Raw genomic sequence first — 57,671 nt, forward strand, 5'->3', positions numbered from 1 at the left:
CTTCCTTAATGCAAATCAATTTCTTTTACATTTCAAAGAGCAATATGAGGAGTTAATCCAACACCATATGAAAACTGGTGTGAGTTACCCTACGGCATTAACCCTTGCTTTTCAAGCCTTATCTAACGGACATGAAATTTTAGATTTATCTTTACCCAACAATATCCTTGGATTTCATTATGTAAAAGCCATTCATCAACAACAGGCGAAAATAAAACCTTATACAATTAAACGGTCATCAGCCGGTTACCATGAACAAGATTTTGTCTCTCCTACCATTGCTAGTGCGACAAGTATTCGAAAAGCAATATTTTCAAATAAAGGTCAGGTCGCAAATTATGTTCCTAAGGAAACGGTAGATATCATGGACCAATACAAAGACCAACAAGATCTTTTACACAATTGGGAAAACTATTTTCACTTACTAAAGTATTCTATTATGACGATGAGTGAAGAGGATCTACTTAAGATTTATGAAGTAGAAGAAGGCTTAGAAAACAGAATCAAAAAAAATATTCGTGCTGCTGTTAGCTTTCAAGACTTTATGGAACGTATCAAAACGAAACGGTATACATGGACTAGACTACAAAGGTTATGCACACATTTATTAACGAAAACGACCAAACAACAGATGAGTTATATCAATCATAGCGAAACATCACCATATATAAGATTATTAGGCATGTCTTCAAAAGGCCAGGGATATTTGAACTCTATAAAAAAACAGATCGAACTTCCGATTATATCTAAGCTATCAACCTTTCAACATCCTTTGCTGGAGTTAGATATAAAGGCTGCAGCTACATATAATATGATTTTTCCTGAACCTCTTCGCTCAGAGCTCTTAAGAACTGAATTTGCGACTCCACCAATTAGATTAGAAAATAAGTAATTAATTTAAAGGCTCTTTTCAAAGAGATTCTTTCTTTTAAAACAAAATCTATTTCAGGTTGATTGGTGCTCCTCGCGAGACTCATACGGGAGTAGCTTAGGACAGGTTAGACTCATTCAGGCGTTTACGCCGAGGAGGCTCACCGCCCCGCCTCGTGGAAAGCGAACATCTTCTCGCTGATCAGCCACACCGCATTACTTGGTAAATAGCAACAAAGTTTTCGAAAGCAGCCAATTAAAAAGAGAAAGGATGATCAATAATCATCCTTTCTCTTCAAGTTTCGTTAAATATTCCACTGCTTCTTCAAACGTATCGATCGGAATTATTTTCATTTCTGTTTTGATCTTTTCTCCAACTTCTATAGCCTCTTTATAATTTGATGTAGGACTGTCATTTTCATTTGGTGCAAAGAAAATTTCCATCCCTGCTTTATCTGCAGCAACAATTTTTTGTGATATCCCTCCGATTGGACCAACTTCTCCTTCTGTGTTAATTGTTCCTGTACCTGCAATATCATAGCCTCTCGTTAAATCCATTTCTGTGAGCTGGTTATAAATTTCAAGTGAGATCATCAATCCTGCTGAAGGCCCTCCTATTTCCTTTGTATTTAGTTTAATATCCGGCTCTACTTCTATTTGTCGATCAGTAATTAGTGAAATTCCAATCCCTACCTTTTTAGGATCCTCTGTAAATGCTGCCAGCTTGATTTTTGCTTGTTTTTGTTTTTCATCTCTTTCAAAGGTAATTGTTAGTTCATCTCCGGCTTTCTTTTGACCAACATACTCAATAAATTCTTCTGCCGTTTGAAAATCCTTATTATCCACTTTATAAATTCGATCTCCTACTTTGAGGACATCTGCAGCAGGCATGTCTTTTACAATTCCATCAACATATATACCGTGAAATGTATAATCAACTTGTTTATTTGCTTTTTTATAAGCAATAGTGATTGCTGATTCCTGTGATGCTTCCATCATATGTAATTGCCTATTAAAGTACTCTTCATCTGTCTCATCTTCTCTTTTAATTTCCTCTAGAGGATGGATGTAATAATAATCATGTAGCTTTGCCCACATATAAGTTAACGGATTTGCTCTTCCAAACCGAACTGTTGTTAAAGAAAAGCTTCCCTCTTCATCTTCAAATCCGTTTTGGACCTCAACGATCGGCTCTAGCTCTGAAGCCATTCCTGGTTGGGTCACATAATAAGGAAGCTTAATAAATGTCATGATTAGTACAATTATTGCTAACAAGATAAGAGAACGTAATAAAGTTTTACTTTTCATGACTGTTTGTCTCCTTCCACTTTGCTATAACCCTATGTATTTTTTCTACATGCTGTATGGCTTCCTTCTCACCTATCTCAATTATTTCTTTTATATTTGTAAAAGCTCGAGAATTATATTGTTCGACATGAGGACGTATCATTACATCTGATGCGATTTCCCGATGATGAACAAGCTCATCCTGCATAATATCGAGACTTTGCAAAATAACATCAAATATTGAAGTTATATCCTCATTTCGCTTTACATGTGATACATCAACTGCGATCACAATATCTGCCCCCATTTCCTTTACGACCGAAACAGGTACTCTGTCAACAACACCTCCATCTACTAATAGTCTACCATCAATTTTTTCTGGAACAAAGATCCCTGGTATAGCAATACTAGCTCTAACTGCATCTGCAACAGGCCCATCTTTAAATATAACCTTTTTTCCATCATATAAATCCGTAGCGACAACCGCTACTGGAATATCTAATTCAGCAAATGTTTTTCTATGTGTAAATAATCGAATTAATTCCTTTACACGATTACCTGCAATAAAACCCATTTTCGGAACTGTAAAATCCAAGTAATACTTTCTCTTAAAAGCTAAAGCAAATTGATACAATCTGTCTATACTTATGCCTGAAGCATAGAAGCTTCCAACTAGCGCTCCCATACTGCTTCCAGCAATTAAATCAATAGAAATCCCTTCATCATGTAATACCTTTAATACCCCCAAGTGCGCAAACCCTCTTGCACCACCTGATCCAAGCGCTAGTCCTATCTTTGGCTCCTTAGTCAAGGAGATGCCCTCCTTTTAGTTCATTATTAGCAAATCATTTCTTTATGATAGGCGCTGTTAAACACTGTTGATAAAAGGGAGCAAGATGCCTCTACCCTAATATAAAAAACAACAATTAGATTTAACAAAGCCTTATGATAAAAGATTTTTTCTATAAAGATATGAGTAAAGTAGCCGGTTCATCCAATTCTCTGCACTTTTATTTTTCAAAACAATGATATAGCTCATTCTTATGGTCTAAAATGTACACCTATTCTCGTATATTGAACTAAAGAGGTTTGTACAACAAGATGGAAAAGTGCTTCATCCACATTGTTCGTATACCTATTATGACCCGTATGTTTAGGAGGCATCACAATTTGAGTCTTTCAAAACTAAAAACAATGTTCTTTGCTGTTTTTATAGGTGGACTAACGATTGCCATCATTCTTAATCCTAAAGAATCGCTAGAAGCATCCATCAGAGGATTAACAATTTGGTGGGAGGTTGTCTTTCCATCTTTACTCCCTTTTTTTATTGTATCAGAATTACTCATTGGTTTTGGAGTTGTAAAGTTTATTGGTGTTTTACTTGAGCCTCTAATGCGACCGATCTTCCGTGTACCAGGTGTTGGAGGCTTTGTTTGGGCGATGGGAATGGCATCAGGCAATCCAGCAGGTGCAAAGCTTACTGCTAGAATACGGCAGGAAAAACAAATAACAGCATTACAAGCAGAACGATTAGTCTCTTTTACAAGCTCATCAAATCCCCTATTTATTTTCGGGGCGGTAGCAGTTGGCTTTTTTAATGATGCTTCTCTAGGCATTTTATTAGCGGCTGCACACTATTTAGGTAATTTATGTGTCGGTCTTACGATGAGATATTATGGGGGACTTGACACATCACTAAATACTGAAAAAAAACACGTGATTTTTCCACCGATAAAATTAGCCTTTAGAGAATTACATTTAACTAGAATAAAGGAATCTCGACCTCTTGGAAAAATGCTTGGAGATGCTGTGATCTCTTCTATCCAAACACTGCTTATGATTGGCGGGTTTATCATCCTTTTCTCTGTATTCAATAAAATATTATCACTAATTCATGTAACTGAATGGATTGCGATCGTTTTTTCTGGAGGATTAACTTTATTACATATTTCTACTGATCTAAGTGTACCGCTTATTACAGGAATCTTTGAAATCACTCTAGGTAATCAGTTTGTTAGTGAATCTACAGCAAATTTATTAGATAAAGTAATGGTTGCCAGCTTTATATTAGCCTTTGGTGGTTTGTCCATTCAAGCACAGGTTGCAAGTATATTAGCTGATACAGATATTCGCTTTCAACCATTTTTCATTGCGCGGATTTTACAAGGTATTTACTCTGCTGTTATTGCATTCTTTTTATTTAAACCACTTTATTTAAATTTGCAATCTTATCAATCTAATGAATTACCTGTCTTTTTTATGAGACATAGTCCTGAGTGGGCTATTGACTATTGGGAAACAATTTTACATGTAGGACCACTCATCACGATTCTTTCATTATGTATTTATGTTTACTTATATGGTAAGCGCAATGTGTTTACTAAAACACCATAATGTTTCAATAACGTAAAAAGGTGAGGATTCCTCCCTCACCTTTTATTCATTAATAAATCTACTTTTTAATGCCTTTTCAACCACTTCTGGAACTAGCTCAGCTATATCCCCTTTATATTTTGCGACTTCTTTTACAATGCTAGAGCTTAAAAATGAATATTGATTATTCGTCATCATAAAGAATGTTTCAATATTATCATCTAAAACTCTGTTCATTGAGGTTATTTGCATTTCATATTCGAAATCTGAAACAGCACGAAGTCCTCTTAAAATCGTTTGAGCTTTCTTTTCCCGTGCATAATCAATGAGCAATCCTTTAAAAGTCTCAACAACGACATTTGGAATATCCTTTGTTACTTCTCTAATTAATTCACATCGCTCTTCAACCGAAAATAACGGTTGTTTGGATGAATTGTTTAACACACACACATAAACTTGATCAAATACCTTTGCCCCCCTTTTAATAATATCTAAGTGACCATATGTAATTGGATCGAAGCTTCCAGGACATACTGCTTTGCTTCCCATCTTTATTCCTCCCCTAAACTACTTTTATATCCATATACGGTAATAGAGGTCATTCCGTATGTTTCATACTTTATTTGAATAAATTGATCGATCTCTAAAGGCAATTGAACATCTGATCCATGCTCTGTAACAATAAATCCACCCTCTTCTAGCAAATTATTTTCACTTATAGAGGCTATAAGCGCTTTCAACTTTTGTTGCTTATACGGTGGGTCTAAAAAGATTAATTCAAATCGAAGTTCGCGTTTAATTATTGCTTTTATTGCTCGTTCAGCATCATTTCGATATACTTCAGATGCCTCAACTGCATGACATGCTTCAAGATTTTTATGTATCGTTTGAATTGCCTTAGCTTCACGATCAACAAAAATACACTTTTCAATCCCACGACTCAGTGCTTCGATACCTAAGCCACCACTACCTGCAAACAAATCCAAGGCAATTCCACCATCAAAATACGGACCTACCATATTAAAGATCGCTTCTTTTACCTTATCTGTTGTAGGTCTTGTGGTCACCCCTGGTACTGCTTTTAATTGTCTCCCTTTATAATTACCTGAAACTACTCTCATATCTTTCACCACTACTTTTTTATTTACATCTCTAGTAAGAATTTTCTATTTGACCTCTATGTATGTGAAAATCCTTTTCATATAGAAGGTTCACTTTATCCTACCATAGCACTTCTATATGTTACAATATCTGACCATTGTGAAAGAAGTTAAGAAAAATTTTTTTCTTTTATGTATATGGAAAAACCATTTGGTGATAATGAGTAGTAACAACATCGATTCGTTGATGTTGTTGCCAACCGCGGAGAAGACTTACGTTTCCCCATAAGTTCTTCCTCCGGTTTCTCCTCTCCCTTTGCCTTCAACCTTTTACATGTTAAAAGGTTTTGAAGGACCCTACAGAGTATATCTGTAGGGTTTTTTTTCAAGCACCAGAAATTATCCCAATTATGAATGCTTAAAAACAGGTTGCTTTATAGCTGACTTCTCATTTTTTTATCTTCATGTTATAGTGAAAATTCAGTTTAAAATGTACGTTATATATTATTTCAGGGGGAAGTTATATGATTCAACGATTTATTGAGTTAGGTGAAGGCTATTCTGATATTTATGAACTTATTGAAACAGCAAGAGCTAACAAACATCGTGTGTCTAAGCTAATTGCCTTACATACAAAAGTAAATAAAAAAGAGGTTTCTTCCTTAGTTGTGATTATGCAGCCAACTGATCAAGGGAAATTCCAGGCTCTTTATATATGTCGTGAAGGGATTCCAAATCCACATTTTAAGGCAAATAAACGCTATGAGTTATTTGAAGATCTTTCAGTATATTTAAACAAAGATATTATTCAAATTGATGTTAAACCTTCTAATATGTTTAATGAGCTTGAACTATATTATCAGCATTTAATTGGGATATTACGGTTAAATCATTATATTCCACCAATGCAATAGAAATCTGAAATAACCACAAAAAACAAAGGCATGTTCTGTATTTCATCAGTTCGCATTTCCACAATTTAAGGTTTTATTCGTTTCCAAAAACGTAAAAAGGGCTGTCCTTTAAGAAAGACATTTACATGTTATTCTTTCTTAAAACAGCCTTTTTATCGAATCAGAATTGGTGTCTAGCTCCAGCGCCTAAGCCCTCGGGGTCATAAGCCACTCAGGAATTGAAGACAAGTACTTCTTCTATTTTCTGAGCGTTTTTTATGCCTGTCGGGTCTGATCAAGGCGCTTGCGCTTTTCTTATATGGTTATTTTACAAAGTTATAAACCAATCTTATAATCATATTCCTTCGCTTTATCTACTTTAGATTCAAATTCAAGTTTTAAATGAGGCTTATAGGATGGTTCTGCATGTTTCACAAACGAGTAGGATGTAAGCTTTTGAACAGTTTGCTCAACCATATCCATATTGCAATATAAAACAACATATTTTAATCGTTTAGAAACATAGTGAACATTTCCAAATTTTCTAAGCATCTTTATGTGCTTTAACGAGTGAAGCCAAACGACTATACCTTGACGTTTTTCAAACATATTGATTCTCCCTTATTTATATAAAAGAACTTATTCCAGTAACTATTCATCGCTCCACTTTAAAAGTCTAGCAAAAATTTTCAATTCTAACAATATTACTTGAGGGAATTTTCAAAAAAAAAAAAAATAAAACGAGTGTATTAAACTCGTTTTATGACACCTTACAGCCACAACCTCCACCAGAACCACAACCTCCGCCACAGCTTGACCCTGTGTCAAAGAAGGGGTTACCTGTTGGAACTTTAATATTCACAGAAACGGCTTGGCCAACTTGAACACTTATTTCATCAAGTAATGCTTGCAATTCATTTTCTGCTTTTTTAAAATTGAACACACTCTGATTTAAATCGAGTTCTCTTTTTATATCACGCATATCCTTGGATATCTTTCGATAATCTGGATGGTATTTACCAAAGCGTTGGACATCTTCATATAAGTCCTTTGTTTTCGCAAATTGAGAAATGAGCTGTTGAGCGTCTTTATCATTTTTTAATCTATAGAAACTACGACGATATTCTTCTGCCGGCTCTGACTTGAGAACTAAGCTTGCAAGTTGTTCCGCTTCATCTAGTAGTAACATGCTTTCAATTGTAGCAAACATAGAGTATTTGCACCTCCAGCATTCATTTTACCATGAATAGAAGAAAATGAAAAACATCTACCTCGTCACATATATTATTGGATTGATACCGTCCATGTTTTTTTCAGATCATAAGTTGTAGAGTCATTGTGAACAACCTCTACCATCATTTCATGGACACCTCTGTCCAATCCCTTTACAATAAAGGCTGCAGTGTTCATGTCATCAATCTTTTTCCCATCTACAAAAACTTCAATATGACCTTCTCCACTTACTTTATTACCGCCTTTTTCTTTAAAAGAAAAATTAGGAATATAACATTCTACATATACATCTTGATTTCGTACATGATGTTTTATTTTCAAATAAGCCCGTTGATTATGACTTACAACCTCAACTACATCATTAGAAATATTCGTCACATGGAGAGGGACTAGTTTTACGCTTCCCTCAGGACGTGGCTTGTCCTCTACACAACCTGTCAAACCAATTAATATGAAAACGAGAGCTATTAAACGTTTCATTTTTTCGCCTCCTTTTTTTGTATTGTTTACAAATAAGGATAAAATCATGTTTTGTTTTGGCTCTTTTCTAAAAGATTGTTGGTTTTAAAATAGTTTCTTGAACAAAAACCTTTTTAGGTTGATTGGAGCGGAAGTCACCATTCTCCTTTACTTGTTATATAGCAACAAAGTTTACGAAACCAGTCTTTGTTTTTAACTTTAAATGTCCAAAAAGCTCAGTGCTCCTTGATCAGCGACATAGAAATTAGAGTACTACGTAACTAGGCGCTAGAGCTAATGTCAATGCGCTTATCATCAGCACTAGAATTTTTTTAGTTTCACAACAATAAGAAAAAACGACTTAAAAAAAGTCGTTTAATCCTGTTGTCTCATTGTTTGGAACATTGCAATCATCATTTGTGCCATTTGAACTGAATTAGAAAATTGCTGTACTTTATGGGGAATTGTTTTTTGATAATAGTTCATCATTTCTATTTCTAATGACTCTAGGTCGTTAGGATTTCTAGACAGTTTGCGAAACCATTGCGGCTGTTCTCGGATAAATGTCTGTCTTTCCTTATTAGCGCGAATATGTTCCTGAATTTCTTTTCTCATCCAACTCCTCCTACATGTGCCTCCGTTTTATTTCCTGACACAATTAAAAAAGTTGTGCCAATTAATCCTTTCTAAATGAGAAGGGTTGTTGATTACTACCAGACGATTTTTGCCCTGAGCTCTTTGAGAGTCCAAATTGATCAAATAATCCTTGAATCGTTGAAATCGTGCTACTCATATTTGAAATATGATGGTTAACTGTGTTCATATCCATATTTTTTACTGCTGAAAACATTTGAGACATAAAATCAGCTTTTTTTTCCTCCGTTTGCTCCTCGGAATTTTCATCTCTATATTGTTTCCATACAACATCTTTCTCACCAAGTAAATACCAATCCTCAAATACTTCCTGCCATTCCTTGTTTCCTTTTCTTACCTCTTGTACAAGCTTTGGATGTTCTTTCACAAATTCTTTAAATTGTTGAACAGATGGATGTGGTTTTTTCGATGCCATTATCTTCACCTCGTTGATACATTTGCCTATAATATCTTATCGAAAAACAGCAATAATGTTCGCCCATTTTAAGATAGGCTGATTTCGGGTTTTTCTCATGAAATACTTAAAGGATGTTAAAAACAAACAAATAGATAAGAGTCTTAAGAAACAATTGCTTCAACAAAGAAAATTTTGGTAAACTAACACTAGCAAAAGGAGAGGGTTAGCCATATGACAAAGGAAGAGCTATTACAACTAACAAATGAGGTTTTACAAAACGCAGATATAGAGGATCAATATGTACTAGAACTTTTACTAAGTGGACTAAAAAGGAAGCAATACCATGAGAAGGGCTCTTATATCGGTGCATTACTACATGCAGAAGGCGAGTTTAAAGACAATCAATTTACAATTAAAATCCCAAATACACCTATTATTCAAAACTCATTAAACATTGTCCATGGTGGTATTACAGCCACGTTACTTGATTCAGCAATGGGTGGACTTGTTCATCATATACTTCCTCCTGACAAAACTGCTGTTACAACAGAAATTAAAATAAATTACGTAGCTCCAGGTGTTGGAAAAGAATTAATATGTAGGACTAACACAATTCATAAGGGAAATAAAACAGTTGTAACTGAAGGAAAGGTTTTCCGAGATGACGGAACACTTATCGCACATAGTACAGCAAGCTTTTTTATTATCAATAGAAGTTAATTGGAGATATATAAATAAGAAAATTTTTTTCTAAAGAAACGTGTAATGTTTGTAAAAAAAGATCAAATTTGGTAAATTTTATCTGAACGACAAAAGAAAAAAGGTATTTGTCTGCTCTCTTTGTTTAGAATATGCAGAACGACGTGGCTATCTTAAGGTAAGTCAAAGTGAGACTTCATTCCGAGGGGTGCTTTTTCCCATTAAATGGATGAACTTTTCACTCTTAAAAAGCCACGTTCTGTGGCTTCGACTGACTTTGACAACCTGTCCAACGTCGGGCATTTTTAAGAGTAGTTTCCCCTCATACCCAACTTTCTCCTTTAAAAACTTCATCGTGCTTTGAATTACTGCTCGTTAAGGTATTGGGGTAATTGGTTTCCTAAACACAAAAAGGATGGCTACATCGTTGTAACCATCCTTTTCTCACTTCACTTGTTCCCATTTTTTAATAAAGTTTTGCGTATAATACAGTCCGTCAACCCCAACACCTAAATGCGTAAATTCCTCATTTAACAATGCTTCACGGTGACCTTTACTATTCAACCAGCCTTCTGAAGCTGCAATCCCGTCCACGTATTGTGCAGCAATATTTTCTCCTGCCATTTCATATTTCACATTAAATTCAGCGAGGCGATCCACCAAGGTTCCTTCAGTTGGAGATTCATGGGAAAAATAATTATTTAACTTCATATCCTCACTGTGTAAAAAAGCAACTTGTGATGTTACATCGTCCCATTTAACCAATGGAATCCCATGTCTCGTACGAATCACATTTGTAATCGATAATATTTGTTGCTCAGAGCCACTCTCAATTTTCTCCCATTTTTCTTCACTGTTTTCTTTAGCTTCAATTAATTCACCACGATATGTTACTTCATATGAGCGCTGTTTAATGAACGTTTCTGAATCCAATACCCGTATGCTTGATAAAATCCCATCAAACTTATCAATATATAATTGCACAAAGACATCTCCAAGTTTAACTGTAGGTCTCGTATTCATATCTTCTTCTGAAAACTCAAAACGATAAGAGTTTCCTGCATATTCTAATGACAAGCTTGGTGATACTGGCGCGATTTTAAATACCTCTTGTACAGGTTGTCCAATTTTAAAAGGTTTAGCATTTACCTCACTACCGATTCCATACACAGTAACAACCTTTTGATCTAAGATTCCAATCTGCATATACTTGTTATTTGCTTGTTCATAAATCCACCAATCATAATCATATGCTGAAGGATCGATTCGATCTGGCTCTCCATATAAAGCTGTTATTTCCTCAGATGATTTATTCATTAAGGACAAAATCCCTTCAGCTGGAAGGTTAGCTGTTTCATCCTTTGTCACAGCTTCTTTTTCCTTTGGTAATTCTTCGTTAGAAATTTGGACATTTTCTTCCTCATGCTGTTCGCTAGGGGTATATTGTCCGAAATAGATAAATAACGTATAACTTATAAATATGATAAAAAATATGACAACCGTTCGAATGATAATCCGCAGTTTAAACCCCTCCTCACTACTCCTTCTTTCTATCATTATATGAAAACTTCTTATTGATATACTTGTTAATTAACATGTAAAGTAGTGTTACTATTATTCCCGATAAAAAGCCTGTTAAACAAAGTATAGTATATGATTCCGTAAATTCCTAACATAAAGAACAAAATAGGTCGAAATTAACATAACTTTTCTAAAATACTACTTATATCTTCAAAAAGAACTTCATTCCTCACCCGGTAGAAATTAATTTATAACGTAAAAAATAGACACCAAATAGAAGGTGCCCATTTCAATTTCACTTACTTTCATATGATTCAGATATATCTGATAAGGCATCTCCAGCTTCTTCACCTGTTGTATAATTTTTAGAAAGGTCACCTAATGAAACCATTCCAACAAGCTTTCCGTTATCTACGACGGGCAAACGTCTAACTTGATGCTTGGCCATCATATGTGCTGCCTCTTCTAAAGTTGCATTTGATTCTATCGAATAAATATGATCACTCATAACATTTGTCACTTGATTAGATCCTGGATGTTTCTCTGCAATGCCTCTAACAACTAAATCTCGATCTGTAATCATGCCAATTAATTTTTGATCTTCAACAATCGGAATTGCTCCTACATTTAAATCCTTCATTTTCACAGCTACTTCATATACATTATCTAACGGTGTACAATACTCAATATTTGACGTCATAATATCTTTCACGGTTTGGGTTTGCATCCATTTTCCTCCTTACAATTACCTTCCTATAAACATCTGAGTCCAATAATGTCCGTATGACCCACCTTGTACATAGCCAACACCTATTTCAGTTACGTCACGTTTTAAAATATTCGCCCGATGACCAGGACTATTCATCCAAGCTTTAACTACTTCATCAGCAGTACGTTGCCCAGCAGCAATATTTTCAGCTGCTGTTCTGTAAGATATTCCGAAATTTTTCATCATGGTAAAAGGTGATCCATATGTAGGTGAATCATGAGTAAAGTAATTTCGATCTCTCATATCCGCTGATTTATAGCGAGCGACTCTTGATAATTCCCAATTGTTTTTTAACGCAGGCAACCCTGCCTTCTGTCTTTCACCATTTGTTAGCGAGATAACTTGTTCTTCTATTGATTTTGTTCCACTTATTTGTGGGATGTAAACCTTCTGACCTGGATAAATTAAATTGGGATTTTTAAACTGTGGGTTCGCGCCTATTATCTCAGATAATCCAACTTGGTAACGTTGTGCAATAATCCATAACGTATCACCACTTTTTACTGTATGAGTAGTAGTTTGGCCAAATGCATGCTGAGGAAACGTGATAAGCCCAATTAATAAAAATAAAAGTACAAAACGTTGTAAGTACTTTGTCATATAACCTCCTCCTTTCACAGATAGTTTTACCAAAAAAAGAAATTTAACTCTAAAAATAACTTTGCTAACTTAATATAATAAGGTGAACTTCATATTCTTCTTTATATACCATGAATATGAGGTTGAGGATCTTACTGCCTGTTAAGAATGGATATACATTGAACTACACATTTTTATTTTGTCCGTCTTAAAGTACAACTAAGCGTTGCAAGTTAAGGGCATTCATACTATTATTAAAAATGGAGATATTATCTTTTTAAGAGAATTAAGCTATAATATAAATGGTGAAAAGGCTTTAGGAGGGACATACATATGAGATTAGAAGGCACAGGTTTAGAAGGAGTAACAATTGATTTATCTCGTTTAACTGAAATAATGGAAGAGAATGGGCTTGTATTGGCAGGTCAATGGGATTATGAACGAGTTACTTACGACCGCAAAATCGAAGCTAAAGGCGAAGTTTACTACCTTCGTGTTCAAGGCTACTCTGTAGAAGGTGATATTGGTGGTCGGCATGCAGTTGTTAAATTAATCACACCACTATTAGGTAAGCATTATTACCCACACGGTGTTGAATATGGTGAAGGAGAAGACTTTCCAGCAGGTGTTTTAAACACTAGTAAAAGTCTATTAAAACAAGTATCTGAGGAAATACAAAAGGTACAATAACCTAGCAAAGGATTTGATTCCTTTGCTTTTTTGTTTCCACAATTTCGTTCATTACACTATTTTTATCATTCAGTTTGTAATGATAAAAAGCGAAACCTATATAAATAAGGCTTCGCTTTTACCATTACTGTTAACTTCACTCAATCTTTAGGTTTAGAAAAAATCATACAGTAAAGATGATCCTAGTGGGGGAATGATGTCTTTTAATAACTTTAGTTGTTGTTCTTCCCCTTGTATCGTACCTAACTTAAAAAGCTGAATCGGATCTAGATGACCAAGTAACACTGCTGTCAAAATTCCAATATCCATTCTTAAACCTTTTTTTGGTGAATTATTGCATGTACCTTCCTTTTTTTGAAAAACCTTAATTGTCTCACCTTCGAGAAAAAAAGATCCATTGTTCCAGTTACAGACAGAATCTGACACATGAAGAATAAGTGGCTTTTCACCTTGAATAAAAAACGGATACTTCTCTAAAAACCTTTGTACGTTAACAATTCTCCCCATAAAATATGGGTGAATATTGGTTTGTACTCTTGGATTTGGTAGAAGCAAAGTCAAAGGGTCTCCGTCATATGATTTCCATTTTACCGTGGATATCATTGAATCATGCTGACATATAAAATTCCAGAAATCCTTTTTAATAGATTCATTTAAAACAATCACTTCATGAACAATTAATTCACGATTCTTTAGTGAATAAATCAAGTAACCATCTTCTTCATTTTCTTCACTAACATGAAAAACAACATGTTCTCCCTTTTTTAAAACGACCTCCGTCCACCAGCTTTCATCCCTAATTAACATGCTATTATAGTTATCTGTAAACGAACGATATATGCTCATTAAAGAAGGTAGAGCTTCTTCTTTTGATTTTCTAACAATATTCCCACTATGACTATGTAAAAATATTAAATCTTCTTTTTGTATCGTATATGTTTTATCAGAGCAAATTAGTTCCCAACCAAATTTTCTGTAGAAAGGAACATAAAAAGGATGTAAATACGAGATATCAAATTCCTTGGTATTCATCCAATGGAGTCCCTCTTCTATTAACTGAGCAACCTTTCGAGTTCTTCTTGCTTCTGGCCATGTCGCAACCGAAGCAACTCCTCCCATTTTAAAGGCTTGATTTTTTATATTGACATCTAGAGGGTATATATGAAGCTTTGCTTTTAGGGCATCTTTTTCAAACTCCCCTAATATGTACTGCTTATCCAGCTTTTTTATTGCACTCTCTAGTTCATTCTCAGCTATAGTATATTGAAACGCAAATTCTGATAATTTTAAAACGTTTTCGTAGTCTTCATTAGTAATAACTCGTATCAATGAACTTCACTCCTAATTGGTGGAGAGGGGGAAAATGCCCACAATCCACCTGTGTCTCATCATATACTTTAAATTGAATAACAGTTGTTTATTCCAAATCCTTCTTTTGAATTTCCCATTTCAAAAAACGACCATCTTTTTTCGTACAGACCATTCCTAATTTATCAAAAAGTCTTATTGATAGATCCTGTTGTACATCACACTCCATTACAACCTTTTTAACCGATTTTTGATACGTTAACCAATCAATGAAAGCATCTACAGCTTCATAGGCAATGGTTTCATCTACAGACTTATCCTCCACATGATAACACAATTCTACCTCACCTTCCTTAGAAGGCTTACCTATCAATAAAATATCACCAATTATTTTCTTCTCTTCGTACAAAATAATTAACCATAGTCCACAATCATTTGCCTTTTCCTTCGTCTCTAAGCATTCAATATAGTAAGGAAGAAAGCCCTTTACAAAAGAAGAAGGCCAACCAAATGGGAATTCAATTGGAGAACGTTTATCTAGCTCCTTTCGATGAAACACTAATGATTTGGCAATATCAAGTGAACAAGGTATGATCATTAGCCGATTCGTTAAAATTTCAATCAAAACATTCTCTCCCCTCTTTTTGATTTTGGTCATCATCAAAAGAGATACGAATGAACCTATACACAAACTTTTTATTACTTGATTTATATCCAATACAAAAAAAAAGGTGGTTTAGAACAGTTTATTCTAAACCACCTTGAAAATATGTTTAAAACCCTAAGATTGCTTTAATGACTGATGTTGTTTCCCCACCACTATAAAAAACATACAGTAATAAATAAACAACAACACCTGTAATACCAGTAAAAAACCAAATAACACTTGTAATTGGACCTAATTTACGATGTCTCTTTAAGTTTTTCTTATAACCAGTGACCAAGGAAATGATACCAAATACTGCACCCACAGTTGCTAAGGTTATATGAAAAATCAGAAAAATTGTATAATAAATTTCAATATCAGCAGGTCCACCGAAAGCTGTGTTTCCGATGAAAATCGTTCTAGAAGCATAGATTATGAAAAAGATTACAGCAAAAATTGCCGCAACTGTCATAGCCTTCATATGTGCTTCAATTTTTCGTTGTTTAATTAAGTACCAGCCAATTGCTACAGTTATTGCACTTAACACAATAAACGTTGTACTAATGGTTGGTAATATAGGTAATGATGTATTCATTTTTAGTCCATTCCTTCAATAAAATAGTTTATGTAGTGATGATAATTATTAAAATGAGGGTGATTAAAACTGGCTGACCATTGTTTTGACTCACCCTCAAAATTTTATTTAACTGGTTCAGGAGAGAAGTTTTTTTTCAAATCAAACTCATCTTTTTGACGTTCCTTACGAGCCCATTGGAAAAAAATATAAGCAAGGATTGACCCGTAAACGATTTCTTGAATAATCTTCATAAGTACTCCACCAAGTTGTTGATCTTCAACAGTTGGTAATGTATTAAACATTTCAGGACCAGTTAAATTAAGTCCTTCAAGCATATCAGCTGGTACACATAATTGAAGTGCATTTACCCATGCTTGTGGTTCAGAGTATGTTGCATACATAGGATCAGTTGCAAAAATAATCAAAGCACATGCTGGAGTTAATAAAATACCATTTGCAAAGATATACCCTACTTTTTTAATCCCTGTAAGCGATTTCCACTCAGGGAGTGAGCTTAATAATGGTAACCACATAAACATCGCTGTAATAAAGATAATAGTCGTCATTCCCGCATGATAAACAGGATCAGTTTTTACAAAGTCAAATACCAATGGGACATGGTAAATCGAAAATATACTATTAAAAAGAATCAGGGCGATGATAGGTTTAGTAAATAATTTGAATAAAGGTTTAATAAAAGGACGATAAATAATTGCCTTCCATAACCAATCTGGAATACCTAAGATAAGTAAAGGTGGAACAACCAAATATAAAATAGCCATTTGAGTCATGTGTGCACTAAACATTATATGGCCCAACAAGTCAACTGGACTTCCTTTACTTACATATAAAGCAATAATACCTGTTACAAACAAAATCTGTTGTTTAGTTGTTACTGGAGTATGATCTTTAAATTTTGAACGCCATGGTCCAATTATCATAAAATATAATACCATGATTAAAATCATCACAACCAAATAATAAGGACTCCATAATGCACGAAATCCAAATATCTCAAAGCTCATACAAATCAGCTCCTTTAGCTAGTCCTTCACGACTATTATACACATCCAATTATCACGTATCAATGAACGTTCTATGACAAATAAGAAAGCGCAAGCGCCTTGATCAGACCCGACAGGGATAAGCCGCTCAGGAATAGAAGACGTTCTTTGTCTTCAAATCCTGAGTGGCTTATGACCGCGAGGGTCTAGGCGCTGGAGCTAGAAACTAAAACAGAGTAAGAAAAGTTATAAATTCTGGCTCTAGAACAAAAGCTCAGAGCCAAAAATACAAAAAAAGAGCAATTAGCATAATAGCCAATTGCTCCATTTCATTAAAATTACCACCAAATTATTGTAACAAATGTTAATATAGTTAATGCAGCAACACCAACACCTGAGTATAAAAATAACGCAGCCGTTTCATGTCCTTTATGACTCATATGCATGAAGTAATAAAGCTGGAAAATAACCTGTATCACTGCTAAAAGGATAATAAATGGAACTTTAAACCATTCACCAACACCTTCATAACCAACAGCGATAAATGCAACAATTGTAAAGAAAATCATCATTGCAAACGTTACTACTTGATGCTTCATTTCCTCTTTGTTTTTCTTACGACGATAGGCTAAGTCTACTCTTGGGTTTGCTGAATTTTGATTATTTGCCATCAATTTATCCCACCATTCCCATTAAGTATACAACTGTAAAGATAAACACCCAAACTACGTCAATGAAATGCCAGTAAAGACTAGCTACATAATATTTAGGAGCATTGTACAAGCTTAATCCACGTTTTGCATTACGTACAATTAAAGTTGTAATCCATAATAGACCGAATGCAACGTGTAATCCATGTGTTCCAACCAATGTATAGAATGCTGAGCCAAGAGCACTACTTGTAATTGTAAACTCATAATGATGTATATAGTGATTAAACTCATAAATCTCCAATATGAGGAACGCTAATCCAAGAAGAACTGTGATCACTAACCACAACTGCATTTTGCCAAAGTTAAAGTTCTTCATATGATACATTGCGTACACACTTGTTAAACTTGATGTTAAAAGTAACATAGTAGCTACGAATGTAAGTGGTATTTCAAATAATTCTTGAGTAGTTGCTCCTCCAGCTGTCGACTCTCTTAATGCTAAGAAAGTGGCAAAGAGACTAGCGAATAAAACAGTCTCTCCACCTAAAAACAACCAAAAGCCAGTAAATTTATTTTTGCCTTCGAGGGTAGCTTTTTCAGGCGATGCAGGAAAATTTTCTGCAGTTAATTTCTCTTCATGTGCCATTATGCTTTCCCTCCTTTATCTTCATCAAGTAGATCTTCTTTATGAATATGATACCCATGATCATCGAGAACAGAACGGAAGAACATTGCAGCAAATGTAATAATGAACCCTACAATAATAGCAGGTAACGCCCAGCCATAGTCTTCGCGATACAGTAATCCGAATGATACGATGAATAATCCAAATGACATAATAAACGGTAATATTGAACCGTTTGGCATATGAATGTCACCAAGAGGTTCTGCTGGTGTCATTTCTTTATTGCCTTCCATTTTTTCAACCCAAAGTGCATCTAAACCACGGATAAGTGGTGTTTGTTTAAAGTTGTACTCTGGTGGTGGTGATGAAATCGCCCACTCAAGTGTACGACCTTCTCCCCATGGATCTCTACCAACCTTTTTCCCTTTTACAGATGTATAAACAATGTTAATCAGTAATACAATTGTACCTGCAGCCATTAAGAATGCACCGATTGTACTAACAAAGTTACCTGTTTCTAAACCTTGACCAGGTAAAAATGTGAAAATACGACGAGGCATACCCATTAAACCTAGGAAATGTTGGATAAAGAATGTTAAATGGAAGCCAGTGAAGAATAGAGCAAAAATGATCATATTCAGCTTCTCGTTCAACATTTTTCCAAACATTGTTGGCCACCAATAAGTAGCACCGGCAAATAATGAGAATACAACTCCACCTACGATTACATAGTGGAAGTGAGCAACTACGAAATAGCTATCATGATACTGATAGTCAGCAGCTGCTGCCGCTAACATTACACCTGTTACTCCACCCATTACGAACGTAGGAATAAAAGCAACCGACCAAACCATTGGAGAAGTGAATTTTACAGAACCTCCCCAAATTGTAAATAGCCAGTTAAATATTTTAATCCCGGTTGGTACAGCTATTGCCATAGTTGCAACTGCAAAAATGGCATTTGCAATAGGTCCTAAACCAGTTGTGAACATATGATGAGCCCATACCATGAATCCTAAGAAACCAATTAATACAGTTGCGAATACCATTGAAGAGTATCCAAACAAACGTTTCTTAGAGAATGTAGGTAGAATATCTGAGAAAATACCGAATGCAGGTAAAATCAAGATATATACCTCAGGGTGTCCAAAAATCCAGAATAGATGCTCAAATATCACTGAGTTACCACCCAATGCTGGGTCAAAGAATGCTGTACCGAATAAACGGTCAAACATAAGTAACGCTAATCCTACGGTTAATGCAGGGAAAGCAAATAAAATAAGTGCTGATGCTACAAATGTAGTCCATGTAAATAATGGCATACGCATGTAAGTCATTCCAGGTGCACGCATGTTGATAATTGTTGCAAGGAAGTTAATCCCCGCTATAAGCGTACCTAAACCTGATACCTGTAATCCAAGTAAATAAAAATCTACACCATGTCCAGGTGAATTTAATGCCAATGACGCATAAGAAGTCCAACCTGCGTCAGGTGCTCCACCTAAAAACCAACTTAAATTTAGGAAGATTCCTCCAAAGAAGAATAACCAAAATCCCAATGAGTTTAAGAATGGAAATGCTACGTCACGAGCACCAATTTGTAATGGTACAACCGCATTCATTAATGCGAATATTAAAGGCATTGCAGCTAGGAATATCATCGTAGTTCCGTGCATTGTTAATACTTCATTGTAAAGACCAGCACTAACAAAGTCATTATTCGGAACTGCCAGCTGAATGCGGATCAGCATTGCTTCTAATCCACCAACAAGGAAGAAGAAGCCACCGGATATCAGGTAAAGGATGGCGATTTTTTTATGGTCCACTGTTGTTAAGTAGTCCCATATAACCGCACCGACCCCTTTTTTCTGAGTTAACGTGCTCACAGTGTTACCTCCCTTTTCATTTTGCTCAATAGTTAATTGCTAGAGACTTTTAGCCCCATTAAGTATTCTGTAAGAGCATCTAGCTCTTCATCAGCTAATTCTGGATAAGTACCAGTCATCTTGTTACCAGGCTTAAAGCTTTCAGGATCTTCTAACCATGCACGAACATTTTCCTCATTATGTTCAAGAATACCTGCAACACGCGCACGTTCTCCAAATGTAGCTAAGTTAGGAGCAGTCCTTGCAGCTGCCGGTCGCTCATCAGTAGGTGATACTGCGTGGCATGAGATACATCCCTTTTCTTCAAATAATTGTTCGCCTTGCTTTGCTAAATCTGTTGAAGCAACAGCTTTTGAGCCTTCCATATCAGAGATCCATTGGTCAAAATCGTCTCTTGAAATCGGTTTAACTTTAAAGTCCATTAAACCATGTGAAGGACCACAAAGCTCAGCACATTTACCATAGAAATATTCTCCTGCTTCAGCTTGATCCATTCTCTCTGAATCAAATTCCAACCACATTTGGTTCACATTTTCAGTGTTAGTATCCATCTTACCACCTATAGAAGGAATCCAGAATGAATGCTTAACATCAGAAGATATCAAGTTAAAGTAAACTTTTTCATCAGTTGGAACAACTAAGTCTTGGCTAGTTACAACACCATAGTCTGGATATTCAAATTCCCACCAGTAAAGATTTGCACGCACATTTACGACGATTGCGTCTTCTGGCTTACGATTCTCATCCTCAATTGCATCCACTTCTGCAAGTTTAAATGTTGCAGTTACAACTGGAATTGTTAAGACAAGAAGTAATAGAATAGGAATAACAGTCCAAATGATTTCTAGCTTATGATTCCCCTCAACTTGAACAGGAATGTTGTTTTCTTCACCTTTACGTCTACGGAATTTAACGACAACATAAATGAAGATTACAGTTACGACTGCAATGACCACAACCATGATAAGTGTACTTAACACCATAAGGTCGTACTGCATATCCGCTACCTTACCAGCAGGTTTAAGCGTGGAAAGAAACGGTTCACCACAGCCGGCTAAGACAAGCGTCATAACTGCGAATAATGAAAATAGACGCCATTTTGTCAGCCAATTTCTCATAGCTAAATCAAACCCCTCTTTCAGTAATTTAAAAGTCCTATCAGTATCTCATTCAGGAACTCTTTTTATAAATAAATTCTTTTTAAGAAAGAATTTCAGCGTTATACAATGGTGAAAAGCACCATTGAAACAAATAAGATTGTTAAATAGTTGATAGAGTAAACGAACATCTTTGTAGCCCATTTCATCTCTAAATCTTTATTATTAAACCCTTTAATTCCAACGACAATCCATCCAACATTTAAGGCCGTGGCTAAAATCAGAAAGCCTGTACCTAATTCATAAAGATAGAATGGTAATGGAAGTAAGCATGCAATCCAAACCATTATTTGACGTTTTGTTACGTCAAATCCATGTACAACTGGAAGCATAGGAATGTTTGCTGCTCGATATTCCTCTGTTCTACGCATAGCTAGAGCTAAAAAATGCGGTGGTTGCCATATAAACATAATTAAAAATAGTACCCATGCCATCACACTTAAATTCGCATCAACAGCTGCCCATCCAATTAAAGGTGGTACAGCACCAGAGACACTACCTATTACAGTATTAATTGTATACAGTCGTTTTGACCACATCGTATAAAGAAAGATATATGTAACAACTCCAACTAAAGAAATAATTGTTGCTGTTAATGTTGTCATTAACATAAATACAAACCCAACAGTTAGGAGGAAAATCCCAATCCACAATGCCTGAAGTGGATTCATTTTTCCAGTTACAGTTGGTCTTTCCTTGGTACGTTCCATCAAGTGATCGATGTCACGATCATAATAGTTATTGATTGCACATGAACCTGCAATAACTAAGGAAGACCCAATTAATGTATATAATACAATATCGATATTAGCTAGAAATCCTTTTTCACTAAAATAAAGAGCTAGCCATATACCAGTAAATGTTGTTATTGCATTTGAATTAACAATTCCTACTTTTATTAAAGAAAGAAAATCTTTCCAAAGCGTTGTTTCGTGTATATCGTTTGAATGATGCTTTATTGCGGCTTCATCCAAAACTTTTGTATTTGCCAATTTTAGTACCTCCTAACTTTCATATCATTCTGCTAAAACTCTATTATCATGTATTCCTTATTTATTAGGCAAGGAGATGAAGGCGGTTCCAACCTACTAATTTTCTATATACTATGATACTAAAAAAACGACAAATTAAAAACGGTCTACTTGATATTAAATCATAATTCCACATGAAATTGTGAACAATTCATGAAGTAATTTTGTCGAAATTGTGAAAGGGTACCATCAAGATAGATAAAGTAAGCCTTTCCTTAAATCCAAGCCTTCCTATTTTATCATAAATTTAGAAGTAATTCTTAAGAAATAAAAATCAATGTGGAATAAAATTTCTTGTATTTCAATTAATGACAATACTTGTAATATATCCCCTTTTTATTTCTAGCAAACTCCAACTGAATATTCAACCCTTTTTCTACAAATCGTTTTTTTATTATAGTTACAAACTTTATTATCAGTCATGAAGAACCATTTTCTCGTGAATGTGGATTCCGCTTTTACTTAAAATTAAACTATTTAAACTAGTTTATATGACAACCCTCAATTTAGGGCTCCAATATAGCTACAAATTACTCTCTTTTTCCCGCAAGTCTTATTAGTCAGAAGCTGTTCAAAGAATTCGCAAATTTTTCTTAATATCTTATAACTTTGTGAACTTTTTAGTTAGTTTATTGTCTTTTTCTTTTACATTGTGTACTATCGATGAGTATTTACCATTACATTTTTATCATTTTAGTATATAAGTAGGTGAACATTTTGCAACGTGCTCTTAAATGGTTTGCTGTATTAACGACAATTATTATGTTATTTGTCCTTATCGGCGGTGCCCTTGTTACAAAGACTGAGTCAGGTGCAGGATGTGGAAATTCTTGGCCTTTATGTCATGGCGAGCTTGTGCCAAGTGAAATTACATTTGAGCTTGTAATAGAATTAAGCCATCGGTTAGTTAGTGGACTTGCAGGAATTACAGTTTTAATCCTTTCTATATGGTCATGGAGAAAGATTGGCCATGTTAGAGAGACAAAATTCTTAAGCTTACTCTCGACGTTCTTCTTAGTCTTACAAGCATTGATTGGCGCAGCTGCAGTTAAGTGGGGTCAGTCAGATGCTGTACTCGCTCTTCATTTCGGTATATCACTTATTTCCTTTGCTTCTGTCTTACTTTTAACATTATTGATATTTGAAGTAGACAAAAAGTTTGATGCAAAAACGTTAATTATCGATAAAGAAATGAAGTTTCACATGATTGGTATTATTCTCTACTCTTATGTAGTTGTTTATACAGGTGCATATGTGAGACATAAAGGAGCTAGTCTTGCTTGTCCTGATTGGCCACTTTGTAGTAGGCGTGCTGGAGGTATGCCCGTAACCTTGCATGAATGGATTCAAATGGGGCATCGTCTTGCCGCTGGTGTTATCTTCATTTGGATTGCATATGCAACTTGGCGAGCAATAAAACATCATAAGCATCAAAAAGTCATTTATTGGGGCTGGATCATTGCGTTTATTCTAGTATGCTTACAAGTGACGACAGGTGCACTTGTTGTTATTACAGGATTAAATCTTTATATAGCTTTGTCCCATGCATTAATCATCTCTTGCTTATTTGGGCTTTTAAGCTATTTTATATTGTTAGTAAGTAGGAACAAAATGAATTTAGAAAATCAAGCTGATCTTGATGATTCTAATGAGAAAACTATCTTTAAATAAATGAAAAGGGACTGACAATTAGCTGTCAGTCCCTTTTCATTTAACTTTTCGCTACTTCAATCAATAAATCCCCGGTTTGAATACCTTCACCATTTGAAACATGAATCCCTGTTACAGTTCCCGCAAATGGCGCTTGAACAGTCGTTTCCATTTTCATTGCTTCTGTAATAATGAGATGGTCACCTTTGTTTACCTTCTCACCATTTTCAACAAGAACCTTTATTACAGTTCCTGGCATAGTTGCTCCGATGTGTTCATCATTTCCACTATCTGCCTTTACCTTCGTAGCTACAGTAGATTTGACGCTTTCATCCTTAATGACAACTTCACGTGGTTGACCATTTAGTTCAAAGTAAACAATTCTCGTGCCATCTGCTTGAGGCTCACCAACTGAGACAAGTTTCACAATCAGTGTTTTTCCTTGTTCAATTTCAACCTCGATTTCTTCACCTAATCTCATGCCATATAAGAAAGTAGGTGTATCCAACACTGAAATATCACCATATGCATCACAAGTTTTAATATATTCAGTAAATACCTTTGGATAAAGTGCATTTGCTATTGCCTCAAAGCTTGTTACAGGTCTTCCTAAACTGTGGAAAAGCTCTTCTTTCATTGCCTGGAAATTAACAGGCTCAAGTCGTTCACCTGGTCGTTCTGTTAATGGAGTACGACCTTTTAATATAATCCGTTGCAACTCTTTTGGAAATCCACCATGTGGTTGACCTAAATAGCCTTCAAATAATTCAATAACTGAATCAGGAAAATCTAATGTTTCTCCTCTTTCAAAAATATCGTCTTCATTCAGTTTGTTTTGCACCATAAATAACGCCATATCTCCTACTACCTTTGAAGATGGTGTAACTTTGACAATATCCCCAAAAAGATCATTAACACGTCGATACATTTCTTTAACGTCATTCCATTTATCACCCAGTCCAACTGCTTTAGCTTGCTGCTGAAGGTTACTATATTGACCACCTGGCATTTCATGCATATATATTTCTGAATGAGGTGCATTCATACCACTCTCAAAATCAGCATAATACTTTCTTACACCTTCCCAATATTGTGAAAGCCTCTCTATTGAATTTATATCGACCTTTGGCTGACGTTTGATTCCTTCTAGCGCATGGTAGAGAGAATTCACACTTGGCTGTGATGTTAAACCTGCCATCGAACTAACCGCCACATCAACAATATCTACCCCTGCTTCGATTGCTTTTGCATAAGTGAAAATACCATTTCCACTTGTGTCATGTGTATGAAGATGGATAGGTAAATCAACTGTTTCTTTAAGTGTTGAGATTAAGTTATATGCAGCTTGCGGTTTTAATAGTCCCGCCATATCTTTAATCGCTAAAATGTGGGCACCTGATTGTTCAAGTTCCTTTGCCAAATCCTTATAATAAGTAAGGTCATATTTTTGCCTACTAGAATCAAGAATATCTCCTGTATAACAAATTGCAGCTTCAGCGATTTTTCCATTATCTCGAACAGCATCAATGGCCAACGTCATACCTTTAACCCAGTTAAGACTATCAAAAATTCTAAAGACATCAATTCCTGCGAAAGCAGACTTTTCTACAAATTCTTTAATTACATTATCAGGATAATTTTTGTATCCTACAGCATTTGACGCACGAAGCAGCATTTGTAATAGTACATTAGGTGCCTTCTCTCGAATCGTTAACAGACGCTCCCATGGATCTTCTTTTAAAAAGCGATAAGCAACATCAAACGTTGCCCCTCCCCACATTTCTAAGGAGAATAAATCAGGCATTAAACGTGCAGTCGGTTCAGCAATATGCTTTAAGTCAGTTGTACGTACACGTGTAGCAAGCAAGGATTGATGCCCGTCTCGGAAAGTTGTGTCTGTTAATAAAACTTGCGGCTGATCCTTAATCCAGTTGACCAATCCATCAGCACCATGAGTATCTAATATTTGCTTTGTTCCACTAGGAATTTCCTCAGTGTATTTGACCTTCGGAATAACAGGCTTATCAAAGACAGGCTTCTTCTTTTCCCCAATTCCCGGAAATCCATTCACTGTTACATTCCCTATATATGTAAGCATTTTAGTTCCGCGATCCTTACGTTTCGGAAAGACAAATAATTCAGGAGTCGTATCAATAAAAGATGTATTATATTTACCGGATAAAAAGTCTGGATGTTTTACGACATTTTCTAAAAACGGGATGTTTGTTTTAATGCCACGTATTCTGAATTCCCTTAAGTTTCTGACCATTTTAGACGCAGCTTGCTCAAATGTTAATGCCTGAGTTGAAAGCTTAACTAATAATGAATCATAATGTGGTGTAATCACTGCACCTTGGAAGCCGTTCCCAGCGTCAAGTCGTACACCAAAACCACCACCTGAACGATAAGCCATAATCTTACCTGTATCAGGCATAAAATTATTAAGTGGATCTTCAGTTGTTACACGGGATTGAATAGCATAACCGTTAATCTTAATATGTTCTTGTGATGTGATACCGATTTCCTTACCAGTAAGCAAATGGCCTTGAGCGACCATAATTTGTGTTTGAACGATATCAATTCCGGTTATCATTTCAGTAATCGTATGTTCAACTTGAACACGTGGGTTCACTTCTATGAAAAAGTATTCATCACCTGAAACTAAAAATTCAACTGTTCCCGCGTTTAAATATTGAACATTTTTCATTAATTTCACTGCAGCTTCACATATCTCAATTCTCAATTCCTCAGAAAGAGACACACTTGGTGCAACTTCAACAACCTTTTGATGACGTCTTTGAACAGAGCAATCCCTTTCATAAAGGTGTACAATATTTCCTTCATGGTCCCCAAATATCTGCACTTCAATATGCTTTGGGTTTTCAATGAATTTCTCGACATAAACTTCATCATTACCAAATGCGGCTTTGGCTTCAGACTTAGCCCGTTCATATGATTCTTTTAATCCAGATTCACTACGAACGATTCGCATCCCTCTTCCACCACCGCCTAATGAGGCTTTAATCATGAATGGGTAGCCGTAATTTTCACCAAATTGGATCGCTTCTTCCAAGCTAGTAACAGGTCCATCACTTCCCGGAATAACTGGAATACTTGCTAACTCAGCTTGTGTACGTGCCTTCACTTTATCACCAAACATATCTAAGTGTTTTGATTCAGGTCCAACAAAAATAATCCCTTCCTCTTCACAGCGTCTAGCAAAATGAATATTTTCAGATAAAAATCCATAACCCGGATGGATAGCATCTACTCGATTATTTTTTGCAATTTCGATAATACCTTCAATATCTAAATAAGCATCGATTGGCTTCTTACCCTCGCCTACAAGGTATGCTTCATCAGCCTTATAACGATGATACGAACCAGAATCTTCTTTAGAATAAATCGCAACTGTACGAATATGTAACTCTGTACATGCACGAAATACACGGATGGCAATTTCGCCTCTGTTTGCAACTAATAATTTATTAATCTTTCTTAACGACATAATAATCCCCCTTTTGACAGTGCAATATGTTGTTCTTTACCGAAAAGTATAACATATTGCACTTATTACGTAACACATTTAATTGTTTCTTTAACGCATTGAAGAGTTGTTTTTTTGTTGTAACGGCTTGATAACTGCAGCAGGCTTGACTTCTTGAATTATTGGCTTTTGATATGTTTCTCGATATGTCGTAAACATTGAAACATTAACTAGTAGGCCCATGGAAATTAGCAATAAAAGGATCGAGGAACCTCCATAACTTATAAACGGAAGCGGAACACCAGTAATCGGTATAAGCCCTGTTAAGCCTCCAAGGTTAATCATTGCTTGAATAGCTATCATACTTGAGATTCCGACCGCGAGTAAAGTTCCAAAAGGATCCTGACATTTTCGAGCAACGGAAAATCCTTTTAAGACAATAAATGAGAGAAGAATCAGGACGAACATGACACCAAAGATTCCTAATTCCTCGGCAATTACTGCCATGATAAAATCTGTGTGTGATTCAGGCAGGTATCCGTATTTTTGTACACTTTGACCGAGGCCTAATCCTGTTAAACCACCAGATCCTATGGCGTAAAATGAATTTACTAGCTGATAACCTGCTCCACCTTCATTAGCAAAAGGATCAGCAAAGCCAGTGAAACGACTTAACCGCTCTTCACTAAAAATTTGATCAGCTTTAAACATGATAACAGGCGACAAAAGAATACCGAATAAGAAAACGAGAGAAATAAGTTTACCTATACTTTTAATCGCCATTCCCGAGCAAAGGATCATACAAATCGCGATCATTCCTATAATAAAGGCAGTCCCAAAATCAGGCTGAATAATCACAAAAAAACAAATGATCCCAGTAAAAATCAATGGTGGTAAAACCCCTCTGCCAAATTCATCTATGTATGATTGTTTCTTATCATAAACTGCTGCTAAATAAATAATCACACTAAGCTTTACAAATTCACCAGGCTGAAGATTCATTCCACCTAGCTTAATCCAACTTTGTGCATTTCCTGCAACGTGACCAATAAAAAATAAAGAGCCTAAAAGACCAATAGAACCAAACACAATTAACTTCAACATTCCACTTGTAAGAAAAGCTCTATACGGAAAAATCATCATGACGATAAAAGCTAAACTACCAGCAATTAAAGCTAGTTTTTGACGCTGAAAAAAATAATCAGCTTCCACCTCATAACGAGCAACAGCTGTTATCATACTAGAGCTATAGACCATAACCAGTCCAAATGCGCACAATAAAACCACAGCTAATATTAATGAATAATCATAGGATTTTAGTATTTTCTTAACCATTATTATCTCTTCCTTATCTAATCATGGGGTTATTCTATGTTGCTTTTATTTTACTATATCTTCGACTTGGAAAAATGAAATTCCTTTAAAAACTTGTTAAAATTATAGAAAGTAAAAATAAAAAAACTCAAACTTACTTAAAGTTAGTTTGAGTTTTGGTTAATTATTTGGCTGTAAATGCATCATGTAATGCAGACAACTCTCGCTCAAGTGAATCGAGCAGGTCTTTTCCTTCACGTACCTCAATTAAGCCTAGCCTTACAGCGAAGTCTATTTCTCTAGATAAACCAAACATTTGTGTATCTAAAACCTCTTCATAAAGAGGACATTGAGGCATCGTTAAATTGTCCATTTGGACTTTAATCAATTTCATGATTTTGTCAGCATCTGCCTTAAGTATGGCAAGTGCTTTTTCTCGATGATCAATAGCAATCTCAGACGCCAAATTAATCCCTCCGTTTCCGAGCGATTACCCTTTTCTATGTATTAATATTAAATCCAAATCGTTGAAAAAGCAAGGACAAACAGCCCAAACATATACTTTTACTTTCAATGAATTGTGATTTCAATAAAAAGTAGGCAATTTCAGCTCAAGTAACACAGAAAAATACGAGCATTATTTTCATATAGTGTGACAAATTTTCTTGAAAAGCTTATACTTGCGATGTAAAGGAGTGTTTATAATGGAAGCAATCGTCATGGTAAAAGGCAAGGTAGATTATCAGATAACATTAGATCCGGGTGTGTGGATCTTCGATGATAGAAAAGTTGATTTAACCACTTATTTTATCACCGAGCAAGAAACAAAAGATGAACTAGAAGAATATACGAAGTCTGTATCAAAGCATTGGGAAAGAGAAATTAGGGAAGGGGCAATTTACCCTCCTACACTAAAAACTGAACGTACATACGAAAAACAAAGAGTGTTAAATGGTTCATTTGGTGTTCCATTAAAGCCATTTCTTCAAAATGCAGGAATTCAAGATGATGCTTTAAATGTTGAATTTGTTACAAATGATAAGCCATTCATAATATCGATTGAGGAAGCCAATAACGTCATATTAGGATTTAGCATGCAAGGCAAGCCATTAAAAGAAGATGGCCCAATTCACGTTTATTTAGGTGACGGTTCTAATGCAACTGATCCGATAAAGCATATAAAACAAATCAATGTAGTATGATGCTGGATGCTGGTTCATCATCTGTAAGAGGGGGCAGACAGAGCTAAACCTTCTGCCCCTCTTCATCATCCACTCAAAGCAAATCTGCTGCAAGCTGTGCCAAGCCTGATCGTTCACCTTTTACTAAGCGCACATGTCCGGCGATTGGCTGATCCTTAAATTTTTCAACTACATACGTGAGTCCATTGTTATACTCATCTAAATACGGATGATCAATTTGTTCCGGGTCACCCATTAAGACGATTTTACTTCGTTCACCAACACGGGTCAAAATCGTTTTAACCTCATGCTTTGTTAAATTTTGCGCTTCATCGATCAGAATAATTTGTTCAGGGATACTTCTTCCTCTAATATACGTTAATGCTTCAACTTCAATTGAACCCATCCCCGCTAATATAGCATCAAGCTCACCTGGTTTTTTTGTATTAAATAAATATTCTAAATTATCATAAATTGGTTGCATCCAAGGTCTTAATTTTTCTTCCTTTTCACCTGGTAAAAATCCTAAATCTTTTCCTACAGGTACGATTGGTCTTGCAACAAGTAATTTTTTATAAGTACCTAAATCCTCTGTTTGCATGAGTCCTGCAGCAAGAGCAAGTAATGTTTTGCCGGTTCCAGCTTTGCCAATAAGCGTTACTAACGGTATGTCGGTTCGTAGTAATAGCTCTAATGCCATTGTTTGCTGAACATTTCGAGGACGAATTCCCCAAATATGATCATGATCAAATACAAGTCGTTGAATCTTCTTTCCAGTCTGATCCACCTTGCCAATTGCTGAGGCGGAGCCGCCTAACGCGTCTTTCATAATGACAAACTGATTGGGATAAAATGGATGATTTGTTATCTCAGAAAGAATTAATTCATTTTTTTCATAAAAACGATCTAAGTTATCGCTGCTTATATACAAATCAAGAAAGCCTGTATATATATGATCAATTTCCACTACACGGTCACTGAGAAAATCCTCTGCAATTAGCCCAATTGCATCTGCTTTAACCCGAACTAAAGTGTCTTTACTGACTAAAATTACAGCTCGGCCATTTTCCTTCGTCTGCTCCTCTAATGATAAATTTTTGGCAACCGCTAAAATACGGTTATCATTTGTTTTTTCTACAAAAATTTCTTGCAACTGATGGAATGAACGGTGATTTAATTCGATCCTTAATGATCCACCGTTTGGTAAAGGGATTTTTTCATGCAATTTACCTGATTCCCTTAGTTGATCAATCAGTTTTGATACTTGTCTAGCGTTACGACCTATTTCATCCATGTAGCGCTTTTTTGAATCCACCTCTTCTAATACTACTGCGGGAATAATTACCTCATTTTCTTCAAATGAAAAAATTGAATTCGGATCTTGCAACAATACATTTGTGTCTAGAACATAAATCTTCCTCAAACCTCCGCCTCCTACTCCGTTGCTATTTTTTTATGGAGTGAAACAATTAGGTAGTGAAAAAAAGTCAAGCTGTGAATGAAGCGTTGCTAAAATATATGAAAGGATGAATAAAGATAGAAGGTTTATTAGACAATAAAATTAAAAAGCAAGGAAAAAACCTTCATTCAGGAACCTTCATATATGTGATCCTAACTTTTAAGGAGTGATTTCATGAGATATTTATTTGCTGTTTTACTACTATCAGCCTTTACTCTTACCGGTTGTACTGTAAATCAAGGTGCACCTAAAACAGATCAAGAAAATGATGCTGGCACACCAATTAATGTTAAAAATAGTGTTGATGAAAATATTGATCGGAAAACAGGTCAACAAATTTCAAAACATTTAGTCGAACTTGCGAATGAAATTCCTCAAGTGAATGATGCAACAGCAGTTGTAATAGGCCAATTTGCAGTTGTAGGTATTGATGTTAATTCAGAGTTAGACCGAAATAAGGTTGAATCGATAAAATATACTGTTGCAGAAAGCTTGATGCATGACCCTTATGGCGCAAGTGCTATTGTAATTGCTGACGCCGATACTAATGTCAGACTCCGAGAAATGGGCCGTGAAATTAGTGAAGGTCGCCCTATTGTCGGAATACTCGATGAGTTAGCTGCTATTGTGGGACGCGTTGTTCCTGAGATACCTAATGAAATCCTTGATAACCAACAAAAACAGCCTACTAATCAAAACAATGATCAATTAACAAATGATGAAGAAAAATTGTTAGAAAAAGAACAACAGGATCAATCTAACAACCATTTGAAGAAATAGGCTAAAAAATGCTTGCAAAATTTCAAAAGGACTGCTCCCTAATTGATGAATAAATACGAAAAAAAGTATGACCATGTATTTGAATACATGTAGTACTGTTCTTTAGAATTCATCAGCTTAGTAGCAGTCCTTTTTCTATACATTATTCTTCATAGCAATTAATACTTGCTTATCTAGCTTAGCAGCGGCTTTTTCATCATATGTTTTTTCATAAAGTGGTTCAGAAGATATTTTTGAACCATAAAACATAACATCACGCACTTCTGAAATTGTTAATTCAATTAATGCTAGTTTAAGCGGAACACCTTCAAGCCTTTCCTCTTTTATATGTGCATTTCCATTAATCGAATATGTAGATTCATTTGCAATCATATTCAAAACAATTGCAGGATGTTTTTTAATATTTTCAACAATTCTTGAGCGTTGGTCAATTGCGAAGAAAACTCGGTCTCTATCAGGTGCATATACCCAAGAAATCGCACTTACATTTGGAGAATTTGTTTCATGGTCGATTGTTGCAATTGTCACGAAGCGTTCTTTTTGCAGACCATCAAATAATGGATCAATCAATTTTGTTTCAACCTTATTTGCCATTAGAATCCCTCCCTTTCCACTTTATACTAATATCATACCCTTTTTTCTAAATGGTTCCAACTATAAGTCATTCTTCATGTATGTTTTCACTGAAATATAGAAGGCATCAACTAACTTATTATTTTCGTCCACTTTTGTCTTCTAAACGCTTTAATACGAGAAACAGCTTGTTAGTTCTACAAATTAAGCGGCGATTGAAAACGTCATATTTGTTTTTGTATAATACGTGATATACTAGTAAGAAAGAGCGCTATTATAAAGCTGCTACACTAATTGTTTGAGGTGCATAATGAGAGTAAAATGTGTTATTTGTGATAAGGTTGAGACGATTGAAGATGAAACGTTAATTGCGAAACGTCTAAGAAACCGTCCGATTCATACATATATGTGTAAACCATGTAATGAGAGAATTGAAGAAAAAACAAATGCCCGAATTGCTACAGGAAAATTCCGATTATATCAGGACAAAAAGTCTGAAGATACTTGGTAAGTAAAAACATATGGAGAGGAATCTTAACTGGGGTGATTAGCGAAGCTGTTTTAGGTTTGTTCTTAAAATTCATTCAAGCGATTACAGAATTAAAAGTCTATACACTTTTGTTAAACATTGATTTTTTGTATAACAAATACTTACCAGAATCGCTAGAGTTCTCACTCCATTTAATTGTTTCCATTATTATAAGCGTGGTATATGTTTTCTTTTCCGAAAAGTTGAACCTTGATCTCAGGCAACAATTCGTTTTTTTTTTCGTTTTTACAACTCCAACAGTTTATATATATATTCCACTTTCGATTTTTTCAATAAAAGAAACTCCAGCTTTAAGTGATGGACTAGCCATTTTATGGTGGATGATAGGTCATTTTCTATTTGCACTTCTTCTTCCACTATTGTTTAATCAAATAAAACAAAGGTTCTGATATTTGAATCAGAACCTTTGTTTTATTTAACTTCTTCTGCTTCTTGTTTCTTTGATTGATATAGTCTTATCTTATAAATAATTAATATAAGCGAAGCAACAACTAATCCTTCTGCTACCGGTAAAAATATCCCTAAAAAGGTTAGAACTGTACAACCCAAAGCTAAAAACAAATAAATAACAGCTGATTTTAAAATAGGTAGTTTTTTTGCAAATCCCAGCTTAAAAACAAGGATGGATAAAAGGAGAATGGTTATATAAAGCATCCACATTCCTACCTTTGGGTATTCGACAACACGATATAAGCTTGGAAAAAACGAAAGCCTTTCTGTTACATCCAATTTTTCTCCTCCTAGCGCAGTACCTTTCTTTTTCCTCAAAATATAATTTTGGAATGTATGGAAAGAGGCTGAATCAAAGAGAATCAGCCTTCTTTTTTATTTTACGGTTCTGTTAAATTTGGTTGTTGATTTCCGCTGCAGTCGTTCGCTTTCCGTGGGCGGTCCATGAGCCTCCCGCAGGAGACTCACGTATATCTCCCAATCAACAAAGTACAAAAATCAACAGTGAGCTTTAACAGAGCCTATTTTAAAAAATATTTTTTAAGTTTATGTTCTTCTCTCATAAATTAAAGGCAAAAATAATGCCTTTATTTTCATGAGTTTTTTATTTCTTTAAACTATACACAAGGTAATTTAGCTGTTTATTAGATCCCAGCTAATTTTTTCTTTTTCGCTGATTTTTCACGCTCGTTTTTGTCAAGAATTTTCTTTCTAAGTCTGATTGATTCTGGTGTTAATTCACAATACTCATCTTCATTCAAGTATTCAAGTGCTTCTTCTAAAGACATGATACGTGGTTTTTTCATCGTGTTCGTTTGATCTTTGTTAGCTGAACGAATATTTGTTTGTTGTTTCATTTTGCAAATATTTACAACTAGATCATTTTCACGAGTATGCTCTCCAACAATCATACCTTCATAAACATCCACACCAGCTTCAACGAAGATAATACCGCGATCTTCAACACCTTGAATGCCATAAGTTGTAGATTTACCATTTTCCATGGAAACAAGTACACCTTGACGACGTCCTCCAACCTGACCTTTTTGCATTGGTTGGTAGCTATCAAAAGTATGATTAATAATACCGAAACCGCGAGTTAAAGACATAAATTCTGTTGAGTAACCTATTAATCCACGTGCAGGTACATTAAAGATTAATCTAACTTGCCCGTTACCATTGTTGATCATATCGATCATTTCACCTTTGCGAGCACCGATTGATTCCATTACTCCGCCAGTATGTTCTTCAGGTACATCGATTTGTACACGTTCAACCGGCTCACATTTTACACCATCAATATCTTTTACAATAACTTCTGGTTTAGATACTTGAAGTTCAAAGCCCTCACGGCGCATGTTTTCAATTAAGATTGAAAGATGAAGCTCCCCACGTCCAGAAACGATCCAAGCATCTGGAGAAGCAGTTGGGTCAACACGTAAGCTTACATCTGTTTGTAATTGAGACATTAATCTCTCTTCTATTTTACGAGAAGTAACAAATTTACCTTCACGTCCTGCAAATGGGCTGTTATTTACAGCAAACGTCATTTGTAATGTTGGTTCATCAATACGAAGGATTGGTAGAGCTTCTTGATGTTCCACAGGACAAACCGTTTCACCAACGTTAATATCTTCCATTCCAGAAACAGCAACAAGATCTCCAGCTTCAGCTTGTTCAATTTCTACACGTCTTAAGCCTTGGAATCCAAATAATTTTGTTACACGGAAGTTCTTTATTGATCCATCTATTTTCATTAATGATACTTGCTGACCTACTTGCATTGTTCCACGGAATACACGTCCGATTCCAATACGTCCAACATAATCATTATAATCAAGTAACGCAACTTGGAATTGAAGTGGTTCTTCTCTGTTATCAATTGGTGCAGGAATATGATTAACAATCGAATCAAATATAGCTACCATGTTTTCCTCTTGATCCGCTGGATCTGGGCTTGTACTTGCAGTTCCATTAATTGCAGAAGCAAATACAACAGGGAACTCCAATTGGTCTTCATTTGCATCTAGCTCAATGAATAAATCCAACACTTCATCAACAACTTCTGATGGACGTGCAAAATCACGGTCTATTTTATTAACAACTACTATAGGTGTTAATTTTTGTTCCAATGCTTTCTTTAATACAAATCGCGTTTGTGGCATACATCCTTCATATGCATCTACAACAAGGAGAACACCATCTACCATTTTCATGATACGTTCTACCTCACCACCGAAATCAGCATGTCCTGGTGTATCCATAATGTTAATACGAGTGTCTTTATAATTAATTGCTGTGTTTTTCGCTAAAATCGTAATTCCACGTTCACGCTCAAGATCATTTGAGTCCATTGCTCGCTCTGCAACTTGTTCGTTTGTACGGAATGTTCCAGATTGGTGCAATAATTGGTCAACCAATGTTGTTTTACCATGGTCAACGTGGGCAATAATAGCTATGTTGCGAATATCGTTTCGTAATTTCACTCTTTCATCTCCTAAAAATGTATATTCAAATAGGCTCTACTAAAAGGTTTTCCATACTTTTAACAAGTAATACAGTATGACTTTTCGCAGTATTCTAATTGTTATCATTATAATTTCAAAATTACCTTCGATATTATACCATAAACAATGTAGAAAAGTGTTAAGATTTTAGTTAAACTAGAGGAAGTATAATAAAATATTTTTCTTTTCGGTTGGGAGAGGTCGTTTTTTATGAGACTTGAGAAATGGATTTTTGTCGTTTTAGCGTTCTTAGCTGTAGCTTGTATGATAGGAATAGGAATTGCTGTAGGAGAGCGGAGTATACTTGGAATTCTATTAGCAATCATTGGATTAAATGCTGTTATGGCATCAGGCTTTATTATGAAAAAAAGAATGCGCGAAAAAGGACTTTTATAAGACAACAACCATTATAAATAGAAAACGAAGGCTTATGCTGAGTAATAATGGCTAAAGCCTTCGTTTTTCTTATCTATAACTATCTTATGAAAGAGAACTACCTGTTTCTAATAATTATAAAGGCTTTACTGCTATCATGAACTCTTTTGATGTGTATTCATCGAACTCGACCTTAAATTGTTCAAATCCACACTTTCCAAGAAATTGAAGCCATTTATCTTGTTGAATTGGACAACCAACGAATAACGCTTTATGTCCTTTTCGACTAAGTTCACTTCCAATCTCAGCTAAGATACTTTTCCCAAAACCTTTCATACGTAAATGTGGGTGAACAAGAATGGTTCCAATCCATGGTTTCTCATTTGCTGGAGACCATTCCATTACATAGCTCACACCTACCGGTTTGTCACCTGATTTCCAAATCCTCCATTCACCATTGAACATTTTGTACGACAATAAATATGTTTGCAAATCTTCTACATTACATTCCTCATTTTGCCATTCGTTGCTTTCAATAATGATTTCTTTAAAAAACTCATAATCATCTTTTTCTAAAGACCTTGAAGAGAGTGAAATCACTTATTTAAGTATTCCGATAATATATAGTTGTGAAGATTTTTTTCTCCGACAAAGAAAGAGTTTTTTGTAAGCAAATCAAGCTTCTCACCCGTAATTGTTGACATGCTGCCTCCTACCTCTTCAATTAATACCAGGCCAGCTGCAAAGTCCCATGGAGCGAGTCTCATTGTCATATATGCATCTAGACGACCTGATGCAACATAGGCACACTCAAGTGCTGCAGAACCATATGAACGTGTCCCACGTACCTTTTTTACAATTGGGATCATTAGATTATGATCAATCCGTGGATTTTCTAATAACCATGTAGCATTAACACTTACGATTGCTTCTTCTATCTTTACCTTGTCAAGCTTTGGTAAGGGGAGGTCATTCATAAATGCTCCTTCACCTTTAAACGCATGATATAATTCATTATGTACAACATCATAAATCAACCCTATATATCCTATACCATCCCCGTATATACCTACTGAAATGGCAAAATTTCGTTGCTGATGAACAAAATTCATTGTTCCATCAATTGGATCAATAATCCACAACACTCCATCCAATGATGTTACTTCATCACCATAGCCTTCTTCCCCTAGAATTCGATGTTCTGGGTAGGTTTCTTGAATTTTACCAATTAAAAATTGTTCAATTTCCTTATCCATATTCGTCACTAAATCGTTAGGATTAGACTTGTATTGTATTGAAAGTGTGGACTCAAAGGAGCTACGAATTTTTTCCCCTGCTTCTTTTACCCACTGTTTTGCCTTTTGATCAATGTCCTTCCAATTCGTCATAAAGTAACCTCATTTCTATGTAAAAAATCACTCGTGCTATGTTAAGGATACTGTATTGAATTAAAGGAAAGCAAGTAAGATCAATCAATTATTGTCGCGCAGATAAAAACGAACCCAACGAGGTTCGTTTGTAGATTTCCTCATCTCCTGCTATGCCTGGAGCTTCATCCACTCTTTTCGTAACTTTTCTAGCTTTAGCTTACATTCTGTTTTTTTCTTTGAGTCTTTATTTTGCATTGCTTCATAAAGGGTGGCTAATTCGTAATCCAATTCAAGCCTTAACACCCCAATACGATTGTTAATGATTTTTTGTCCACTCGTTTTCACAATTTGTTTCATCTTTCTACCGCCCCTTTCTTCTCTTTTTTCATTAAACAAGGTAACCATGAAACGATTTCAAAGATTCATTTAAGGTATTTAATAGTTTTTTTATATAATATGTGAGTCTAAAAAAAGTTGGAACTATCCGAATGAAATTGTGTATTTACCTAGTTTCATGCCCAACTACAGTGATATACTTGCCAGAGTTTTGTTCAAGGCTTACTCTATTCTTATACCACCTTCACTTTATACCGAAACGTTGTTCTTCGTATTTTGAAAGCATATCATTGTGCTTACATGTGCTTATCCGTATATAATATAAGCTCAACATTTAGAATAGGAAATGTAGGAATAATAGGAGGATTTAGATAAATGAATTTTGATGGGTTTACTAGTAAAGATTTTGAAACATTTACTATAGATGGTTTAGAGGAGCGAATGGATGCAATTCGAGGGCGAATCCAGCCTAAATTTCAAGTAATTGGCCAAGCATTAACTGATGATTTATCTTCTGTCTTACAAAATGAAATGTTTTTACATATTGCTAAGCATGCAAGAAGAACGATTAATCCACCAAAGGATACATGGTTAGCGATCGCTGCAAATAAACGCGGCTACAAGCAACACCCCCATTTTCAAGTTGGTTTATTTGATGATCATCTCTTTATCTGGCTTGCCTTTATTTACGAATTACCTAATAAAGAAAACATAGCGTTAAATTTCTTGAACAATATGGATATTATTAAAAATACAATCCCAGATGATTTCTATGTGTCATTAGATCATACAAAAAAAGATGCTATGCCATTCAATGTTATTGACTTAAAAAGTTCTCTTGAGCGGTTCAGAGACGTGAAGAAAGCTGAATTTCTTATCGGTCGTCACATAAATGTAGAAAACCCAATTTTGAATGATGGTGATAAATTGATTAAAGTTATTCGTGAGACCTTTCAAACACTTATCCCTTTGTATAAACTGTCAGTTGAATAACAAAAGCTCAGGGCGCCTTGAACAGCCCCGATAAGCATAAGCCACTTATAAATTGAAGGTATTTCACCTTCAATTTATAAGTGGCTGTAGATCCAAGAGGGGCTAGGGGCTAGGCGCTTGGATGCCTAGCGCTTATCCACAGTACAAGAATTTTATAATTTCCTAGACAACAATAAAAAAATGTCCAGACTCTATGAGCCTGGACATTTCATATTGATAATATTAGCTACATCTTTACAATATGAAGTTCTTCAGATGTCTTTGCTTTTTTAATAACTCGATAGGTTGAATATCCACTTACTTCTTCAAATTCATTACCAATCGTTTTTTCTTCCGCTTTACTCGGAACAATCTCTTTAAACCTACGGTATGCATTCATTAATTGTATACGATCAATCCCTTTTTCATATGCTTTCTCAATACACTCGAAAAATTTAATCACATCAACGGTTTCTTCTGTACTCCAGTCCAAGGAGATCGGATATTGATAATCCATGATGTTACATTCCTCACTCTCTTTTATAGAAGCAGCCTACACATTAACTACCTATATCCATTGTCTGCGAATAGTCTCAGCTTCTAAGATCATTTTCTCTATTAGGTCTTTTACAGATGGTACATCAGAGATAAGTCCCATTACTTGACCTGCCCATGCAAAACCTTCATCTATTTTACCATCATAAATATATCTTTTGTTAGCAACACCACTAATATAATCCTTAAGTTCCTCATAACCACCTGAATCTTTTTCTATCTCAAGAATTTGATCTGTCCATTTATTCGCAATCGCCCTTCCTGGAGCACCTAATGATTTTTTGATGACGACCGTATCATTTTCATCACATTCTACTATTGTTTGCTTATAGACTTGGTGTGCATGTACACATTCTTTCGTTGCAATAAATCGTGTACCCATTTCGATTCCTTCAGCACCAAGACTAAGTGCTGCCATTAAACCTCGTCCATCACCAATACCACCAGATGCTATGACAGGTATAGATACAGCATCAACAACTTGAGGAATTAACACCATCGTCCCGACATCGCTTCTTCCTAAATGACCCCCACCTTCCTGACCAACAACCATAACAGCATCTGCACCTAGCTCTTCAGCCTTTACCGCTTGTCGCTTTGCAGCAACTAAGACAAGTTTCTTTACATCCACACCTTCTAACATGTCAAAAATAGGTGCAGGATTGCCACCTGTCATTGAGATGACTGGAACCTTTTCTTCAATAGCTACCTCAACAAACTCTTCATATCCCCGTCCATGTTGACCAATTGCAAAGTTTACACCGAATGGCTTTGAGGTTTTTTCTCGGAGTTTTTTTATTTCTGCTCTTAATGCATCTGGCGTTCCTAACGACATTGCCGTTATTTGACCTAAACCTCCTGCATTTGAGACAGCAGCTGCTAATTCAGAATAGGCTAAATAAGCCAAACCACCTTGTACAATTGGATATTGGGTATTTAAAATATCTGTTACTCTTGAATTCCAATTCATCTCTTAAACCTCCTCTAACTATACTTTTCTATTCTAGACGAATAAAGAAAATCCTTCATGAATGATTGTTTAGGGGTTGTGAAGACTAACTAATAGCATTGCTAATAAAGCAAAGTTAAGCATCATTTTTATTGACTGTCATTATTGATAAAGGTATAATTCATTTGTTTTTATAAATATACAGATTTCGACATGATCCGTCTGACGGTAAAATTGATTTTTTATACAAAACACAAAAATAAGGCAACGGTATTTTTCATACAATTATGAGAGACTAGTCTTTACTTTATGTCTTATCCCGTTTCCTTTTACTTCATATTTTCTCTGAAGACAACATGTAGGATATATCAATTATTAATGAAAAAAGAAGGTGGAAAAACGTTGTCACAAAAAGAAACACCGTTGTTCACAGGTTTAATTGAACATGCAAAAAAAAATCCAATTCAATTCCATATTCCTGGTCATAAGAAAGGTGCGGGAATTGATCCTGAATTTAGAAGCTTTATCGGTGATAATGCTTTATCAATTGATTTAATTAATATCGGTCCATTAGATGACCTTCATGCGCCTAAAGGGATGATTAAGAAGGCTCAAGATCTTGCTGCAGAGGCATTTGGCGCAGATTATACATTTTTTTCTGTACAAGGTACAAGCGGAGCGATAATGACGATGGTTATGGCTGTTTGCGGACCAGGAGATAAAATTATTGTACCTCGTAATGTTCATAAATCAGTTATGACCGCGATCGTTTTTTCAGGAGCAATCCCGATTTTTATACATCCTGAAATCGATAAGAACTTAGGCATCTCACATGGGATTACGAATGATGCGGTAGAAAAGGCTCTTGAACAGCATCCCGATGCTAAAGGTGTACTTGTTATTAATCCAACTTATTTCGGAATTTCTGCTGATCTAAAAAGAATTGTTGAAATCGCTCATTCCTACGATGTTCCAGTATTGGTAGATGAAGCACATGGTGTCCATATTCATTTCCATGAAGATTTGCCTTTAAGCGCAATGCAGGCTGGTGCAGATATGGCTGCAACAAGTGTCCATAAGCTTGGCGGATCGATGACACAAAGTTCTGTGTTAAATGTTAGAGGGAGTTTAGTATCGCCTCAGCGTGTACAATCGATATTGAGTATGATGACAACAACATCTACTTCTTATTTATTATTAGCATCACTTGACGTTGCAAGGAAGCGTTTAGCTACCGAGGGGCGTGAATTAATCGATAAAACAATTGAGTTAGCTAATTATACGCGTGATAAAATTAATGCAATCGATAATATTTATTGTATCGGCAAAGAGATTTTAGGAACAAAAGCAACCTTTGATTATGACCCAACAAAATTAATTATTCCAGTTCATGAACTAGGTTTAACAGGATATGACGTCGAAAAATGGCTGCGTGAAAAGTATCAAATCGAAGTGGAATTATCTGACTTATATAATATTTTATGTATTATAACTCCTGGTGATACGAAGAATGATGTAGATACCCTCATTAAAGCCCTTCAGGAGCTCTCTAATGAGTTCCAATTAAAAAAGGATGATCTAGATGTTAAGGCTCGTATTTTACTGCCTGATATACCTGTATTAGCTCTAACACCAAGAGATGCATTTTACGCTGAGACTGAAATCGTCCCCTTTAACGAATCTGCAGGTAGAATCATCGCTGAATTTATAATGGTCTACCCGCCAGGAATCCCAATCTTTATTCCTGGTGAGATTGTAACTGAAGATAATTTAGCATATGTTACTAAAAATCTAGAAGTAGGATTACCAGTACAAGGACCTGAAGATCCAACTTTAAATACAATTCGAGTGATCAAAGAACACCGTGCTATTCGATAAATTTGTTCCTGTGAAGTTCATTGGGCGCTAGAACTGGTTGTCCAAGTATCATCCACCAGTACAAGAATTTTATAATTTTGTAATAAAAATAAAGCACGCAACAAAATTGTTGCGTGCTTTATTACCCCTTATAACCTTTATCTATAACCCCTTATTTGACCTCGACAACATTTATTTTCTGATCTTCTTTGCAGCAATTATGATGATTGCATTTACCGTATAATGTTGTCACTTTTTCTACCTCAATATGACCGATTGTAGAGTTGCAGTTTTGACAAACGATTGTTCCCATCTCCATACCCCTTTTCAATCATGATTTTATCACTCTCAAAGTCTCTCAATCTTTGAAAGCGTTTAACCTTTGTTATCATTATAATAATATGTCACAATTGATCCGTCAAGTGTTAATTTGTATAACACATTTATTTTTTTTAGAGGAATAAGCATCCTTTAACAGAAAAAATCAATACATACCATAGAGATAAAAGTGAATGTAATACCAAATACACTTTCCAGTACAGATTTAGAGAATTTACATCATATATACAACCTTTTTAAACAATTCACTTTATCGTAGCAGGATCAACCATTTTATACCCTTTTTCCATTAACCCATTAACAATCCCTTCTAAAGCCGCATTTGTCCATGCTCTATCGTGCATAAGAAGGTTTGCTCCATTTGTTAATAGCGAAGTATTCACCATTATCTCAACTAAGGCATCTTCTTTCATATAGTCTTTTTCCCAGTCATACCCATAAGTCCAATTCATTAAGAGCATACCTTCATTTGCTATTAACTTTTTACTATAGTCTGTATTGCTACCGAATGGAGCACGAAAAAATCTTGGTTTTTCTCCAATAATTTTCTCGATTTGTGAGTTTAACTCCATGATTTCTTCATATTGCTGTTCTTCGGTTAACTCTTTCAAATTACGATGGGTCATTGTATGATTACCAATTTGAAAACCAAGATCATAGATTTCTTTTAACATTTTCTTTTTTTCATCTGTTTGAATAAAATGTCCATTTACAAAAAAAATTGCATTAACATTTAATTTCTTTAATGTTTTAGCCATTTCTAATGAATATTTATCAGGTGCATCATCGATGGTAAGTAAAACAACCCTTTCCTCAGTATCCTCATTTAATGGATTGACAGTCCACTTCACATCATTTAGTTCGTATAATGTTTCCAATTCGACAGGATTTGCCACATCTACTACTACTTCATCAACTGATTCTACTTCATCCTCTATTTTGTCAGTAACATTGTCTACCTTTATTTCATTTTTAGAATCTTTGTTTTCCTTTTCATTAGTACATCCTGCAAGAAGTAGTAAAACTGGAAGTAGTAAAGTTACTAGTTTTCGTTTTTTCAACATACCTTTCCTCCATATAATTTTATTAATTAAGAATAGATTAAGTTTAATTGAATCACTATATACCTATGTGATGTTACACTAAAAAACGTGTTTTTTACATAAGTACTAAAGGAGGAGTGTTATTCATTTATGAAGAAGTTCGCCCCTGTATTTATAATATCAGTAATTGTAACCTCACTATTTATCATTGGGGATTAATTCTTAAAAGGGTTTTACCTAATGGAAACATTAGTGACGTTACATCAGCAATACAAGGATTTATTATTGAAAAGTTCAGTTGGTTCTATCTTTTAACTGCAACTTCTTTCCTCATTTTTGCTATCGGCTTAATTTTTTCAAAATATGGTAATGTTATTAATTATTTTCTTAATTGTGACTGTATATTTATGCTTTCAGCACAAACTGGTCTTGATAAGGGAATTAAATATTTGAGTAACCTTAACGTGATACTAGCTATTTCCTTAATGTTATTTTTACTTTTTGCTGGTCCTACAAACTTTATTATGTATCTTTTTACAACATAATTAGGTAGTTATCTTCAAAACCTTCCTTCAATGAGTTTTAAAATGACACCCTTTCAAAGGGATAATACATGAGTTCAAGACTGGACAATCTTTTACTGGTCTTGGTGGATTTCTTGGGCACCATTTGTTGGCACATTTATTGCACGCATTTCAAGAGGACGTACGATCCGTGAGTTTATAATCGGAGTGTTAGCTGTTCCCACTGTCTTTGGAGCACTTTGGTTTTCGGTGTTTGGAGGCTCTGCTATTTATTTAGATTATCTACAAAATATATCTATCACTAAGAACGTGAATGAACAAGGGCAAGAGGTTGCATTGTTTGCAGTCCTCGACCATTTTCCACTAGGTACTGCAATGTCTATTATTGCTATTTTCTTAATTAGCTGCTTTTTCATTACTTCTGCAGATTCTGCAACATTTGTCCTTGGCATGCAGACAACAAATGGAATGCTTAATCCACCAAAAAAATTATTTTTATTTGGGGTAAATCCAATCTGCATCAGCAGCCATTCTGTTAGCAGCTGGTGGTCTTGAAGCACTCCAAACAAGCCGTAACTGCCGCTCTACCGTTTGCAGTCATAATGATATTAATGGTTTTTTCATTGATAAAATCATTACAACAGGAAAAGAAGCTTACAAAATAATTACCCGAGTACCTAAATGGTACTCTTTTTTATTTAGGCTGTTTTCTAAGAGATTGTTGCTTTTAAAATAAAAACTAATTCAGGTTGATTGGAACGGATTGCGAGACTCCTGCTTAGAGCAGTGGGACAGTTGAGACTCATGCAGGCGTTTATGCCGAGGAGGCTCACCGCCCGCCCCGCGGAAAGGGAGCACCTCTCGATGCAATCAACCACACCGCATTACTTGGTAAATAGCAACAAAGTATGGCGAGTCAGCCTTTATTTAAGATCCAAATCACTAATATAAAAAAACAAAGTTGAATAGTTGTTGCCCAAGCATAAAAAAGATAAGGCTTACAATAGAAATAAACATTGCTCCCTTTCTTGTTTTGAGCAAGATAAAAGCAACCAAATAGGCCAAATAGAAAAATACTAAAAGCAATATTGCTTTTGCAATCATACTATCCTTCTTTGAAAGCCATCCTACAACACTATAACCACTCCACAGAATAAGATGATAACAATAAACGGTTAATTTCATACCACCTTCTCCCCCTCATCTATACCTATATAAAGCTTATGCGTAAAATATAGAAATCTTCCATCTATTAAGTGTCTTTCATTAATTAGAACTGTAGATTACAGCCAATTACCTACCAGGTTTGAGCAATGCACCTCGCAACCTTGCTAGTAAATGTAGGATAAACGATTTATTTTTCAATTATGTAACAAATAGATGACAATAGGAAGAATCTTCAATAATTATGATAAAATAGGTGTAATTTAACAGAGATTATACTTTATTAGCTATAAAGTTCCTTTATATACATACGAAATTAGACCTATTCGATACTAAATAAAAGAGGTGGGCAAGGATGACAAGATCAATACTCATTGCCTTCATCATTCCAGTTATTATTCTTTCTTCATGTGAAAATGTTCTTTTTTCACAAGGTACTACCGATGAAGAATTAACAAGAGAAAAGCAGCTGTTATTTTTTTCTGATGATGATAATATTGATCGTGAAGCAGTCTACTATGATGCATTACTTGATATAAAAAAGAAGTTTCCTGAAGAAATTGAAAACATGAAAGTTTTTTCTGAGCATAGCGATAGTGGTCATTATGAAGTAGAGGTAGACATTTACCCATCGCTTCTAGTTATTGATAAAGATGGAGTTGTTGTTCACATAGAAGGAGCTGTTTTAACAAAGGAAGAAATAATGGAGCCAATTGCTAATGCACTTTCACAATGACATTTCGAACATGCCTTCGTTTCCCCTTAATGAAACCCCTTTTCTTCCACGAAAAGGGGTTTCATTTAAAAAAAAATAAGAGGTGATCTCATTAAGAGTCACCTCTTATAACTAAAATATGATTACTTTACAATATGAATTGGACTACCAATCGCTACTTCTGCAGCTTCCATTGTGATCTCACCTAGAGTTGGGTGAGCATGGATCGTCATTGCAATATCCTCAGCTGTCATTCCAGCTTCAATCGCTAAACTTAATTCAGAAACCATATCTGAAGCACTTGGTCCAGCAATTTGTGCACCAATTACTAATCCATCCTCTTTACGAGTTACAAGCTTTAAGAAGCCATCCGTGTCATTTAGTGATAAAGCACGACCATTTGCAGCAAATGGGAACTTAGCAGCGATTATCTCAATGCCATCTTCTTTAGCTCCTGCTTCTGTATAACCAACAGTTGCAAGCTCAGGCTCAGAGAATACAACAGCTGGAATACCTAAATAATCGATTTCAGCTTTTTCTCCAGCAATTGCCTCTGCAGCAATTTTTCCTTCATAAGAAGCTTTATGTGCTAATTGGGGACCTTCAACAATATCACCGATCGCATAAATGTTTGAAATATTTGTGCGACATTGCTTGTCAATTTTGATGATACCTCTATCAGTCATTTCAACACCAACTTGCTCTATACCAAGCTCATCTGTGTTTGGACGACGTCCAACAGAAACTAACAAGTAATCAGCTTCAATTGTTTTCTCTTCACCTTTTACTTCAAATGTTACTTTTACGCCTGTTTCACTTTCTTCAACACTTTTTGCTGAAGCTTTAGTGTGAATTTCAACACCTTTTTTCTTAAGACCACGTTTAACCAATGCAGTCATTTGCTTTTCAAAACCTACTAAAATGTCCTCAGCTGCTTCAATGAAAGTCACTTCAGTACCGAAATTAGCATAAACAGAACCAAGCTCAATTCCGATTACTCCGCCGCCAATTACAACAAGCTTTTTAGGAATTTCTTGAAGATTTAATGCACCAGTTGAATCAATTACACGATTAGAGTATTTGAATACTGGAATTTCAACTGGACGTGAACCAGTTGCGATAATCGCATTTTTAAACTTATACGTTTGTGAAGATGTTTCATCCATTACTTTTACCGTTTCGTTATCAACAAAATATGCTTCACCATAAACGACGTCAACTTTATTACCTTTAAGTAATCCAGCTACACCGCCAGTTAGCTTTTTCACAACACCTTGTTTAAACTCTTGAACTTTTGAGAAATCAACTGTTACGTTTTCAGCTTTGATACCCATATCTTCAGAGTGCTTAGCTGTTTCATAACGGTGACCTGCAGAAATTAATGCTTTAGAAGGAATACAGCCTACGTTTAAGCAAACTCCTCCTAATGTACCTTTTTCAACTACTGTTACCTTTTGTCCTAATTGAGCAGCGCGGATTGCTGCAACGTATCCGCCTGGGCCTGCTCCGATGACAAGAGTATCTGTTTCAATTGGGAAATCTCCAACTACCATCGATTACGCCTCCATTAAAATTAATTGTGGATCATTAAGTAAACGCTTGATGTGGTTAAGAGCATTTTGCGCAGTAGCACCATCGATCATTCTGTGGTCAAAGCTTAATGATAAAGCTAGAACCGGAGCTACTACAATCTCTCCATCACGAACTACAGGTTTTTCTGCAATACGTCCAATACCTAAAATTGCAACCTCTGGGTGGTTGATTACTGGAGTGAACCATTGACCACCAGCAGATCCAATGTTTGAAATCGTGCAAGATGCACCTTTCATTTCATTTGGAGCAAGCTTACCATCACGCGCTTTAGTAGCAAGTCCATTAATTTCATTTGAAATTTCAAAAACAGACTTACGTTCAGCATTCTTAACAACAGGTACAAGCAGACCTTTTTCAGTGTCAGCAGCAATACCGATATTATAGTAATGCTTTTGAACAACTTCTTCTGTTTTATCATCAAGTGAAGTATTCAGAACAGGATACTTTTTAAGTGCAGAAGTAAGAGCTTTCACTACGTACGGTAAATATGTTAACTTAATACCTTGCTCCGCTGCAACATTTTTGAATTGTTTTCTGTGAGCAACTAAGTTTGTTACATCAATTTCATCCATTAATGTAACGTGTGGTGCTGTATGTTTTGAGTTAACCATTGCTTTTGCAATTGCTTTACGAATTGGGCTCATTTTCTCACGAGTTTCTGGTAATTCACCTTCAGGAATCGCAATAGCCGCTGGTTTCGCTTGTTTTTCTTCTTTAGTTGCAGGTGCTTCTTCAACTGCAGCTGGAGTAGCTGCTACACCGCCACCTTGAACGAATGTATCAACATCTTCTTTTAACACACGACCGTTTTTACCGCTGCCAGATACTTGACGAATATCAATATCTTTTTCACGAGCATATTTACGTACAGAAGGCATTGCGATCACACGTTTAGACGGATCTATTTCAACTTCCTCTTTTTTCACGTCTTGACCAGCTTCAGCAGTTGCTTGAACCTGTGCTTCTGTTTTTTCTTCTTTTTTAGGCTCTTCATCACCGTGATCACCTTTAAATTTCAAGTCCTCATAGCCTGGTGCATCGAACGTAATGATTGTTTGTCCAACAGTTGCTACCGTACCTTCCTCAACGTTTACCTCAGTAACCGTACCTTTAACAGGTGATGGAATTTCAACTACTGCTTTATCATTTTGTACTTCTGCTAGAACATCATCTTCTTCTACCTTGTCACCTGGTTTAACAAACCATTTAACAATTTCACCTTCATGGATACCTTCACCGATATCAGGCAGTTTAAATTCGAATGCCAAATCATTCTACCTCCTTATGGATTAAAAAAATAATTAAAAAACTTAGCTCGCCGCCTAATTCATATGGCGAGAGCCGAAGGTTTTCTCACGCTATCATCAAGTATCTTTATTCTTAGAAATTCACTACTTTTTTAGCAGTTTCAATAATATCTTTGTAAATTGGTAACCAAACATTTTCAGCTTCAGTAAACGCATAAACAGTGTCAGGAGCTGTAACGCGAAGTACTGGTGCTTCTAAGCTTAAAATTGCACGCTCAGTAATTTCAGCAACAACGTTTGCCGCTATACCCGCTTGTTTTTGTGCCTCTTGGACAACAACTACACGGCCTGTTTTCTCAACTGAGGCAATAATAGTTTCTATATCTAATGGGCTAATTGTACGAAGGTCAACAACTTCTACAGATACCCCTTCTTTTTCTAATTCTTCAGCTGCTTTTAGTGATTCATGAACCATTGCACCATAAGTGATGATTGATAGGTCAGTTCCTTCACGTTTTACATCTGCTTTACCAATTTCAATCGTGTACTCTTCTTCAGGTACTTCTTGACGGAATGAGCGGTATAATTTCATATGCTCTAAGAAGACAACTGGATCATTATCACGAATAGCAGAAATTAAAAGTCCTTTTGCATCATAAGGTGTTGAAGGAATAACCACTTTTAACCCTGGTTGTTGTGCAACTAGACCTTCTAAGCTATCAGCGTGAAGTTCCGGCGTATGTACGAATCCACCAAATGGAGAACGAATTGTTACTGGTGCTGTCCAATGTCCACCAGAACGATAGCGCATACGAGCTAATTGACCACTTAATGAATCCATTACTTCGTAAACGAAACCGAAGAATTGAATCTCCATAACTGGACGGAATCCAGTTAAACTAAAACCAACTGTAAGACCACCAATACCAGACTCTGCAAGAGGAGTATCAAATACGCGATCTTCGCCAAATTCTTTTTGAAGTCCTTCCGTTGCACGGAATACGCCACCGTTTACGCCAACGTCTTCTCCGTATACGAGGACGTTTTCATCATTTTTTAATTCTGTGCGTAATGCATCAGTGATGGCTTGTATCATTGTCATTTGTGCCATGGCTTATTTCGACTCCTTTGCTTTGTAAATTTCATATTGCTCTTTTAAGTTATAAGGCATTTCTTCGTACATGATTTCCATCAAGTCCGTAACCTTTTGTTTTGGATATTTATCAGCTTTTTGAATTGCTTCTTTAATATCTTCTTTTGCTTGTTCTATTGTTTTATTTTCTTCCTCTTCGTTCCAGATGCCTTTTGCCTCAAGGAAAAGACGGAATCGAACTAATGGGTCTTTTGCTTCCCACTCGTTTTCTGTTTCTTTTGTACGATAACGAGTTGGATCATCTCCAGCCATTGTGTGAGGACCATAACGGAATGTTAATGTTTCAATTAAAGTTGGACCTTCACCATTAATAGCGCGTTCTCTAGCGTCACGAACAGCTGCATAAACTGCTAATGGATCCATACCATCAACTTGTACACCTACTATACCTGCTGCAACTGCTTTTTGAGCAATTGTTTGTGCTGCAGATTGCTTTTCAACCGGTGTTGAGATTGCGTAGCGGTTATTTTGAACAACGAAAATTGCAGGAGCTTTGTATGCACCAGCAAAGTTAATACCCTCATAGAAGTCACCTTGAGAAGCTCCACCATCACCTGTATATGTGATTGCAACAGCTTGTTTACCCTTCTTCTTAAGACCAAGAGCAACACCAGCCGTTTGAATGTATTGAGCACCGATAATGATTTGTGGTGATAGGCAATTTACACCTTCAGGCATTTGGTTTCCGTGGAAATGTCCACGTGAGAACAAGAATGCTTGGTATAATGGAAGTCCATGCCAGATAATTTGAGGTACATCACGGTAACCAGGTAAAATCCAATCTTCTTTTTCCAAAGCATATTGAGAAGCAATTTGAGAAGCCTCTTGACCTGCGGTTGGAGCATAGAAACCTAAACGACCTTGACGATTTAAAGAAATTGAACGTTGGTCTAAAATACGTGTATATACCATACGACGCATAAGTTCTTTTAATTGTTCATCAGTAATATCTGGCATAGCCGATTCATTAACGACTTTACCTTCTTCATTTAAAATTTGGAATGTTTCGAACTGCTTAGAAATAGCTTCAAACTGTTTCTTACTGTCAACAACAGTGCTTTTTGTTTTTGCAGCCATCTTATACCTCTTCCTTTCCTTTTTAAGAGTGTTTGTTCTGACACACAATAAGCTCGGTAGACCTTAGGCAACTGATGTATGTACGGGTAGATATAAATCCGCATTGTTTAATTGTCACAAGGACTATTAGCTTTCATGGCTTGAACTTGTTTAGTAATTAGTAAGAGAATTCCAATATGCACAGCTTTAGGTTACCCTAAAATATGATGAATGACACAAATTTTTTGAATTCAAACCTACTTAACTACTATTCACCACTCATGAGATTGCCTATAACTTTCTCTATGTATGGTTTAATGAACTTGTTTTGATCATTCTGTATCAGTTTTCTTCCATAAGTAACTAATACAACCTTAGTTAATTCATTAACAAGTTTACACTAATGTTTTCGAGTCCGTCAATTAGTTTGTATAAGGTTTTAAAAAAAGATTCTTCAAGAACTCCACTTTAAATTTACCTCCTCTTTCAATCTGTATTATTACAAAAAGGAAAACTGTATTAGTAGTTTATAATACAGTTTTCCTTTTTGAAAAGTCAGACAATAAACATTTTATTTTACTTCAAATTTCATTTTTCTAATTAAGTAACAATTTTAATAAAGAATGTTTTCTCTATGATTATTATTTTTCACTTTTCTTCTATACCTCGATTTCACATTCATCATAAATGTTCTTTTTTGATTATTTAGTTAGAAGGTTACACTTACAATTACATTGCTTATAAATTTGTCTTTTTCATGTTACTTTTCAAATAAAAAACCCATTCACTAGGATTGGGTTTTAAAAAAGCTAACTATTCACTTTCTTCAACATTTAACTCAGCATTTTTATAAAATTCTATTTTTAATTTATTATATTCCTCAGTTAATTTATTGAATTTTTCATTTTCTTCCATTACTTTTTTATATGAATCATTGACCTTCGTTATTTGTGCTTCAAGGGTTTCAAGTGTTAAGTCCTCTTTTTGAAGCATTATATATAATTCCTTATCAAGTGAAATTGACGTTTTATATGTGTTATATAAGCTTTCATAGGAGGTGTAACGATCCTCCATTTTGGCTTTTAGATCTACAGCTTTTTCTTTTAGTTTTTCGTCATCAATTTTTTCTATTTCTTCATTTACTGCTACAAACTCTTCCTTTGAGGAGATAATACTGTCATATTCAGCCTCAATTTTTGATTCCCGTTCATCTATAAGTGTAAGTGCTTCTTTAGATAGAGCTACTACCTTTTCGAATTCTTTCATTCCAAGGTTCATGATCTCATTATAAAGTTCCGATTCTTTCTTCTCTAGCTCTAGAAGGGGCTGCTGTTGATCTTTAAAGGCATCCTCTAATGTCACAACTTTTTCTAATGTAGAATAGATATTTTCTTCTGGAGAAGGTCCCATACAGCCAGAAAGAAAGATTAATAGAGTAAAAGATAACAAACTAACCTTTATTAATGTGCTTTTTTTATTAGTAAACAAAAATATTCCCCCTAACGTTCAGACATTTTCTACTATAATCGGTTCAGCAGATTTTTACAATCATCATTCAAATAAACTTTTCGCATAAAAAATACTACTCTTAAAACTTATACCATTCTATGTGCTTGTCTTTCATTTAGACCTATAAAAGATTAGTATCACTTATATTCATCGAAACATCAGGAAAAGTTTCATTAACTGTTTTTTTGTTAAGGCTGTTTTCGCAAACTTTGTTGCTATTTACCAAGTTGTACGGCGTGGTTGATTTCCGCTCCAGATGCTCGCTTTCCGCGGGGCGGGCGGTGAGCCTCCTCGGCGTAAACGCCTGTGGGGTCTCACCTGTCCCGCTACTCCCGCAGGAGTCTCGCACTTCCGCTCCAATCAACCTAAAACAGTTTTCGTTTTAAAAGCAACAATCTCTTAGAAAAGAGCATAAAAAACAAAGACGAATTCTTTTCGTTTTTAGCATCTTCCTTTATAATCTTATATATCATTAATTGATGTGCTATTTAAAAATACATACAAATGAAGTGGTCTTTCTATATAAAAGGAGTGTTTCATCATGATTACAATGGAAAATATTATAAGAGAAGGTCATCCTACATTAAGAAAAGTTGCCGAGGAAGTTGCGCTACCCGCATCGGAACAGGATAAAGAAACGTTATCTTTGATGCTCGACTATGTTAAAAACAGCCAAGATCCTGAAATTTCCGAAAAATATGGACTTCGTCCAGGAATAGGTCTTGCAGCACCACAAATAAATGTTGCAAAACGCATGATTGCAATTCACATTGTTGATGAAAAAGGTATACAGCATAGCTATGCTCTTTTTAATCCTAAAATCGTGAGTCATTCTGTGGAAAAAAGTTATTTAACAAGTGGTGAAGGCTGTTTATCAGTTGATCGTGCAGTACCAGGACTTGTTCCCCGCTATGCTCGTATTCGTGTAAAAGCAACAAACCTTGAGGGTGAACAAATTGATATTCGGTTACGAGGACTTTTAGCGGTCGTATTCCAACATGAGATTGATCATTTAAATGGTATCATGTTTTACGATCACATTAATGAATCTAACCCATTCCAGGAACCTGAAAATGCAATTGCGATTGAACGCTAAACAGAACAAAAGCGCAAGCGCCTTGAACAGCCTCGGGCAAATAAGACGCTTATGAATAGTGGCTGTAGACCCAAGAGGGGCTAGGCGCTGAAGCTGGATGCCTAGTGCTTATCCACAGTACTAGAATTTTATAATTTGCTAGACAAGTACAAAAATAAGAAGGGTGAGTCCCCTTCTTATTTTAATAATCCTAATTTTTCAACACCATAACGGATACCATCCTCATCAACTGGCTTTGTAATAAAGTCAGCGACTTCCTTTAATGAAGGTACTGCATTTCCCATTACTACTCCAGTTCCAACATATTCAATCATTTCTAAATCATTTAAACCATCGCCAAATGCATATATATTTTCTCTTTGTATGTTTAATCTTTTAGCGAGTTGCTTAATCCCTTCAGCTTTTGAGCCATTGGCAGGTAATATATCTGCTGAAACATCATGCCAGCGAATTAGCTTTAATTCTGAATAGTGATCGCTATAGCGTTCTTCCTCACCGATTTCACAAAACAATAAAGTTTGATAAATATTACGGTCAAGATAATAATCTCGGTTTTGCTTCGGCTGTCCAACTTTTAAACTTCCCATACTTTGTTCAATTAAAGGATGGTCGCCTGTTGTAGACATCATATTTTCTTCACTCATAAAAACAAGAGGATGATTTTCCTTATCAGCAAATTGTAAAAGATGCTCTAACGTCTCTTTTTTTAAAGGATTCTCGTAAATGACCTCACCCTCAAACACTACATATTGACCATTAAAGCTAACAAACGAATGAATGTCTAATTCCCTTCGCAAATCCTCAAACATAAATGGCGCACGTCCAGTTGCTATGGCTACATGATGGCCATGATTTTTAAGTTTTTTTATTGTGTCCCTCGTTGATAATGGAATTTCTTTGTTATGGTCTAGGATTGTCCCATCAATATCAAAAAAAATTACTTTTCCGCTCATAATTAAGCTCCTTATTCTTGTACTATAGATGTACAAATAGTACGTTTTTTATTGGCTTTAGCTGAGCTTAAATAAACTCCAGCAAAAACAAAAAGTAAACCAATTACCATATTAGCGGAGATATGTTCGTCTAGCAACAGAAATCCCCAAATCATAGCTGTAATAGGTACGATATATGTTACAAGTGAAGCAAACTCAGCACTACCTTCTTTGACCATAAAATAATAAAAAAGGTAAGCAAAACCAGATCCAAATACACCGAGTCCAATTAGTGATAAAAATGTTTCAAATGAAAAACCTGAATATCCTTTGGTATGATTTGTTACCAACATAAATGGAAAACTTATCAACATCGACATAAATAAAGTTGTAGTAGAAACAATAATGGTTGGTAGTTGTGTTAAATATTTTCTCGCAAGCTGGGCACCTAATCCGTAACAAAATGTCGCTGCCAACATCGTGCCTGCCCCTACAAAATTTTCATTCATAAGGCTCTTGAAGTCTAAATTTAATAAAAGAAGGATACCGACAAATCCTACGAAAACTCCTATCCACTGTTTTCCTCTAACAGGTACCATAAAAAAAATTGAACCAATTACAATAGTCCAGATCGGCGTAGTTGCGTTAATCACAGATGCGAGACTACTTGAAATTCCAATCTCACTCATAGCAATTAACCCGAAAGGCAGCACATTGTTAAAAAGCGCTACAAAAATCAAAGGGATCCAAGGCAAAGTTATTATTCGCAATCGAGAAATATCTTGTTTTTTGAAAAAAAACAAGATAAGTAACGTAATTGTCCCAAATAAACAGCGCCAGAACACAACTCCCCATGGTCCTAATTCATTAACCAATAGTTTAATAAATAAAAAAGATGTACCCCAAATTATACTCAAAGTAAATAAAGCACCGTATAATTTTTTCACTGATCCTTTCCTCCTGATGTTGTTATACGTAATACTTCAACTAGTAAGTGCAATTTTCAAGCTAATTTAATTTCAATTTATTGTCAATTGTTTTGTACTCTTTTTTCCACGAATCCCCATGTAAGTGACCAATTCGTATGGCGTATACTATCAATGAAAGTTTATAATGGACGGTTTCTCTCCGATTCAATATTACTAGCAAATGCTTTGCAAATTTTGAAGAATAGACAAGGAGGTTAATTAAGGATGCTAAAAAGATTAAAAAATTCTATTAGAAAGCAATGGAAAGAGCTATTAAAACGGAAAACCATTGCTTAGTGTTCGAAATGCACCTATTTGCATATACATGTTATCCAAACGCTTCTAACTATAGTTTGTCACGACGTTCATCCCCATAAATCCTGTAAGTCTTTGGGCAAAAAAACTGAAATAAAAGTTGTTGAAAATAAAAAGAAGATTCGACACATTCCCCTCTAGGCTTGGCTTGTTCGTAAATATCGCATATAATAGAAAAAGTTAGTCTAACATACGGAAGTTAAGGAGAGATTTGGTAAATGATTTTCAAAGTGTACTATCAAGATAAAATTACAGAGGTGCCAGTTCGTGAAAGAACAAACACTCTATATATTGAAGCAACAACTGAAGGGGAAGTACGCTCTAAACTAAAAGACCGTCCTTATAATATCGAATTTGTTTCACCATTAGATGGAGCATTTTTAGAATATGAAAAACAAAGTGAAAACTATAAAGTATTGGAGATTTGATCGTTATGAAATTTGTTAAGAATGACCAAGTAGCCGTTTTTGCCTTAGGCGGACTCGGTGAAATTGGTAAAAACACGTACGGTGTGCAATTCCAGGATGAGATCGTCCTTATTGACGCTGGTATTAAGTTCCCAGAGGACGAGCTACTAGGAATTGATTATGTCATCCCAGATTACACATATTTACAAAAAAATGAAGATAAAATCAAAGGATTATTTATTACGCACGGACATGAGGATCATATTGGCGGTATTCCATATTTACTACGTCAAGTGAACATTCCTATTTACGGCGGGAAGCTTGCATTAGGTTTATTAAGAAACAAACTTGAAGAGCACGGATTACTACGTCAGACTAAATTAATTGAAATTCAAGAAGAAGACATTATTAAGTTCAGAAAAACATCCGTTACATTCTTTAGAACAACACATAGTATACCTGATGCATATGGAATTGTTGTGAAAACACCACCAGGAAACATTGTACATACTGGTGACTTTAAATTTGATTTTACACCGGTTGGTGAACCTGCAAACTTAACGAAAATGGCCGAACTTGGCCGTGACGGCGTACTTTGTCTATTATCTGATAGCACAAATAGTGAAGTCCCTAATTTTACTATGTCAGAAAGACGAGTCGGTGAAAGTATCAATGAAATTTTTCGAAAAGTTGATGGGCGAATTATTTTCGCTACATTTGCTTCAAATATTCACCGCCTTCAACAAGTAGTAGAGTCAGCTGTTACACATGGTCGTAAAATCGCTGTATTCGGAAGAAGCATGGAAGCAGCTATTCAAATTGGACAAGATTTAG

Annotated in this window: 60 protein-coding genes and 2 pseudogenes (2 of these 62 cut by a window edge); 19 read left to right on the forward strand and 43 right to left on the reverse strand. The window is 35.4% G+C overall.

Features of this window, described 5'->3' with window-relative positions; all coding sequences use genetic code 11:
• Positions 1–892: the 3' portion of a nucleotidyltransferase gene (locus tag I7822_RS02375; protein ID WP_207975153.1), read on the forward strand. 326 nt of this gene lie to the left of the window's left edge; the window shows 892 of its 1,218 coding nt (coding positions 327–1,218); its start codon lies beyond the left edge, outside the window; its stop codon occupies positions 890–892.
• A gap of 260 nt (positions 893–1,152) precedes the next feature.
• Here the strand turns inward: I7822_RS02375 and I7822_RS02380 are convergent, their stop codons facing one another.
• Together I7822_RS02380 and I7822_RS02385 are read right to left on the reverse strand one after the other, a co-directional pair.
• On the reverse strand, positions 1,153–2,178 hold the full coding sequence (locus tag I7822_RS02380) for a SepM family pheromone-processing serine protease (protein ID WP_207975154.1): 1,026 nt from the start codon (positions 2,176–2,178) through the stop codon (positions 1,153–1,155).
• Positions 2,168–2,968 (reverse strand): patatin-like phospholipase family protein, encoded by an 801-nt coding sequence (locus I7822_RS02385; protein WP_243459202.1) that lies wholly within the window; start codon positions 2,966–2,968, stop codon positions 2,168–2,170. Before I7822_RS02385 ends, I7822_RS02380 begins: the two co-directional genes overlap by 11 nt.
• 359 nt (positions 2,969–3,327) lie before the next feature.
• Here I7822_RS02385 and spoVV point away from each other — a divergent pair, with 359 nt between their 5' ends.
• On the forward strand, positions 3,328–4,551 hold the full coding sequence (gene spoVV, locus I7822_RS02390; RefSeq protein WP_207975155.1) for a dipicolinic acid transporter SpoVV: 1,224 nt from the start codon (positions 3,328–3,330) through the stop codon (positions 4,549–4,551).
• Between the two features lie 42 nt (positions 4,552–4,593).
• On the opposite strand, the gene coaD is transcribed toward spoVV, so the two are convergent.
• Together coaD and rsmD are read right to left on the reverse strand one after the other, a co-directional pair.
• Positions 4,594–5,079 carry a pantetheine-phosphate adenylyltransferase gene (gene coaD, locus I7822_RS02395; RefSeq protein WP_207975156.1) on the reverse strand — a complete coding sequence of 162 codons (486 nt, stop codon included), beginning with the start codon at positions 5,077–5,079 and terminating at the stop codon, positions 4,594–4,596.
• Positions 5,080–5,081: 2 nt separating this feature from the next.
• Positions 5,082–5,651: a 16S rRNA (guanine(966)-N(2))-methyltransferase RsmD gene (rsmD, locus tag I7822_RS02400; protein WP_207975157.1), complete on the reverse strand. Its 570-nt coding sequence runs from the start codon at positions 5,649–5,651 to the stop codon at positions 5,082–5,084.
• Positions 5,652–6,154: 503 nt separating this feature from the next.
• Between rsmD and I7822_RS02405 the strand changes: the two genes are divergently transcribed.
• The gene (locus I7822_RS02405) at positions 6,155–6,544 is read left to right on the forward strand and encodes a DUF7147 family protein (protein ID WP_207975158.1); all 390 of its coding nucleotides are present in this window, start codon (positions 6,155–6,157) and stop codon (positions 6,542–6,544) included.
• Between the two features lie 315 nt (positions 6,545–6,859).
• On the opposite strand, the gene I7822_RS02410 is transcribed toward I7822_RS02405, so the two are convergent.
• The 5 genes from I7822_RS02410 to ylbD form a co-directional block, all read right to left on the reverse strand.
• A complete protein-coding gene (locus tag I7822_RS02410; protein WP_066330470.1) occupies positions 6,860–7,132 on the reverse strand; it encodes a YlbG family protein in 273 nt (90 codons plus the stop codon).
• Positions 7,133–7,283: 151 nt separating this feature from the next.
• The gene (locus tag I7822_RS02415; RefSeq protein ID WP_207975159.1) at positions 7,284–7,733 is read right to left on the reverse strand and encodes a YlbF/YmcA family competence regulator; all 450 of its coding nucleotides are present in this window, start codon (positions 7,731–7,733) and stop codon (positions 7,284–7,286) included.
• Between the two features lie 74 nt (positions 7,734–7,807).
• Positions 7,808–8,236, reverse strand: coding sequence for a hypothetical protein (locus I7822_RS02420; protein ID WP_207975160.1), 429 nt, complete (start codon positions 8,234–8,236; stop codon positions 7,808–7,810).
• Positions 8,237–8,590: 354 nt separating this feature from the next.
• A complete protein-coding gene (locus I7822_RS02425; protein ID WP_207975161.1) occupies positions 8,591–8,830 on the reverse strand; it encodes a YlbE-like family protein in 240 nt (79 codons plus the stop codon).
• A 61-nt stretch (positions 8,831–8,891) separates the two neighbouring features.
• Positions 8,892–9,284 (reverse strand): YlbD family protein, encoded by a 393-nt coding sequence (ylbD, locus tag I7822_RS02430; RefSeq protein WP_207975162.1) that lies wholly within the window; start codon positions 9,282–9,284, stop codon positions 8,892–8,894.
• A gap of 213 nt (positions 9,285–9,497) precedes the next feature.
• On the opposite strand from ylbD, the gene I7822_RS02435 reads away from it, so the two are divergent.
• Complete coding sequence (locus tag I7822_RS02435; protein ID WP_207975163.1) at positions 9,498–9,986, forward strand: PaaI family thioesterase; 489 nt, start codon at positions 9,498–9,500, stop codon at positions 9,984–9,986.
• 423 nt (positions 9,987–10,409) lie between these two features.
• On the opposite strand, the gene I7822_RS02440 is transcribed toward I7822_RS02435, so the two are convergent.
• The 3 genes from I7822_RS02440 to safA all read right to left on the reverse strand — a co-directional run bounded on the left by I7822_RS02440 (position 10,410) and on the right by safA (position 12,855).
• Positions 10,410–11,486: a CAP domain-containing protein gene (locus I7822_RS02440; protein ID WP_207975247.1), complete on the reverse strand. Its 1,077-nt coding sequence runs from the start codon at positions 11,484–11,486 to the stop codon at positions 10,410–10,412.
• A gap of 295 nt (positions 11,487–11,781) precedes the next feature.
• Positions 11,782–12,213 carry a CBS domain-containing protein gene (locus I7822_RS02445; RefSeq protein WP_207975164.1) on the reverse strand — a complete coding sequence of 144 codons (432 nt, stop codon included), beginning with the start codon at positions 12,211–12,213 and terminating at the stop codon, positions 11,782–11,784.
• Between the two features lie 18 nt (positions 12,214–12,231).
• Positions 12,232–12,855 carry a SafA/ExsA family spore coat assembly protein gene (safA, locus tag I7822_RS02450; RefSeq protein ID WP_207975165.1) on the reverse strand — a complete coding sequence of 208 codons (624 nt, stop codon included), beginning with the start codon at positions 12,853–12,855 and terminating at the stop codon, positions 12,232–12,234.
• 312 nt (positions 12,856–13,167) lie between these two features.
• Here safA and I7822_RS02455 point away from each other — a divergent pair, with 312 nt between their 5' ends.
• Positions 13,168–13,524, forward strand: coding sequence for a YugN family protein (locus I7822_RS02455; protein ID WP_207975166.1), 357 nt, complete (start codon positions 13,168–13,170; stop codon positions 13,522–13,524).
• Positions 13,525–13,677: 153 nt separating this feature from the next.
• Here I7822_RS02455 and I7822_RS02460 read toward each other — a convergent pair whose 3' ends face one another.
• From I7822_RS02460 to cyoE, 9 genes are all read right to left on the reverse strand, one after another.
• The gene (locus I7822_RS02460) at positions 13,678–14,853 is read right to left on the reverse strand and encodes a GNAT family N-acetyltransferase (protein WP_207975167.1); all 1,176 of its coding nucleotides are present in this window, start codon (positions 14,851–14,853) and stop codon (positions 13,678–13,680) included.
• Between the two features lie 88 nt (positions 14,854–14,941).
• On the reverse strand, positions 14,942–15,457 hold the full coding sequence (locus I7822_RS02465) for a GNAT family N-acetyltransferase (protein ID WP_207975168.1): 516 nt from the start codon (positions 15,455–15,457) through the stop codon (positions 14,942–14,944).
• Positions 15,458–15,605: 148 nt separating this feature from the next.
• Positions 15,606–16,073, reverse strand: a complete 468-nt coding sequence (locus I7822_RS02470; protein ID WP_207975169.1) for a DUF420 domain-containing protein — start codon at positions 16,071–16,073, stop codon at positions 15,606–15,608.
• 104 nt (positions 16,074–16,177) lie between these two features.
• The gene (ctaG, locus tag I7822_RS02475; protein ID WP_207975170.1) at positions 16,178–17,080 is read right to left on the reverse strand and encodes a cytochrome c oxidase assembly factor CtaG; all 903 of its coding nucleotides are present in this window, start codon (positions 17,078–17,080) and stop codon (positions 16,178–16,180) included.
• Positions 17,081–17,397: 317 nt separating this feature from the next.
• Positions 17,398–17,730, reverse strand: a complete 333-nt coding sequence (gene ctaF, locus I7822_RS02480) for a cytochrome c oxidase subunit IVB (RefSeq protein WP_207975171.1) — start codon at positions 17,728–17,730, stop codon at positions 17,398–17,400.
• 4 nt (positions 17,731–17,734) lie between these two features.
• Positions 17,735–18,358, reverse strand: coding sequence for a cytochrome c oxidase subunit III (ctaE, locus tag I7822_RS02485; protein ID WP_207975172.1), 624 nt, complete (start codon positions 18,356–18,358; stop codon positions 17,735–17,737).
• Positions 18,358–20,223, reverse strand: a complete 1,866-nt coding sequence (ctaD, locus tag I7822_RS02490) for a cytochrome c oxidase subunit I (protein ID WP_207975173.1) — start codon at positions 20,221–20,223, stop codon at positions 18,358–18,360. Before ctaD ends, ctaE begins: the two co-directional genes overlap by 1 nt.
• Before the next feature lie 32 nt (positions 20,224–20,255).
• Positions 20,256–21,341 (reverse strand): cytochrome c oxidase subunit II, encoded by a 1,086-nt coding sequence (coxB, locus tag I7822_RS02495; RefSeq protein WP_207975174.1) that lies wholly within the window; start codon positions 21,339–21,341, stop codon positions 20,256–20,258.
• A 101-nt stretch (positions 21,342–21,442) separates the two neighbouring features.
• The gene (gene cyoE / locus I7822_RS02500; RefSeq protein ID WP_207975175.1) at positions 21,443–22,372 is read right to left on the reverse strand and encodes a heme o synthase; all 930 of its coding nucleotides are present in this window, start codon (positions 22,370–22,372) and stop codon (positions 21,443–21,445) included.
• 756 nt (positions 22,373–23,128) lie between these two features.
• On the opposite strand from cyoE, the gene I7822_RS02505 reads away from it, so the two are divergent.
• Positions 23,129–24,082, forward strand: a complete 954-nt coding sequence (locus I7822_RS02505; protein ID WP_207975176.1) for a COX15/CtaA family protein — start codon at positions 23,129–23,131, stop codon at positions 24,080–24,082.
• A gap of 40 nt (positions 24,083–24,122) precedes the next feature.
• Here the strand turns inward: I7822_RS02505 and pyc are convergent, their stop codons facing one another.
• The 3 genes from pyc to I7822_RS02520 form a co-directional block, all read right to left on the reverse strand.
• Entirely contained in the window at positions 24,123–27,569 is a 3,447-nt protein-coding gene (pyc, locus tag I7822_RS02510) for a pyruvate carboxylase (protein WP_207975177.1), read from the reverse strand.
• A gap of 90 nt (positions 27,570–27,659) precedes the next feature.
• Positions 27,660–28,883 (reverse strand): FtsW/RodA/SpoVE family cell cycle protein, encoded by a 1,224-nt coding sequence (locus tag I7822_RS02515; RefSeq protein ID WP_207975178.1) that lies wholly within the window; start codon positions 28,881–28,883, stop codon positions 27,660–27,662.
• A 163-nt stretch (positions 28,884–29,046) separates the two neighbouring features.
• Entirely contained in the window at positions 29,047–29,328 is a 282-nt protein-coding gene (locus I7822_RS02520; protein ID WP_207975179.1) for an Fpa/YlaN family protein, read from the reverse strand.
• A gap of 238 nt (positions 29,329–29,566) precedes the next feature.
• Between I7822_RS02520 and I7822_RS02525 the strand changes: the two genes are divergently transcribed.
• A complete protein-coding gene (locus I7822_RS02525; RefSeq protein WP_207975180.1) occupies positions 29,567–30,064 on the forward strand; it encodes a molybdopterin-binding protein in 498 nt (165 codons plus the stop codon).
• Positions 30,065–30,137: 73 nt separating this feature from the next.
• Here the strand turns inward: I7822_RS02525 and I7822_RS02530 are convergent, their stop codons facing one another.
• On the reverse strand, positions 30,138–31,466 hold the full coding sequence (locus tag I7822_RS02530; RefSeq protein WP_207975181.1) for a PhoH family protein: 1,329 nt from the start codon (positions 31,464–31,466) through the stop codon (positions 30,138–30,140).
• 210 nt (positions 31,467–31,676) lie between these two features.
• Here I7822_RS02530 and I7822_RS02535 point away from each other — a divergent pair, with 210 nt between their 5' ends.
• A complete protein-coding gene (locus I7822_RS02535) occupies positions 31,677–32,282 on the forward strand; it encodes a YhcN/YlaJ family sporulation lipoprotein (protein WP_207975182.1) in 606 nt (201 codons plus the stop codon).
• Between the two features lie 135 nt (positions 32,283–32,417).
• Here the strand turns inward: I7822_RS02535 and I7822_RS02540 are convergent, their stop codons facing one another.
• Positions 32,418–32,876, reverse strand: coding sequence for a pyridoxamine 5'-phosphate oxidase family protein (locus tag I7822_RS02540; RefSeq protein WP_207975183.1), 459 nt, complete (start codon positions 32,874–32,876; stop codon positions 32,418–32,420).
• 289 nt (positions 32,877–33,165) lie between these two features.
• Between I7822_RS02540 and I7822_RS02545 the strand changes: the two genes are divergently transcribed.
• Together I7822_RS02545 and I7822_RS02550 are read left to right on the forward strand one after the other, a co-directional pair.
• Positions 33,166–33,366, forward strand: a complete 201-nt coding sequence (locus I7822_RS02545; protein ID WP_207975184.1) for a YlaI family protein — start codon at positions 33,166–33,168, stop codon at positions 33,364–33,366.
• A gap of 32 nt (positions 33,367–33,398) precedes the next feature.
• Positions 33,399–33,794 (forward strand): hypothetical protein, encoded by a 396-nt coding sequence (locus I7822_RS02550; protein ID WP_207975185.1) that lies wholly within the window; start codon positions 33,399–33,401, stop codon positions 33,792–33,794.
• Positions 33,795–33,816: 22 nt separating this feature from the next.
• Here I7822_RS02550 and I7822_RS02555 read toward each other — a convergent pair whose 3' ends face one another.
• Together I7822_RS02555 and typA are read right to left on the reverse strand one after the other, a co-directional pair.
• Complete coding sequence (locus tag I7822_RS02555) at positions 33,817–34,134, reverse strand: YlaH-like family protein (protein WP_066330534.1); 318 nt, start codon at positions 34,132–34,134, stop codon at positions 33,817–33,819.
• A 365-nt stretch (positions 34,135–34,499) separates the two neighbouring features.
• Entirely contained in the window at positions 34,500–36,341 is a 1,842-nt protein-coding gene (gene typA / locus I7822_RS02560; RefSeq protein ID WP_207975186.1) for a translational GTPase TypA, read from the reverse strand.
• A 231-nt stretch (positions 36,342–36,572) separates the two neighbouring features.
• Here typA and I7822_RS02565 point away from each other — a divergent pair, with 231 nt between their 5' ends.
• Positions 36,573–36,758 (forward strand): YlaF family protein, encoded by a 186-nt coding sequence (locus I7822_RS02565; RefSeq protein WP_207975187.1) that lies wholly within the window; start codon positions 36,573–36,575, stop codon positions 36,756–36,758.
• Positions 36,759–36,872: 114 nt separating this feature from the next.
• On the opposite strand, the gene I7822_RS02570 is transcribed toward I7822_RS02565, so the two are convergent.
• The 3 genes from I7822_RS02570 to I7822_RS02580 form a co-directional block, all read right to left on the reverse strand.
• Positions 36,873–37,337, reverse strand: coding sequence for a GNAT family N-acetyltransferase (locus I7822_RS02570; protein WP_207975188.1), 465 nt, complete (start codon positions 37,335–37,337; stop codon positions 36,873–36,875).
• Positions 37,334–38,125 (reverse strand): inositol monophosphatase family protein, encoded by a 792-nt coding sequence (locus I7822_RS02575; protein ID WP_207975189.1) that lies wholly within the window; start codon positions 38,123–38,125, stop codon positions 37,334–37,336. Before I7822_RS02575 ends, I7822_RS02570 begins: the two co-directional genes overlap by 4 nt.
• Before the next feature lie 150 nt (positions 38,126–38,275).
• A complete protein-coding gene (locus I7822_RS02580; RefSeq protein WP_066330558.1) occupies positions 38,276–38,464 on the reverse strand; it encodes a YkzI domain-containing protein in 189 nt (62 codons plus the stop codon).
• Positions 38,465–38,818: 354 nt separating this feature from the next.
• Here I7822_RS02580 and I7822_RS02585 point away from each other — a divergent pair, with 354 nt between their 5' ends.
• On the forward strand, positions 38,819–39,436 hold the full coding sequence (locus tag I7822_RS02585) for a YktB family protein (protein ID WP_207975190.1): 618 nt from the start codon (positions 38,819–38,821) through the stop codon (positions 39,434–39,436).
• Positions 39,437–39,662: 226 nt separating this feature from the next.
• On the opposite strand, the gene I7822_RS02590 is transcribed toward I7822_RS02585, so the two are convergent.
• Together I7822_RS02590 and I7822_RS02595 are read right to left on the reverse strand one after the other, a co-directional pair.
• Positions 39,663–39,932 (reverse strand): UPF0223 family protein, encoded by a 270-nt coding sequence (locus I7822_RS02590; RefSeq protein WP_207975191.1) that lies wholly within the window; start codon positions 39,930–39,932, stop codon positions 39,663–39,665.
• Positions 39,933–39,983: 51 nt separating this feature from the next.
• A complete protein-coding gene (locus I7822_RS02595) occupies positions 39,984–40,940 on the reverse strand; it encodes an NAD(P)H-dependent flavin oxidoreductase (RefSeq protein WP_207975192.1) in 957 nt (318 codons plus the stop codon).
• 381 nt (positions 40,941–41,321) lie between these two features.
• Between I7822_RS02595 and I7822_RS02600 the strand changes: the two genes are divergently transcribed.
• A complete protein-coding gene (locus I7822_RS02600) occupies positions 41,322–42,797 on the forward strand; it encodes an aminotransferase class I/II-fold pyridoxal phosphate-dependent enzyme (RefSeq protein WP_207975193.1) in 1,476 nt (491 codons plus the stop codon).
• Positions 42,798–42,948: 151 nt separating this feature from the next.
• Here I7822_RS02600 and I7822_RS02605 read toward each other — a convergent pair whose 3' ends face one another.
• Complete coding sequence (locus I7822_RS02605; protein WP_207975194.1) at positions 42,949–43,089, reverse strand: GapA-binding peptide SR1P; 141 nt, start codon at positions 43,087–43,089, stop codon at positions 42,949–42,951.
• 271 nt (positions 43,090–43,360) lie between these two features.
• A complete protein-coding gene (locus tag I7822_RS02610; protein WP_207975195.1) occupies positions 43,361–44,179 on the reverse strand; it encodes a polysaccharide deacetylase family protein in 819 nt (272 codons plus the stop codon).
• 116 nt (positions 44,180–44,295) lie between these two features.
• Between I7822_RS02610 and I7822_RS30810 the strand changes: the two are divergent.
• Together I7822_RS30810 and I7822_RS02620 are read left to right on the forward strand one after the other, a co-directional pair.
• Positions 44,296–44,472: pseudogene (locus I7822_RS30810) on the forward strand (hypothetical protein); the annotation flags it as partial.
• 61 nt (positions 44,473–44,533) lie between these two features.
• A pseudogene (locus tag I7822_RS02620) lies at positions 44,534–45,347 on the forward strand (BCCT family transporter); the annotation flags it as partial.
• A gap of 277 nt (positions 45,348–45,624) precedes the next feature.
• Here the strand turns inward: I7822_RS02620 and I7822_RS02625 are convergent.
• Complete coding sequence (locus I7822_RS02625; protein ID WP_243459203.1) at positions 45,625–45,867, reverse strand: hypothetical protein; 243 nt, start codon at positions 45,865–45,867, stop codon at positions 45,625–45,627.
• Positions 45,868–46,201: 334 nt separating this feature from the next.
• On the opposite strand from I7822_RS02625, the gene I7822_RS02630 reads away from it, so the two are divergent.
• Entirely contained in the window at positions 46,202–46,582 is a 381-nt protein-coding gene (locus tag I7822_RS02630) for a hypothetical protein (RefSeq protein ID WP_207975196.1), read from the forward strand.
• Positions 46,583–46,704: 122 nt separating this feature from the next.
• On the opposite strand, the gene lpdA is transcribed toward I7822_RS02630, so the two are convergent.
• The 5 genes from lpdA to I7822_RS02655 form a co-directional block, all read right to left on the reverse strand.
• Positions 46,705–48,114, reverse strand: coding sequence for a dihydrolipoyl dehydrogenase (gene lpdA, locus I7822_RS02635; protein ID WP_207975197.1), 1,410 nt, complete (start codon positions 48,112–48,114; stop codon positions 46,705–46,707).
• Between the two features lie 3 nt (positions 48,115–48,117).
• On the reverse strand, positions 48,118–49,422 hold the full coding sequence (locus I7822_RS02640) for a dihydrolipoamide acetyltransferase family protein (protein WP_207975198.1): 1,305 nt from the start codon (positions 49,420–49,422) through the stop codon (positions 48,118–48,120).
• Positions 49,423–49,534: 112 nt separating this feature from the next.
• A complete protein-coding gene (locus tag I7822_RS02645; RefSeq protein WP_207975199.1) occupies positions 49,535–50,512 on the reverse strand; it encodes an alpha-ketoacid dehydrogenase subunit beta in 978 nt (325 codons plus the stop codon).
• Positions 50,513–50,515: 3 nt separating this feature from the next.
• A complete protein-coding gene (gene pdhA / locus I7822_RS02650; protein ID WP_207975200.1) occupies positions 50,516–51,631 on the reverse strand; it encodes a pyruvate dehydrogenase (acetyl-transferring) E1 component subunit alpha in 1,116 nt (371 codons plus the stop codon).
• Between the two features lie 792 nt (positions 51,632–52,423).
• Positions 52,424–53,098, reverse strand: a complete 675-nt coding sequence (locus I7822_RS02655; RefSeq protein ID WP_243459204.1) for a YkyA family protein — start codon at positions 53,096–53,098, stop codon at positions 52,424–52,426.
• A 562-nt stretch (positions 53,099–53,660) separates the two neighbouring features.
• Between I7822_RS02655 and def the strand changes: the two genes are divergently transcribed.
• Positions 53,661–54,215: a peptide deformylase gene (gene def / locus I7822_RS02660; RefSeq protein WP_207975201.1), complete on the forward strand. Its 555-nt coding sequence runs from the start codon at positions 53,661–53,663 to the stop codon at positions 54,213–54,215.
• Positions 54,216–54,391: 176 nt separating this feature from the next.
• On the opposite strand, the gene I7822_RS02665 is transcribed toward def, so the two are convergent.
• On the reverse strand, positions 54,392–55,168 hold the full coding sequence (locus I7822_RS02665; protein WP_207975202.1) for a Cof-type HAD-IIB family hydrolase: 777 nt from the start codon (positions 55,166–55,168) through the stop codon (positions 54,392–54,394).
• An 11-nt stretch (positions 55,169–55,179) separates the two neighbouring features.
• Positions 55,180–56,094, reverse strand: a complete 915-nt coding sequence (locus tag I7822_RS02670) for a DMT family transporter (protein ID WP_207975203.1) — start codon at positions 56,092–56,094, stop codon at positions 55,180–55,182.
• Positions 56,095–56,648: 554 nt separating this feature from the next.
• On the opposite strand from I7822_RS02670, the gene I7822_RS02675 reads away from it, so the two are divergent.
• Both I7822_RS02675 and rnjA read left to right on the forward strand, forming a co-directional pair.
• Entirely contained in the window at positions 56,649–56,858 is a 210-nt protein-coding gene (locus tag I7822_RS02675) for a DNA-dependent RNA polymerase subunit epsilon (RefSeq protein WP_207975204.1), read from the forward strand.
• A gap of 5 nt (positions 56,859–56,863) precedes the next feature.
• Positions 56,864–57,671, forward strand: the 5' portion of a protein-coding gene (gene rnjA, locus I7822_RS02680) for a ribonuclease J1 (protein WP_207975205.1). 860 nt of this gene lie beyond the right edge of the window; 808 of the gene's 1,668 nt are visible here — the first part of the coding sequence; the start codon lies at positions 56,864–56,866; its stop codon lies off the right edge, out of view.

Origin of the sequence: Metabacillus bambusae, from assembly GCF_017497975.1 — a bacterium.
Taxonomy (GTDB): domain Bacteria; phylum Bacillota; class Bacilli; order Bacillales; family Bacillaceae; genus Metabacillus; species Metabacillus bambusae.

What these genes read in the sequence shown, in the direction of transcription:
- I7822_RS02380 (WP_207975154.1), bottom strand. Translation starts at nt 2,178, where the DNA reads ATGAAAAGTAAAACTTTATTACGTTCTCTTATCTTGTTAGCAATAATT.
- coaD (WP_207975156.1), bottom strand. Translation starts at nt 5,079, where the DNA reads ATGGGAAGCAAAGCAGTATGTCCTGGAAGCTTCGATCCAATTACATAT.
- rsmD (WP_207975157.1), bottom strand. Translation starts at nt 5,651, where the DNA reads ATGAGAGTAGTTTCAGGTAATTATAAAGGGAGACAATTAAAAGCAGTA.
- I7822_RS02405 (WP_207975158.1), top strand. Translation starts at nt 6,155, where the DNA reads ATGATTCAACGATTTATTGAGTTAGGTGAAGGCTATTCTGATATTTAT.
- I7822_RS02410 (WP_066330470.1), bottom strand. Translation starts at nt 7,132, where the DNA reads ATGTTTGAAAAACGTCAAGGTATAGTCGTTTGGCTTCACTCGTTAAAG.
- I7822_RS02415 (WP_207975159.1), bottom strand. Translation starts at nt 7,733, where the DNA reads ATGTTTGCTACAATTGAAAGCATGTTACTACTAGATGAAGCGGAACAA.
- I7822_RS02420 (WP_207975160.1), bottom strand. Translation starts at nt 8,236, where the DNA reads ATGAAACGTTTAATAGCTCTCGTTTTCATATTAATTGGTTTGACAGGT.
- I7822_RS02425 (WP_207975161.1), bottom strand. Translation starts at nt 8,830, where the DNA reads ATGAGAAAAGAAATTCAGGAACATATTCGCGCTAATAAGGAAAGACAG.
- ylbD (WP_207975162.1), bottom strand. Translation starts at nt 9,284, where the DNA reads ATGGCATCGAAAAAACCACATCCATCTGTTCAACAATTTAAAGAATTT.
- I7822_RS02435 (WP_207975163.1), top strand. Translation starts at nt 9,498, where the DNA reads ATGACAAAGGAAGAGCTATTACAACTAACAAATGAGGTTTTACAAAAC.
- I7822_RS02445 (WP_207975164.1), bottom strand. Translation starts at nt 12,213, where the DNA reads ATGCAAACCCAAACCGTGAAAGATATTATGACGTCAAATATTGAGTAT.
- safA (WP_207975165.1), bottom strand. Translation starts at nt 12,855, where the DNA reads ATGACAAAGTACTTACAACGTTTTGTACTTTTATTTTTATTAATTGGG.
- I7822_RS02455 (WP_207975166.1), top strand. Translation starts at nt 13,168, where the DNA reads ATGAGATTAGAAGGCACAGGTTTAGAAGGAGTAACAATTGATTTATCT.
- I7822_RS02470 (WP_207975169.1), bottom strand. Translation starts at nt 16,073, where the DNA reads ATGAATACATCATTACCTATATTACCAACCATTAGTACAACGTTTATT.
- ctaG (WP_207975170.1), bottom strand. Translation starts at nt 17,080, where the DNA reads ATGAGCTTTGAGATATTTGGATTTCGTGCATTATGGAGTCCTTATTAT.
- ctaF (WP_207975171.1), bottom strand. Translation starts at nt 17,730, where the DNA reads ATGGCAAATAATCAAAATTCAGCAAACCCAAGAGTAGACTTAGCCTAT.
- ctaE (WP_207975172.1), bottom strand. Translation starts at nt 18,358, where the DNA reads ATGGCACATGAAGAGAAATTAACTGCAGAAAATTTTCCTGCATCGCCT.
- coxB (WP_207975174.1), bottom strand. Translation starts at nt 21,341, where the DNA reads ATGAGAAATTGGCTGACAAAATGGCGTCTATTTTCATTATTCGCAGTT.
- pyc (WP_207975177.1), bottom strand. Translation starts at nt 27,569, where the DNA reads ATGTCGTTAAGAAAGATTAATAAATTATTAGTTGCAAACAGAGGCGAA.
- I7822_RS02515 (WP_207975178.1), bottom strand. Translation starts at nt 28,883, where the DNA reads ATGGTTAAGAAAATACTAAAATCCTATGATTATTCATTAATATTAGCT.
- I7822_RS02525 (WP_207975180.1), top strand. Translation starts at nt 29,567, where the DNA reads ATGGAAGCAATCGTCATGGTAAAAGGCAAGGTAGATTATCAGATAACA.
- I7822_RS02535 (WP_207975182.1), top strand. Translation starts at nt 31,677, where the DNA reads ATGAGATATTTATTTGCTGTTTTACTACTATCAGCCTTTACTCTTACC.
- I7822_RS02540 (WP_207975183.1), bottom strand. Translation starts at nt 32,876, where the DNA reads ATGGCAAATAAGGTTGAAACAAAATTGATTGATCCATTATTTGATGGT.
- I7822_RS02545 (WP_207975184.1), top strand. Translation starts at nt 33,166, where the DNA reads ATGAGAGTAAAATGTGTTATTTGTGATAAGGTTGAGACGATTGAAGAT.
- I7822_RS02565 (WP_207975187.1), top strand. Translation starts at nt 36,573, where the DNA reads ATGAGACTTGAGAAATGGATTTTTGTCGTTTTAGCGTTCTTAGCTGTA.
- I7822_RS02575 (WP_207975189.1), bottom strand. Translation starts at nt 38,125, where the DNA reads ATGACGAATTGGAAGGACATTGATCAAAAGGCAAAACAGTGGGTAAAA.
- I7822_RS02580 (WP_066330558.1), bottom strand. Translation starts at nt 38,464, where the DNA reads ATGAAACAAATTGTGAAAACGAGTGGACAAAAAATCATTAACAATCGT.
- I7822_RS02585 (WP_207975190.1), top strand. Translation starts at nt 38,819, where the DNA reads ATGAATTTTGATGGGTTTACTAGTAAAGATTTTGAAACATTTACTATA.
- I7822_RS02590 (WP_207975191.1), bottom strand. Translation starts at nt 39,932, where the DNA reads ATGGATTATCAATATCCGATCTCCTTGGACTGGAGTACAGAAGAAACC.
- I7822_RS02595 (WP_207975192.1), bottom strand. Translation starts at nt 40,940, where the DNA reads ATGAATTGGAATTCAAGAGTAACAGATATTTTAAATACCCAATATCCA.
- I7822_RS02605 (WP_207975194.1), bottom strand. Translation starts at nt 43,089, where the DNA reads ATGGGAACAATCGTTTGTCAAAACTGCAACTCTACAATCGGTCATATT.
- I7822_RS02610 (WP_207975195.1), bottom strand. Translation starts at nt 44,179, where the DNA reads ATGTTGAAAAAACGAAAACTAGTAACTTTACTACTTCCAGTTTTACTA.
- I7822_RS02625 (WP_243459203.1), bottom strand. Translation starts at nt 45,867, where the DNA reads ATGAAATTAACCGTTTATTGTTATCATCTTATTCTGTGGAGTGGTTAT.
- I7822_RS02630 (WP_207975196.1), top strand. Translation starts at nt 46,202, where the DNA reads ATGACAAGATCAATACTCATTGCCTTCATCATTCCAGTTATTATTCTT.
- lpdA (WP_207975197.1), bottom strand. Translation starts at nt 48,114, where the DNA reads ATGGTAGTTGGAGATTTCCCAATTGAAACAGATACTCTTGTCATCGGA.
- I7822_RS02645 (WP_207975199.1), bottom strand. Translation starts at nt 50,512, where the DNA reads ATGGCACAAATGACAATGATACAAGCCATCACTGATGCATTACGCACA.
- pdhA (WP_207975200.1), bottom strand. Translation starts at nt 51,631, where the DNA reads ATGGCTGCAAAAACAAAAAGCACTGTTGTTGACAGTAAGAAACAGTTT.
- def (WP_207975201.1), top strand. Translation starts at nt 53,661, where the DNA reads ATGATTACAATGGAAAATATTATAAGAGAAGGTCATCCTACATTAAGA.
- I7822_RS02665 (WP_207975202.1), bottom strand. Translation starts at nt 55,168, where the DNA reads ATGAGCGGAAAAGTAATTTTTTTTGATATTGATGGGACAATCCTAGAC.
- I7822_RS02675 (WP_207975204.1), top strand. Translation starts at nt 56,649, where the DNA reads ATGATTTTCAAAGTGTACTATCAAGATAAAATTACAGAGGTGCCAGTT.